General features: G+C 70.7%; 49 protein-coding genes and 5 tRNA genes (1 of these 54 running past the window's edge). 16 read left to right on the top strand and 38 right to left on the bottom strand.

The window, feature by feature from the left end; genetic code table 11:
* From KVT44_RS24020 to KVT44_RS24005, 4 genes are all read right to left on the bottom strand, one after another.
* On the bottom strand, window positions 1–1596 hold the 5' portion of the coding sequence (locus KVT44_RS24020) for a [protein-PII] uridylyltransferase (protein ID WP_099920459.1). 855 nt of this gene lie to the left of the window's left edge; only the first 1596 of its 2451 coding nucleotides appear in the window; its start codon is at window positions 1594–1596; the stop codon falls past the left edge of the window.
* A gap of 27 nt (window positions 1597–1623) precedes the next feature.
* Window positions 1624–1962 carry a P-II family nitrogen regulator gene (locus KVT44_RS24015; protein ID WP_054235369.1) on the bottom strand — a complete coding sequence of 113 codons (339 nt, stop codon included), beginning with the start codon at window positions 1960–1962 and terminating at the stop codon, window positions 1624–1626.
* Complete coding sequence (locus tag KVT44_RS24010) at window positions 1959–3296, bottom strand: ammonium transporter (RefSeq protein WP_067371081.1); 1338 nt, start codon at window positions 3294–3296, stop codon at window positions 1959–1961. The genes KVT44_RS24015 and KVT44_RS24010 overlap by 4 nt, the downstream gene beginning before the upstream one ends.
* Window positions 3297–3633: 337 nt before the next feature.
* Window positions 3634–5109, bottom strand: a complete 1476-nt coding sequence (locus KVT44_RS24005) for a hypothetical protein (RefSeq protein WP_099920460.1) — start codon at window positions 5107–5109, stop codon at window positions 3634–3636.
* A 459-nt stretch (window positions 5110–5568) separates the two neighbouring features.
* On the opposite strand from KVT44_RS24005, the gene KVT44_RS24000 reads away from it, so the two are divergent.
* A complete protein-coding gene (locus KVT44_RS24000) occupies window positions 5569–6231 on the top strand; it encodes a bifunctional DNA primase/polymerase (protein WP_217568442.1) in 663 nt (220 codons plus the stop codon).
* A gap of 105 nt (window positions 6232–6336) precedes the next feature.
* On the opposite strand, the gene ftsY is transcribed toward KVT44_RS24000, so the two are convergent.
* Entirely contained in the window at window positions 6337–7545 is a 1209-nt protein-coding gene (ftsY, locus tag KVT44_RS23995) for a signal recognition particle-docking protein FtsY (RefSeq protein ID WP_099920462.1), read from the bottom strand.
* A gap of 124 nt (window positions 7546–7669) precedes the next feature.
* Here ftsY and KVT44_RS23990 point away from each other — a divergent pair, with 124 nt between their 5' ends.
* Together KVT44_RS23990 and KVT44_RS23985 are read left to right on the top strand one after the other, a co-directional pair.
* A complete protein-coding gene (locus tag KVT44_RS23990; RefSeq protein ID WP_308314080.1) occupies window positions 7670–8917 on the top strand; it encodes a cytosine permease in 1248 nt (415 codons plus the stop codon).
* Between the two features lie 45 nt (window positions 8918–8962).
* A complete protein-coding gene (locus KVT44_RS23985) occupies window positions 8963–9934 on the top strand; it encodes an LLM class flavin-dependent oxidoreductase (protein WP_075031213.1) in 972 nt (323 codons plus the stop codon).
* A gap of 87 nt (window positions 9935–10021) precedes the next feature.
* On the opposite strand, the gene KVT44_RS23980 is transcribed toward KVT44_RS23985, so the two are convergent.
* From KVT44_RS23980 to KVT44_RS23965, 4 genes are all read right to left on the bottom strand, one after another.
* Window positions 10022–11440, bottom strand: a complete 1419-nt coding sequence (locus KVT44_RS23980) for a sugar porter family MFS transporter (RefSeq protein WP_217568440.1) — start codon at window positions 11438–11440, stop codon at window positions 10022–10024.
* A gap of 253 nt (window positions 11441–11693) precedes the next feature.
* Entirely contained in the window at window positions 11694–15452 is a 3759-nt protein-coding gene (locus tag KVT44_RS23975; protein WP_217568438.1) for an AAA family ATPase, read from the bottom strand.
* Window positions 15453–15667: 215 nt separating this feature from the next.
* Window positions 15668–15871: a hypothetical protein gene (locus tag KVT44_RS23970; RefSeq protein WP_028802434.1), complete on the bottom strand. Its 204-nt coding sequence runs from the start codon at window positions 15869–15871 to the stop codon at window positions 15668–15670.
* A gap of 382 nt (window positions 15872–16253) precedes the next feature.
* A complete protein-coding gene (locus KVT44_RS23965; protein ID WP_099920465.1) occupies window positions 16254–16535 on the bottom strand; it encodes an acylphosphatase in 282 nt (93 codons plus the stop codon).
* Window positions 16536–16675: 140 nt separating this feature from the next.
* Between KVT44_RS23965 and KVT44_RS23960 the strand changes: the two genes are divergently transcribed.
* A complete protein-coding gene (locus KVT44_RS23960; protein ID WP_217568436.1) occupies window positions 16676–17668 on the top strand; it encodes a CAP domain-containing protein in 993 nt (330 codons plus the stop codon).
* Between the two features lie 284 nt (window positions 17669–17952).
* Here the strand turns inward: KVT44_RS23960 and KVT44_RS23955 are convergent, their stop codons facing one another.
* The gene (locus tag KVT44_RS23955) at window positions 17953–18561 is read right to left on the bottom strand and encodes a flavodoxin family protein (RefSeq protein WP_099920467.1); all 609 of its coding nucleotides are present in this window, start codon (window positions 18559–18561) and stop codon (window positions 17953–17955) included.
* Window positions 18562–18661: 100 nt separating this feature from the next.
* On the opposite strand from KVT44_RS23955, the gene KVT44_RS23950 reads away from it, so the two are divergent.
* Window positions 18662–19075, top strand: coding sequence for a helix-turn-helix domain-containing protein (locus tag KVT44_RS23950; RefSeq protein ID WP_190172472.1), 414 nt, complete (start codon window positions 18662–18664; stop codon window positions 19073–19075).
* Here the strand turns inward: KVT44_RS23950 and mutM are convergent.
* The 8 genes from mutM to recG all read right to left on the bottom strand — a co-directional run bounded on the left by mutM (window position 19065) and on the right by recG (window position 26536).
* A complete protein-coding gene (gene mutM, locus KVT44_RS23945) occupies window positions 19065–19949 on the bottom strand; it encodes a bifunctional DNA-formamidopyrimidine glycosylase/DNA-(apurinic or apyrimidinic site) lyase (RefSeq protein WP_217568434.1) in 885 nt (294 codons plus the stop codon). The genes KVT44_RS23950 and mutM overlap by 11 nt on opposite strands.
* Window positions 19950–20128: 179 nt before the next feature.
* On the bottom strand, window positions 20129–20986 hold the full coding sequence (gene rnc / locus KVT44_RS23940; protein WP_099920470.1) for a ribonuclease III: 858 nt from the start codon (window positions 20984–20986) through the stop codon (window positions 20129–20131).
* A 19-nt stretch (window positions 20987–21005) separates the two neighbouring features.
* On the bottom strand, window positions 21006–21179 hold the full coding sequence (gene rpmF / locus KVT44_RS23935; RefSeq protein WP_006139588.1) for a 50S ribosomal protein L32: 174 nt from the start codon (window positions 21177–21179) through the stop codon (window positions 21006–21008).
* Window positions 21180–21181: 2 nt separating this feature from the next.
* Window positions 21182–21835 (bottom strand): DUF177 domain-containing protein, encoded by a 654-nt coding sequence (locus KVT44_RS23930; RefSeq protein WP_217568433.1) that lies wholly within the window; start codon window positions 21833–21835, stop codon window positions 21182–21184.
* Window positions 21836–22007: 172 nt separating this feature from the next.
* Window positions 22008–23081 carry an ATP synthase F0 subunit B gene (locus KVT44_RS23925; protein WP_217568431.1) on the bottom strand — a complete coding sequence of 358 codons (1074 nt, stop codon included), beginning with the start codon at window positions 23079–23081 and terminating at the stop codon, window positions 22008–22010.
* Between the two features lie 99 nt (window positions 23082–23180).
* The gene (gene coaD, locus KVT44_RS23920; protein WP_054235386.1) at window positions 23181–23690 is read right to left on the bottom strand and encodes a pantetheine-phosphate adenylyltransferase; all 510 of its coding nucleotides are present in this window, start codon (window positions 23688–23690) and stop codon (window positions 23181–23183) included.
* Window positions 23687–24274, bottom strand: a complete 588-nt coding sequence (gene rsmD, locus KVT44_RS23915; protein ID WP_060895406.1) for a 16S rRNA (guanine(966)-N(2))-methyltransferase RsmD — start codon at window positions 24272–24274, stop codon at window positions 23687–23689. The genes coaD and rsmD overlap by 4 nt, the downstream gene beginning before the upstream one ends.
* A gap of 39 nt (window positions 24275–24313) precedes the next feature.
* On the bottom strand, window positions 24314–26536 hold the full coding sequence (gene recG / locus KVT44_RS23910; protein ID WP_217568429.1) for an ATP-dependent DNA helicase RecG: 2223 nt from the start codon (window positions 26534–26536) through the stop codon (window positions 24314–24316).
* A gap of 166 nt (window positions 26537–26702) precedes the next feature.
* On the opposite strand from recG, the gene KVT44_RS23905 reads away from it, so the two are divergent.
* Both KVT44_RS23905 and KVT44_RS23900 read left to right on the top strand, forming a co-directional pair.
* On the top strand, window positions 26703–28541 hold the full coding sequence (locus KVT44_RS23905; RefSeq protein WP_217568427.1) for an HSP90 family protein: 1839 nt from the start codon (window positions 26703–26705) through the stop codon (window positions 28539–28541).
* Window positions 28538–31606 (top strand): tetratricopeptide repeat protein, encoded by a 3069-nt coding sequence (locus tag KVT44_RS23900; RefSeq protein ID WP_254649767.1) that lies wholly within the window; start codon window positions 28538–28540, stop codon window positions 31604–31606. The genes KVT44_RS23905 and KVT44_RS23900 overlap by 4 nt, the downstream gene beginning before the upstream one ends.
* A 253-nt stretch (window positions 31607–31859) precedes the next feature.
* Here the strand turns inward: KVT44_RS23900 and KVT44_RS23895 are convergent, their stop codons facing one another.
* Window positions 31860–33707, bottom strand: a complete 1848-nt coding sequence (locus KVT44_RS23895) for a DAK2 domain-containing protein (RefSeq protein ID WP_217568425.1) — start codon at window positions 33705–33707, stop codon at window positions 31860–31862.
* Between the two features lie 259 nt (window positions 33708–33966).
* Here KVT44_RS23895 and rpmB point away from each other — a divergent pair, with 259 nt between their 5' ends.
* From rpmB to KVT44_RS23880, 3 genes are all read left to right on the top strand, one after another.
* Window positions 33967–34152 (top strand): 50S ribosomal protein L28, encoded by a 186-nt coding sequence (gene rpmB, locus KVT44_RS23890; protein WP_003993230.1) that lies wholly within the window; start codon window positions 33967–33969, stop codon window positions 34150–34152.
* Between the two features lie 165 nt (window positions 34153–34317).
* Window positions 34318–37395, top strand: a complete 3078-nt coding sequence (locus KVT44_RS23885) for a BTAD domain-containing putative transcriptional regulator (protein ID WP_217568423.1) — start codon at window positions 34318–34320, stop codon at window positions 37393–37395.
* An 81-nt stretch (window positions 37396–37476) separates the two neighbouring features.
* Complete coding sequence (locus KVT44_RS23880; protein WP_217568421.1) at window positions 37477–38721, top strand: FAD-dependent monooxygenase; 1245 nt, start codon at window positions 37477–37479, stop codon at window positions 38719–38721.
* A gap of 12 nt (window positions 38722–38733) precedes the next feature.
* Here the strand turns inward: KVT44_RS23880 and KVT44_RS23875 are convergent, their stop codons facing one another.
* Window positions 38734–39699, bottom strand: coding sequence for a thiamine-phosphate kinase (locus KVT44_RS23875; protein WP_054235392.1), 966 nt, complete (start codon window positions 39697–39699; stop codon window positions 38734–38736).
* Window positions 39700–39905: 206 nt separating this feature from the next.
* Between KVT44_RS23875 and KVT44_RS23870 the strand changes: the two genes are divergently transcribed.
* Window positions 39906–40139: an Lrp/AsnC family transcriptional regulator gene (locus KVT44_RS23870; RefSeq protein WP_028802415.1), complete on the top strand. Its 234-nt coding sequence runs from the start codon at window positions 39906–39908 to the stop codon at window positions 40137–40139.
* 20 nt (window positions 40140–40159) lie between these two features.
* Window positions 40160–40654, top strand: a complete 495-nt coding sequence (locus tag KVT44_RS23865; RefSeq protein WP_217568420.1) for a DUF3515 domain-containing protein — start codon at window positions 40160–40162, stop codon at window positions 40652–40654.
* Window positions 40655–40711: 57 nt separating this feature from the next.
* Here the strand turns inward: KVT44_RS23865 and KVT44_RS23860 are convergent, their stop codons facing one another.
* The 3 genes from KVT44_RS23860 to KVT44_RS23850 all read right to left on the bottom strand — a co-directional run bounded on the left by KVT44_RS23860 (window position 40712) and on the right by KVT44_RS23850 (window position 43826).
* Window positions 40712–41869, bottom strand: coding sequence for a D-alanine--D-alanine ligase family protein (locus KVT44_RS23860; RefSeq protein ID WP_099920479.1), 1158 nt, complete (start codon window positions 41867–41869; stop codon window positions 40712–40714).
* A 137-nt stretch (window positions 41870–42006) separates the two neighbouring features.
* Window positions 42007–43017 carry an NAD(P)H-dependent glycerol-3-phosphate dehydrogenase gene (locus tag KVT44_RS23855; RefSeq protein WP_190172464.1) on the bottom strand — a complete coding sequence of 337 codons (1011 nt, stop codon included), beginning with the start codon at window positions 43015–43017 and terminating at the stop codon, window positions 42007–42009.
* A complete protein-coding gene (locus KVT44_RS23850) occupies window positions 43014–43826 on the bottom strand; it encodes a 1-acyl-sn-glycerol-3-phosphate acyltransferase (protein ID WP_217568419.1) in 813 nt (270 codons plus the stop codon). The genes KVT44_RS23855 and KVT44_RS23850 overlap by 4 nt, the downstream gene beginning before the upstream one ends.
* 145 nt (window positions 43827–43971) lie before the next feature.
* Between KVT44_RS23850 and cofC the strand changes: the two genes are divergently transcribed.
* Both cofC and KVT44_RS23840 read left to right on the top strand, forming a co-directional pair.
* Window positions 43972–44619 (top strand): 2-phospho-L-lactate guanylyltransferase, encoded by a 648-nt coding sequence (gene cofC, locus KVT44_RS23845; RefSeq protein ID WP_190172462.1) that lies wholly within the window; start codon window positions 43972–43974, stop codon window positions 44617–44619.
* Window positions 44620–44708: 89 nt separating this feature from the next.
* On the top strand, window positions 44709–44912 hold the full coding sequence (locus KVT44_RS23840) for a hypothetical protein (RefSeq protein WP_054235398.1): 204 nt from the start codon (window positions 44709–44711) through the stop codon (window positions 44910–44912).
* Between the two features lie 91 nt (window positions 44913–45003).
* Here the strand turns inward: KVT44_RS23840 and KVT44_RS23835 are convergent, their stop codons facing one another.
* The 4 genes from KVT44_RS23835 to leuC all read right to left on the bottom strand — a co-directional run bounded on the left by KVT44_RS23835 (window position 45004) and on the right by leuC (window position 48343).
* Window positions 45004–45663, bottom strand: a complete 660-nt coding sequence (locus KVT44_RS23835; RefSeq protein ID WP_054235399.1) for an HU family DNA-binding protein — start codon at window positions 45661–45663, stop codon at window positions 45004–45006.
* A 138-nt stretch (window positions 45664–45801) separates the two neighbouring features.
* Window positions 45802–46032 carry a hypothetical protein gene (locus KVT44_RS23830; protein ID WP_054235400.1) on the bottom strand — a complete coding sequence of 77 codons (231 nt, stop codon included), beginning with the start codon at window positions 46030–46032 and terminating at the stop codon, window positions 45802–45804.
* A 277-nt stretch (window positions 46033–46309) separates the two neighbouring features.
* A complete protein-coding gene (gene leuD, locus KVT44_RS23825; RefSeq protein ID WP_095852419.1) occupies window positions 46310–46903 on the bottom strand; it encodes a 3-isopropylmalate dehydratase small subunit in 594 nt (197 codons plus the stop codon).
* A gap of 6 nt (window positions 46904–46909) precedes the next feature.
* The gene (gene leuC / locus KVT44_RS23820) at window positions 46910–48343 is read right to left on the bottom strand and encodes a 3-isopropylmalate dehydratase large subunit (RefSeq protein WP_217568418.1); all 1434 of its coding nucleotides are present in this window, start codon (window positions 48341–48343) and stop codon (window positions 46910–46912) included.
* A gap of 189 nt (window positions 48344–48532) precedes the next feature.
* Here leuC and ndgR point away from each other — a divergent pair, with 189 nt between their 5' ends.
* The gene (ndgR, locus tag KVT44_RS23815; protein ID WP_015036427.1) at window positions 48533–49249 is read left to right on the top strand and encodes an IclR family transcriptional regulator NdgR; all 717 of its coding nucleotides are present in this window, start codon (window positions 48533–48535) and stop codon (window positions 49247–49249) included.
* A 148-nt stretch (window positions 49250–49397) separates the two neighbouring features.
* On the opposite strand, the gene KVT44_RS23810 is transcribed toward ndgR, so the two are convergent.
* Complete coding sequence (locus KVT44_RS23810) at window positions 49398–49931, bottom strand: DUF4188 domain-containing protein (protein ID WP_217568417.1); 534 nt, start codon at window positions 49929–49931, stop codon at window positions 49398–49400.
* Between the two features lie 82 nt (window positions 49932–50013).
* On the opposite strand from KVT44_RS23810, the gene KVT44_RS23805 reads away from it, so the two are divergent.
* On the top strand, window positions 50014–50658 hold the full coding sequence (locus KVT44_RS23805) for a MerR family transcriptional regulator (RefSeq protein ID WP_099920485.1): 645 nt from the start codon (window positions 50014–50016) through the stop codon (window positions 50656–50658).
* A gap of 101 nt (window positions 50659–50759) precedes the next feature.
* On the opposite strand, the gene KVT44_RS23800 is transcribed toward KVT44_RS23805, so the two are convergent.
* The 10 genes from KVT44_RS23800 to KVT44_RS23755 all read right to left on the bottom strand — a co-directional run bounded on the left by KVT44_RS23800 (window position 50760) and on the right by KVT44_RS23755 (window position 57407).
* A tRNA-Glu gene (locus KVT44_RS23800) sits at window positions 50760–50832 on the bottom strand.
* 29 nt (window positions 50833–50861) lie between these two features.
* Window positions 50862–50933: transfer RNA gene (locus tag KVT44_RS23795), tRNA-Gln, on the bottom strand.
* A 20-nt stretch (window positions 50934–50953) separates the two neighbouring features.
* Window positions 50954–51026: transfer RNA gene (locus KVT44_RS23790), tRNA-Glu, on the bottom strand.
* 62 nt (window positions 51027–51088) lie between these two features.
* A tRNA-Glu gene (locus KVT44_RS23785) sits at window positions 51089–51161 on the bottom strand.
* Between the two features lie 42 nt (window positions 51162–51203).
* Window positions 51204–51275, bottom strand: a tRNA-Gln gene (locus KVT44_RS23780).
* Window positions 51276–51364: 89 nt separating this feature from the next.
* Window positions 51365–52096, bottom strand: a complete 732-nt coding sequence (locus tag KVT44_RS23775; protein ID WP_099920486.1) for an HAD family hydrolase — start codon at window positions 52094–52096, stop codon at window positions 51365–51367.
* Window positions 52097–52131: 35 nt separating this feature from the next.
* Complete coding sequence (locus KVT44_RS60580; RefSeq protein WP_217568416.1) at window positions 52132–54357, bottom strand: FlgD immunoglobulin-like domain containing protein; 2226 nt, start codon at window positions 54355–54357, stop codon at window positions 52132–52134.
* A gap of 171 nt (window positions 54358–54528) precedes the next feature.
* A complete protein-coding gene (gene gltX, locus KVT44_RS23765; RefSeq protein WP_217568415.1) occupies window positions 54529–56004 on the bottom strand; it encodes a glutamate--tRNA ligase in 1476 nt (491 codons plus the stop codon).
* Entirely contained in the window at window positions 55997–56785 is a 789-nt protein-coding gene (locus KVT44_RS23760) for a fumarylacetoacetate hydrolase family protein (protein WP_067370995.1), read from the bottom strand. Before KVT44_RS23760 ends, gltX begins: the two co-directional genes overlap by 8 nt.
* A 433-nt stretch (window positions 56786–57218) precedes the next feature.
* Entirely contained in the window at window positions 57219–57407 is a 189-nt protein-coding gene (locus KVT44_RS23755; RefSeq protein WP_067370993.1) for a hypothetical protein, read from the bottom strand.
* Window positions 57408–57671 lie beyond the last annotated feature (264 nt).

Below are 57671 nucleotides of genomic sequence, written 5' to 3'. Positions count from 1 at the left end.
GACGGCCTCGGCGACCGAGCGGACGGTCGCCGGGTCCTCCAGGTCGCGTCGGGTCGCGGTGTCGATGAGCAGCAGGTGGTGGCGTACGAGGGTGGCGAGCACCGCCACGTCGGCGCGGTCGAAGCCGATGCGGGCGGCCACGTCCCGGGCGATGATCTCGCCGGCCACGGAGTGGTCGCCGGGCCAGCCCTTGCCGATGTCGTGCAGCAGGGCGGAGACGAGGAGGAGGTCGGGGCGGCCCACGCGGCGGGCCAGTTCGGAGGCGCGGACGGCCGTCTCGATGAGGTGGCGGTCGACGGTCCAGATGTGCACGGCGTTGCGCTGCGGGCGGCAGCGCACCCGCTCCCAGTCGGGCAGGAGCCGGGTGATCAGGCCCTCGGCCTCCAGTGCCTCCCAGACCTCGATGGTCGGGCGGCCCGAGCCGAGCAGCGTGACGAGCTGTTCCCTGGCCTCGGCGGGCCAGGGCGTGGGCAGTGGGCGCGCGACGGCGGCCATGCGCCGTACGGCGTGCAGGGAGAGCGGGAGCCCCGCCTGTGCGGCGGCGGCCGCGGCACGCAGCGGGAGTACGGGGTCTCGCTCGGGGCGTGCGGCGCGGGCGAGTACCACCTCGCCGTCCATCTCGACCACACCCTCGGCGAGCGGTGAGCGCTCCACGGCGGGCTTGGCACCGCCGCCGAGCATGGCGCGCAGCCGTGGCCGCACAGCGCGCGACTTGAGCACGCGTCCCACCTCGCGCCAGGTGACGTCACTGGCGTACGACACGACGCGCGCGGCCTCGTACACCTGGCGCAGCAGGGTGTCGGCGTCCAGGAGTCCGAGTTCGGCGGCGACCTGGTCCTGCTCCTGGAGCGCGAGGCGGTCGGTGGCACGGCCGGTGGTGAGGTGGAGGGCGTCGCGGACGTCCAGGAGCCTGCGGCGGGCGTCCGCGAGGCCCTCACGGGGCGCGTCCGCGAGCCAGGAGGCGGCGACGGCACGCAGGGCGGTGGCGTCGCGCAGGCCGCCGCGAGCCTCCTTCAGGTCCGGTTCCAGGAGGTACTGCAGCTCGCCCTGGCGTTCGGCGCGCTCGGCGCACAGCTCCTGGAGTTCGGGGAGGCGTTTCGGCGCCTGGTTGCGCCAGTCGGCGAGGACGGCCGTACGCAATCCGGCGGTGAGGCCGAGGTCGCCCGCGATGTGGCGGGCGTCCAGCAGGCCGAGCTGCACCTTGAGGTCCCCGCCCGCGGTCTTGCGTGCCTCTCCGGGCGTACGCACCGAGTGGTCGAGGGCCAGGCCCAGGTCCCAGATGGGGTACCAGATGCGGTCGGCGAGCGCGGCAACGGTGCCGGAGTCGGCGCCGTCGTGCAGGAGCAGCAGGTCGAGATCGCTGCGTGGCGAGAGTTCTCCGCGGCCGTAGCCGCCGACGGCGACGAGCGAGACGCCGCGCAGTCCCTCGGCACCCGCGCCGAACAGGCCGGTCAGCCATTCGTCCGTGAGTTCGGCGAGGGCGGCACGGCGCGGCGGCCCGGACTGCGCCCCCTCCTGGAGGAGGCGCAGCCGGGCCGCCGCATAGCCGCTGGGTCCCGAGTCCTCTGCTTCCGTACGCATCTCCGTACTCGTCACCCAGTGGCTCCTGTTCTGATCTTCTGTTTAGAGCGCGTCCGGGCCGCGCTCGCCGGTCCGGACCCGGACGGCCGTCTCGACCGGGATGGACCACACCTTGCCGTCACCGATCTTGCCGGTGCGGGCCGCCTTCACGACGACATCGATCAGCTGTTCGGCGTCGTCGTCCTCGGCCAGCACCTCGATGCGGATCTTGGGGACCAGGTCGACGGTGTACTCGGCACCACGGTAGACCTCGGTGTGTCCCCGCTGCCGACCGTAGCCGCTGGCCTCCGTGACCGTGAGACCGTGCACCCCGAAGGCCTGCAGGGCCTCCTTGATCTCGTCGAGCCGGTGGGGCTTCACGACGGCGGTGATGAGCTTCATGCGTCCACCTTCTTGCTCTCCGTACCCGCGAGGGCGGAAACCGAGCCGCCGACGATGCCGCCGCCCGCTCCACTGAAGTCGTATGCGGTCTCGGCGTGCTCGGCCTGGTCGATGCCGGCGATCTCCTCGTCCTCGGTGACCCGCATGCCCATCGTCTTGTCGATGATGAAGGCGAGGATCGCGGAGACGACCAGGGAGTAGCCGAGGACGGCGAAGACACCGGCGCACTGCTTCCAGAACTGGGTGAGACCGCCGCCGTAGAAGAGGCCCTCGACGGTGGACTGGCCCTTGCCGCTGGCGAAGAAGCCGATCAGCAGGGAGCCGATGACACCGCCGACGAGGTGCACGCCGACCACGTCGAGGGAGTCGTCGTAGCCGAACTTGTACTTGAGGCCGACGGCCATGGCGCACACGACACCGGCGATGGCGCCGACGGCGATCGCGCCGAGCGGGGAGACCGCGCCACCGGACGGGGTGATGGCGACCAGACCGGCGACCGCGCCGGAGGCGGCGCCCAGCGTGGTGAACGCGCCGTGGCGGATCTTCTCGTAGATGAGCCAGGCCAGCATGGCGGCCGCGGTGGCGATCTGCGTGTTGACGAACATCAGCGCGCCGACGCCGTCGTCGTTGCCGAGCCACGAACCGGCGTTGAATCCGAACCAGCCGAACCACAGCAGACCGGAGCCGAGCATCACCAGCGGGAGGCTGTGCGGACGCATCGGGTCCTTCTTGAAGCCGACGCGCTTGCCGATGACCAGGATCACGCCGAGGGCCGCGGCACCCGCGTTGATGTGGACCGCCGTACCACCGGCGAAGTCGATCACGCCGAGGTCGAACGCCCAGCCGCCGGTGCCCCAGACCCAGTGCGCGACCGGGAAGTAGACGACCGTGGCCCACAGCGCGATGAACAGCGACCACGCCGTGAACTTCACCCGGTCCGCCAGCGCACCGCTTATCAGCGCGGGCGTGATGATGGCGAACATCAGCTGGAAGACCATGAAGACGAAGATCGGGATGGTGTAGCCCGGCCACAGCTCCGTCAGGCCGATGTTGCTGAGGCCGACCCAGTCCGAGGTCCAGCCGATGAACGAACCCTTGTCCGTGCCGAAGGCGAGCGAGAAGCCGTACAGCACCCACAGGATCGTGATGATCCCCATGCTGATGAAGCTCATCATCAGCATGTTCAGGGTGCTCTTGACACGGACCATGCCTCCGTAGAAGAAGGCGAGGCCGGGGGTCATGATCAGCACCAGGGCGGAAGCGATGAGCATGAACCCGGTGTTGGCGGCCGAGAGCTTGGGAGCTTCTGCGGCTAGCGTGATGGCTGGTGCCATCGGCGTCTCCTCGTCGTTGGTACGGCCCCGTGCGGGCGAAGCCTGAGCGGTCATGAGGGGTGGGCCGGTTATGCGCCATGAGATTGACGCAGCGCGGTTTCCGTCGACGCCCCTCGATGTTTCGCCGCCGTGACGAAGGCACCTCGTGTGTTACGCCTCCATGAACTGGCTGATACCGGGCGGAGCGATCGTTATCGTGGCGCAACCTTCCCAGAAGGCAAACGAACCGGCCACGGCTGGTCGTCCGATGACCTGGCATGGGGGAGCCGAGTCGGGCGGTTCGGGACGACCGGCCGTGGCCGGGGTACTGGGATCGGACCGCTTCCGCGGCCTGGGCTCAGACCGCTTCCGCGGTCTCGGGAAGGTCGACGGCGAGCTGCTCGGTGAGGTCCACGACCTCGGCGAGATCACCGAAGTCGCGGACGGCCGTGTCGACTGTCTTTCGGATACGAGTGTTGACGCGCTCGGAGCGCACCTTCTTGGCGATCGCCATCGCGTCCTTGGCCAATACCGCACTCTGCTCGGGCTCACGCCGCAGCAGGTGCACGGTGGCCATGCCGATGAGATTGAGTGCGTACGAACGCTGGTGCTCGCCGTCCTTGGCGAAGAGGTCGACGGCCTGCTGCATCAGGGGCTCGGCGAGCGAGGCGTACGTGGGGCTGCGGCCCGCGACGTAGGCCAGGTCGCGGTAGGAGTGCGAGTTCTCGCCGTGCAGCTCGGCCAGCGAGAAGAAGCGGATCCAGTCGGGGTCCGGGTCGTCCCACTCGTGAACGTCCTCGAAGCTGTCCTCGGCCATCCGGACGGCCCGCTTGCACTTTCCGGGCTGGCCCATGTTCGCGTAGGCGCGGGCCTCCATCGCATACAGCATGGCCTGGGTGCGCGGGCTCGCGCAGTCACGGCTTCCGTACTGCGCGAGATGGATGAGTTCGAGCGCGTCGTCGGGCCGGCCGAGGTGGATCATCTGGCGGCTCATGCTGGAGAGGATGTACGAGCCCAGCGGCTTGTCGCCCGCCTCCTTGGCGGCGTGCAGGGCGAGCACGAAGTACTTCTGCGCGGTGGGCTGCAGCCCCACGTCGTAGCTCATCCAGCCCGCCAGCTCGGCCAGCTCGGCGGCGACCTTGAACAGGCGTTTGCTGGTCGCCCCGGGCTGCGGCTCCTGGAGCAGGTCGGTCACCTCGTGCAGCTGGCCGACGACCGCCTTGCGGCGCAGACCGCCGCCGCACTGGGCGTCCCACTGGCGGAACATCACCGTGGTGGACTCCAGGAGGTCCAGCTCGGGCTGGGAGAGCCGGCCGGGGCGGCGCGCGGCGGCCGGGGACTCGGGCTCCTCCTGGGGCGCGGCGGGCGAGGGCACCAGCCAGCGCTGCATGGGCTCGATGAGGGCGGGGCCCGCGGCGAGAGCCAGCGAGCTGCCGAGGAAGCCACGCCGCGCCAGCATCAGGTCACTGCGCGAGTACTCGCTGATCAGCGCCACGGTCTGCGGGCCGGTCCAGGGCAGGTCGACACCCGACACGGACGGTGACTGGTGGGCGGCGCGCAGACCGAGGTCCTCGACGGCGACCACACAGCCGAACCGCTCGGAGAACAGCTCGGACAGGATCCGGGGAATCGGCTCGCGCGGATTCTCGCCGTCCAGCCAGCGGCGCACCCGTGAGGTGTCCGTGGAGATGTGGTTGGCCCCCAACTGGCGGGCCCTTCGGTTCACTTGCCGCGCCAGCTCGCCCTTCGACCAGCCACTGCGCACGAACCACGAGCCCAACAGCTCATTCGGGCGCTTGTCAGCGTTCGTACCGCTTCCGCCGTTGCCGCCCACTGGAACGCCCCCATCCCTGAGACCACTTGTACGCTGCGTGCGCCAAGCCCTATCAGAATGCCGGTAAATACGGCCGCACGTCCGGCAGTTCTCACCCTTCGAACGGGAAGCCGACTTGCCTCCGGCATACCCACGAGTGCATACGTCCCCAGGACCCGTGCACTCAAAGTAATCCTACGATCACGCGTCCAGCCATGGCGATCCCGGAAACGCCACCATTCGCCACCCCTTCGAATGAACTCCTGATCGCCTGTACGCGATTCACTTGACATAGGACAGCCAGAAGTGGCGTAACGATGCATTCGGGGGCGCACGCCGCCGGGGTGCACCACCCGGGACGCTTCCGGGCGCCGCCGGGATCGCGTCGCCAGCCACGTGACATCCGGGGACGGGAACACACTGAGTGACGTTCCACGTTCATGGCGTAACCGTCGACGCGTTGGACCCGTTGGAGGGGGCATGGGCTTCACGATCGGCAGCAGTCGGGGAATGCGCGAAAGCCGGCCCGGCACCCGTCGCCGCGGCCGCTCGTCGGAGTGCACCGCGGTGGCCGAGTTCACCGGACTGTGGGACTGGGACGTGATCCCCGGCGCCCGGGCCGCCGCGGGCGCGTGCTCCTGCGGCAAGGCCGGCTGCCCCGCGCCGGGGGCGCATCCGCTGGACTTCGCGCCGGTGCTCGAAGCGGGCGCCACGCTCGACGAGGTCTCCGAGACCTGGGGCGAGTTCCCGGGGGCCGCGGTGATGCTGCCGGTCGGCCGCGCGTTCGACGTCATCGAGGTCGCCGAGGCCGCCGGGCGCCGCGCGCTCGTCCGCCTGGAGCGGATGGGACTGCCCACCGGGCCGGTCACCGCGACCCCGGACGGCCGCGCCCACTTCCTCGTCGCCCCCGGCGCCGCGGCCGAGCTCCCCGAGCTGCTCTACCGGATGGGCTGGGACGACGCCTCCCTCGACCTGCACGGCCTCGGCCCCGGTACGTACGTCACCGCCCCGCCCTCCGACCGCGCCGGCCTCGGTCCCGTCCGCTGGCTGCGCTCCCCCGCCCTGGACTCGGCGACGAAGCCGCCACAGGCACGGTTGCTGCTGGGGACCCTGGCATACGTGGCACACCGGTCGCGCGCGTAACCACACCGACACCGACACCGACGTACACAGCGAAGCGTCCGCCCCCGAACTGCACCTCGGGGGCGGACGCTTCCAGAACCACCTACCAACTTCGTGAGGTGGGGGTCACTCTCCGATAAGGGCGTCAACGAACGCCTCCGGCTCGAACGGCGCCAGATCGTCCGCGCCCTCGCCCAGACCCACCAGTTTGACCGGCACACCCAGCTCGCGCTGGACCGCGATCACGATGCCACCCTTCGCGGTGCCGTCCAGCTTGGTCAGCACGATGCCGGTGACGTCGACGACCTCGGCGAAGACACGGGCCTGCACCAGGCCGTTCTGGCCGGTCGTGGCGTCGAGGACCAGCAGCACCTCGTCGAGCGGGGCGTGCTTCTCGACGACACGCTTGACCTTGCCGAGCTCGTCCATGAGCCCTGTCTTGGTGTGAAGCCGTCCGGCCGTGTCGATGAGGACGGCATCGGCACCCTCCTCGATGCCCTCCTTGACCGCGTCGAAGGCGATCGAGGCGGGGTCGCCACCCTCGGGGCCCCGCACGGTACGGGCACCCACGCGCTCGCCCCAGGTCTGCAGCTGGTCGGCGGCAGCGGCACGGAAGGTGTCGGCGGCGCCGAGCACCACGTGCTTGCCGTCGGCGACGAGGACGCGGGCGAGCTTGCCGGTGGTGGTGGTCTTCCCGGTGCCGTTGACACCGACGACCATCACGATGCCCGGGGTGTCGAGGTTCGAGTCGGTCTTGACCGTACGGTCGAACTCGGGGACGAGAAGCTGCAGCAGCTCCTCGCGCAGCAGGGTGCGCAGCTCGTCGGGCGTCCGCGTACCGAGCACCTTCACGCGCTCGCGCAGCCGCTCGACCAGCTCCTGGGTGGGCTGCACGCCGACGTCGGCGGTCAGCAGCGTGTCCTCGATCTCCTCCCAGGTGTCCTCGTCGAGGTGCTCGCGCGAGAGGAGCGTGAGCAGCCCCTTGCCGAGCGCGTTCTGCGAGCGCGAGAGGCGGGCGCGCAGCCGCACCAGGCGCCCCGCGGTCGGCTCCGGGATCTCGATCGCGGGAGCTTCGACAACGGGTTCGGGTTCCTCGACGAGGACCGGCGCGGCCGAGCCGTCCGGGAGATCCACCTCCTCTATCGTCCGGCGCTCTTCGTCGTGCGGGATCTCGGCCTCGTCGCCGATGTGCGGCTCGGCCGGAGGGGCGGTGATGTCGGGCGTGGTGGGGGGCGCCGGGGGCAGCGGCTTCTTGCGGCGACTGCCGATGACGAGCCCGCCGAGTGCGCCGATCACGACCAAGGCGATGACTACAGCAAGGATGACGGTTTCCATAACAAGCCCAGTATGGCGTGCGTGACCACCCGCTCGACCGTTCGTTGTCCGCGCAGGGCTGCATGTCCCACGGGTCGGGCCGGCCCGCCACCCGACCTCGCGTCGGCCGGGAAGCCCCTCAGGGGTGGAGTCACAACACGTCCGGTATGCGAAAGGACGCGTCGGGTGCGCGCAGCGCGGCAAGCGGGGCGGCGCTCCCGGCATGACCCTGTCCCGCGCGGTCTTCGGCAGGCGCGGAAACCTCCTGCCGGGTTCGCTGATCTGGATCGCCCGCTGGGGCTGGGAGACGATCAACGCGGTGACGGGCTCCTACGCCCTGCTGACCGTCCTGAACGTGCTCTTCGGCATCAGGAGCAACACGTTCCTGATCGTCGCGACGCTGCCGGCCTTCGTGGTCGCGACGTTCTCGATCTCGGGCCTCGGCATCAGCGCCGTCCGGACGTGCAGCACATGGGCGACGTGGCTCTTCGGCGGCTTCTCCGTGCTCGTCCTCGGGCACCTGGTCGCGGACACGGGCTGGGGCAGGGTCTTCGGACAGCCCGCCGGCCCGACACCCCTGATGATCACGGGGGTCGGACTGATCGCGGCGGGCGGCATCAGCTGGGCGCCGTCGGCGCCGGACCTCACGCGCTATCTGCCGCGTGGCCTCGTCGGCGGCGATCGTGCGCAATTCGGTGGCCGGCGCCGGCATCGTCGTACTCCCCCTGATCCTGATGGGCGCGGTATTGGCGGTCTCGACGCCGGACCTGGCCTCGGCCGCCGCGACCCGGTCTCCTTCGTCGGCACGATCCTGCCGCTGTGGATCGCGGTGCGCTACCTGCTCATCGCTCTGGTCGGCATGCCGCTGATCAACGCGATGTCGATGTACTCGGCGGGCTTCACCGCGCAGACCCTCGGCATCACGGTGTCGCGGCACCGGGCGGTCGCGGTCAACGCCGTGATCTCACTGGTCCTCGGCGGCGTCCTGATGCTGGTGGCGACCTCCTTCATGGGCTCGTTCATCGCGTTCCTCTCGCTGCTCGCGGTCGCGTTCTCGGCCCGGGTCGGCGTCTTCGGCGCGGACATGCTGCGCCGCGAGGCGTACGACGCCGAGGCCCTGCTCGACACCACGCGCACCAGCGCCCACTGGTACCGGGGCGGCTTCAGCCCGGCCGCGGTCGCCGCGTGGGCGCTCGGGCTCGGCTCGGGCCTGCTGTTCAGCACGTCCGACTGGTTCACGGGTCCGCTGGCGTCGAACAACCCCGTCCGCGAGTACGGCCTCGGCCGGGTGGCGACCGTCGCGGTCTCCTTCCTGCCGTACGCGGTCCTGCCCAAGCCCGCGGTGGCGCCTGTGGCGCAGCCCGCGAAAGGGTCCGCGACTATGGCTGTCTGACGCACCGTCAGCTACCGTCCCCCTCCACACCGAAGGGGGGCTTCCATGCCCGTAACCGTCGTGCGCTTCAACCTCGTCGACCCCGCCGCCACCCCCGCGTCGCTGAGCGCCCGCTACAAGGCGGCCATCGAGATGGCCGCCTACGCCGACGACCGCGGCATCACCACCGTGCAGACCGAGGAACACCACGGAGTCGCCAACAACTGGCTGCCCTCGCCGTTCGCCTTCGCGGGCGCGGTCTTCGGAGCGACCCGGCACCTCGCGGTCACCGTCTCCGCGGTCATCGGCCCGCTGCACGATCCACTGCGTCTCGCCGAGGACATCGCCGTACTCGACCTGCTCAGCGGTGGCCGCCTCGTCACCGTCGCGGGCATCGGCTACCGGCCCGAGGAGTACGCCCTCTTCGACGTCGACTGGAAGCGGCGCGGGGCACTCCAGGACGAGCTCCTGGAGACGGTGCTGAAGGCGTGGACCGGCGAGGAGTTCACCTACCGGGACCGTACGGTACGGGTCACACCGCGCCCGTTCTCCGACCCGCACCCGCTGCTGCTGGTCGGCGGCTCGTCCAGGGCCGCGGCCCGGCGCGCCGCCCGGCTCGGGCTCCCCTTCTTCCCCAGCGCGCACCTCCCCGAGCTGGAGGCGTACTACAAGGAGCGGCTCGTCGAGTACGGCACCGAGGGCTGGACCATGATGCCCGCCGCCGAGACCCCGCTGCTGCACATCGCCGAGGACCCGGACCGGGCGTGGGCCGAGTACGGAGGGCACTTCCTGCACGAGGCACGGACGTACGCCTCCTGGCAGTCCGGTGACATCCGCTCGGCGGTGAAGTCGGCTGCCACGACGGTCGAGGAACTGCGCGCGGAGGGCGTGTACCGGATCCTGACCCCCGACCAGTGCGTGGCGCAGGGTCTCGACAACCACGTGCTGCACCCGCTGTCCGGCGGGATGCCGATCGACGAGGGCTGGCGCAGCCTGCACCTGTTCTGCGAAGACGTACTGCCCCGGCTCGGGGATTGAGCCGGGGCAGTACGTCTTACGGGTACGAGGAGAGGGGCAGCGGGGACTTGGCCCTTCTCCTCGAGTCTCGGGGCCTCTTCAGGAGGCTCAGCCCATTTCCTCCAGCGTCTTGCCCTTGGTCTCCTTGACGTACTTGAGCACGAAGGGGATGGAGAGCGCGGCGAAGATCGTGTAGATCACGTAGGTCGCGGAGAGGTTCCAGTCGGCCAGCGACGGGAAGCTCGCCGTGATGGCCCAGTTGGCGATCCACTGCGCGGAGGCGGCGACGCCGAGGGCGGCGGCGCGGATCCGGTTCGGGAACATCTCGCCGAGGAAGACCCAGACCACGACACCCCAGGACAGGGCGAAGAAGAGGACGAAGACATGCGCGGCGATGAGGGCGACCCAGCCCTGCGTCGCCGGCAGCTTGCCGTCGACGAGGTTGTACGAGAAGGCCCAGGCCTCGAGTCCGAGACCGATGACCATACCGACGGAACCGATGAGGGCCAGCGGCTTGCGGCCGATCCGGTCCACGAAGATCATCGCGATCACGGTGCCGATGATGTTGATGATCGACGTCGTGAACGAGTAGAAGAACGACTCCGAGGGGTCGACGCCGACCGACTGCCACAGCGTCGAGGAGTAGTAGAACGCGACGTTGATGCCGACGAACTGCTGGAAGACCGAGAGGCCGATGCCGACCCAGACGATCGGCTTGAAGAAGAAGCTGCCGCCGAGCAGGTCCTTGAAGGTCGACTTGTGCTCGCTCTTCATGGCGTGCTCGATCTCGGCGACGCGGGCCGTCAGATCGATCTTGTCGCCCTCGACCTCCTTGAGCACCTCACGGGCGCGGTCTTCCTTGCCCACGGAGATCAGGAAGCGCGGCGACTCGGGGATCGCGAAGGAGAGCAGACCGTAGAGGGCGGCCGGGATGACCATGACACCGAGCATGACCTGCCAGGCCTCGAGGCCCATCAGCTTGCCGCGCTGGTCGCCGCCGGCGGCGTTCAGGATGCCCCAGTTCACCAGCTGCGAGATGGCGATGCCGATGACGATCGCGGCCTGCTGGAAGGAGCCAAGGCGTCCGCGGTACGCGGCCGGGGAGACCTCGGCGATGTAGGCGGGGCCGATGACGGAGGCCATACCGATGGCGAATCCGCCGATGATGCGCCAGAAGGCGAGGTCCCACAGCGCGAACGGCAGCGCGGAACCGACGGCGCTGACCGTGAAGAGGACGGCGGAGATCTGCATGCACCGGATGCGGCCGATGCGGTCGGCTATGCGGCCCGCGGTCGCCGCGCCGATGGCGCAGCCGATCAGCGCGATGGCGATGACCTGGGCCAGGGTCGCGGAGCCGATGTCGTAACGGCTTCGGATGGCCTCGACGGCACCGTTGATCACGGCGCTGTCGTAACCGAAGAGGAAGCCGCCCATCGCGGCCGCCGCAGCGATGAAGATGACATGCCCGAGATGTTCGGGGTGAGCCGTCCTGGCTCCTGGTTTTGGTGCCTGCGCGGTGCTGGTCACGTGTAACTCCTCGGGCCACCCGGCCTCGCTGCCGGGGGTGTGGGGGCAAGCCCTTCGGTGGTGGTACCAGTGGCGCACAACTTCGCAGCCCCCACCACCTGAAGGTAAAAGCAACGTTGCAGAGACTATGCCTTCAAGTTTCGAAGTCAACAGTTCCGCTGCTGTGAATTTTTCGCACCCAAGCGGTCATCACGTGTTCACTACTTGAACCCAACTAGAAGCCCAGGTCACGACCGGTGTGCACTACACGCATCTAGCGCAGCCGCTGACTGATGACCTTCGACACACCGTCGCCCTGCATGGAGACGCCGTACAGCGCGTCGGCGACCTCCATCGTCCGCTTCTGGTGCGTGATCACGATCAGCTGCGACGCCTCCTGCAGCTCCTGCATGATCCGGATCAGCCGCTGCAGGTTGGTGTCGTCGAGCGCCGCCTCCACCTCGTCCATCACATAGAACGGACTGGGCCGCGCCTTGAAGATCGACACAAGGAGCGCGACGGCGGTGAGAGACCTCTCCCCACCGGACAGCAGGGACAGCCGCTTCACCTTCTTGCCGGGGGGCCGTGCCTCGACGTCCACACCCGTGGTGAGCATGTTGTCGGGGTCGGTCAGGATCAGTCGCCCGTCCCCTCCCGGGAACAGCCTGCTGAAGACACCCTCGAACTCACGTGCCGTGTCCCGGTACGCCTCGGTGAAGACCTGTTCGACGCGCTCGTCGACCTCCTTCACCACCTGCAGCAGATCGGCCCGCGTCTTCTTGAGGTCCTCCAGCTGCTCGCTGAGGAACTTGTGACGCTCCTCCAACGCGGCGAACTCCTCCAACGCCAGCGGATTGACCTTCCCCAGCTGCGCGTAGGCCCGCTCGGCCGACTTGAGCCGTCGCTCCTGCTCGGCACGGTGGAAGGGCCGGGGCTGGTTGCGCGGGTGCTCCGGGTCCTCGGGCAGTTCCTCGCCCTCGGCGGGGAGCGAGGACGGCACGAGCTGGCCCGGACCGTAGTCCGCGACAAGCCCCGCCGGTTCGACACCGAGCTCCTCCAGCGCCTTCGTCTCCAGCTGCTCTATCCGCAGCCGCTTCTCGGCACCGAGTACCTCGCCGCGGTGAACCGAATCCGTGAGTTTGTCGAGCTCCGCCTTGAGATCGCGGCCTTCGTTGCGCGCGGCGACAAGATCCTGCTCACGACGGGCCTTGGCCGTGTCGGCGGCGGTGCGTTCCTCCTCGGCCCGGCGCAGTGACACCTCGACGTGCGCCAGGAGTTGCCGCGCTCCGGAGGCGACGGCCTCGGCGACCGCCGCCTCGTGCCGCAGCCGGGCCCGCCGCTGCTCCGCACGCGCGCGTGCCTCACGTTCCGCGCGCGCGGCCCGGTCGAGCCCGTCGGCCCGTCCCGCGAGCCCCTTCACCCGCTCCTCGTGCGTGCGCACCTGGAGCCGGGCCTCCATCTCGGTCTGCCGCGCGTTGGCGCCGTCCGCGGCGAGCCGATCCCGTACAGCCGTGTCGGGCTCCTCCTCGACAGGCATCTCCTCGGCCACGGCGAGCCGCTCCGCCAGCTCCTCGGCCTCTTCCACGGCCCGGTCGAGCGCCTCCTGCGCCCGCGCCGCGGCGGCGGTACTCCGCTCGGCCTCCCCGGCCGCGCCGCGCGCCTGCCCGGCCAGCCGCCCCAACTGCTGCGCCACGGACGACTTCTCGCGCTCGGCGGCCCGCCGCCGCTCCCCCAGCTCCTCGACGAGCGCGGCCCGCTCCCCCCGCTCCTCGGCGGCCCGGTGCTGCGCCGCGCCGAGTTCCTCGCACCGCACGGCGAGCTCCTCGAGCTCGGCAGCCGCCTCGTCGACGGACGCCTGCACTTCGAGGAGGCTGGGCGCCCCGGCGGACCCACCGTGCGCGAAGTGCGCTCCGAGCAGGTCACCCTCCGCGGTGACCGCGGTCAACTCCGGCCGCGCGTAGACCAGATCCTCGGCGTCCTCGAGGGTGCCGACCACGACGATCCCGCGCAGCAGCCGTCGTACGGCGGGCATGAGCTCGGCGGGACCACGGACGAGGTCGGCGGCGTACGGCGGCCCGGTGAGGGCCGTCCGCGGCGCTGCGTCACCGGAGGCGGCGTTCGGAGGCAGAGCCCCGGAGGCGGCCCTTGGGGTTACGTCGTCCGGAGAGGCCGCGGAGGGGCTGGCGCCCCCGGATGTGTCACGCCCGTCGGGGTGACCGCCGATGGGCACCGCACCGGAAGCGATGTCACCCGCCGCCCGGTGCTGCCCGGTGCCGTCGATGCCCTTGGCCTCGCGTGCCCCCGCGTCCTCCGGAGCCCCGGCCAGCAGCAGAGCCGCGCGGCCGGCGTCCTGCTTGCGCAGCAGGCGGATGGCTTCGGCGGCCGAGGCGGGGGTGGTGACCGCGATGGCGTCCGCCGCGGCGCCGAAGGCGGCGGCGAGCGCGACCTCGTGGCCGGGGGTGACGGACAGCAGCTCGGCCGCGGGGCCGAGGAGCCCCGTGAGGCGGTCCCTGGCCCCCAGGAGCGCCCCCGTGCCGTCCTTGCGGCGCAGACCGAGGGCGAGGGCCTCGTGGCGGGCCTGGGTGGCGGCGCGCCTGCGTTCGGCCGCCGTGGCCGCCTCGCGGGCGGCGCTCAGCGCGGCCTCCGCCTCGGACAGCGCCCGCTTGGCCGCCTCGTGCCGCTCCGTCAGTTCCGCGTCGCCCGCGTCCAGGCCGTCGACCTCGGCCTTCAGCTGCTCGTACTCCTCCTGCGCGGCGAACGCCCGCTCCTGGGCCTCGTCCCGGGCGACGGCGAGCCGGTCGATCTCGGCCTGGGCGGAGGCGGCCCGCGAACGGGCGGCGTTGACCTGGCCGTTGAGGCGGGCCAGGCCCTCACGGCGGTCGGCGATGGCGCGGGCCACGTCCTTGAGGCGGCGCTCCTCGACGGCGAGCTCGCGCTCCAGTTCGGCCCGGTGCGCGACCGTGTCCTCCAAGGCGTGCTCGGCCGCCTCCAGGGCCGCTTCGAGCTCGGCCTCCTGTTCACGGATCCGCGCCGCCTCGCGCTCCATGTCCTCGGGGTCACGCCCGCGCCGCTCCTCGGCGGGCGCCGAAGTGGCGCTCTTCACCCGCGCGTCGGCCAGCGAGATCGTGCCGCGCACCCGCTCGGCGAGCTGCGAGAGCTCGTACCAGGTCTGTTGGGCGCGCTGGAGCCGGGGCGTGAGTTGCCGGACCTCGTCCTCCAGGAGCGCCTCCCGCTGGAGCGCCTTCTTCAGTTCGGCCTCGGCGGTTTCCTTGCGTTGCTTGAGCGCGGCCTCGTCGGCGATCTCGGACTGGAGCGCCTGCCGCAGTCGTACGAGATCGTCGGCGAGGAGGCGCAGGCGGGCGTCGCGCAGGTCGGCCTGGATGACGGCGGCGCGACGGGCGACGGCGGCCTGCCGGCCCAGCGGCTTGAGCTGGCGGCGCAGTTCGTCGGTGAGGTCCTGGACGCGGGCCAGGTTCGCCTGCATCGCGTCCAGTTTCCGCAGCGCCTTCTCCTTGCGCTTGCGGTGCTTGAGGACGCCCGCCGCCTCCTCGATGAACGCGCGGCGGCCCATCGGGTCGGCGTGCAGGACGGAGTCGAGCTGGCCCTGCCCGACGATGACGTGCATCTCGCGGCCGATGCCGGAGTCGGACAGCAGTTCCTGGATGTCGAGGAGACGGCAGGTGTCACCGTTGATCTGGTACTCGCTGCCGCCGTTGCGGAACATGATCCGCGTGATGGTGACCTCGGCGTACTCGATGGGCAGCGCCCCGTCGGAGTTGTCGATGGTCAGGGACACCTCGGCCCGGCCGAGCGGCGGCCGCCCGGTGGTGCCGGCGAAGATGACGTCCTCCATCTTGCCGCCGCGCAGCGACTTGGCCCCCTGCTCACCCATGACCCAGCTCAGGGCGTCCACGACATTGGACTTGCCCGAACCATTGGGGCCCACGACACAGGTGATGCCCGGCTCGAACCGCAGCGTGGTCGCCGAGGCGAACGACTTGAACCCGCGCAGGGTCAGGGCCTTGAGGTGCACGCCGCCGGACTCTACCTTTCGGGCCGGTCTCACTCCATGAACCCGCGGTTTCACCCATGAACGTGCAGGGCACACCAGACGTTAAAGAGAGCGGGAGGGCACGCGGGGGAAAGAAGAAGGGACGCCGAAGAGGCGTCCCTTGCAATTCTGACAGCTGACAACTTAGCGGTTGACACGGGCAGCCCAACCACTGCTGTCGTAGTGCGGTGCAGTGATCAGGTGAGCGCAGGCTCCGCCTGGGGTACGTCGATGCTCTCGAGAAGCGAGTCGTGAGAAGCGGCAGCCGCGAGCGCGTCGTTCTCGGCCTGAATCCGTACGAGCTCGGATTCGAGGTCCTGTACACGCTGCTGGAGCCGTCGCATCTCGGCGATGAGTCGCGGGTCGGAACCGCCGACGTAACCGAGAAGCGCCTTTGCCATGATGGATGGTCCTCCACACTGAGTGACCGACCGAAGCGGTGTGGGTCGTGAGGGAATCGCACCCGCGATGCTTGACACTTACTAAATTTTTGCTGCGGTTCCACATGCCAAACAGCTAAGGTGCGCGGGGCTTTCAGCGTCTCACCAAAAAGTTTGACGGTCAACACGATCACGCCCCGTATTGGCGGGCAACCCGCTGTCGCGCGGCCCTTCGGACGGCTGCGCTGCGACTCCTGCGAGACCCGGGGGGCGTGGAGATCATCCTTCTCTGCGGAGCCTGCCACGCCGAGCCGTTCTTGGCAACCACCAGGTCATTTCTGCTTCTGGCAGGTGCCGGTGGCATGCCATACCGCTTCCGCCAGGGCCGTTGCACACGTCGCCGTCACCGGATCGCGAAGTCGTCGTAGATCCCCCGGGGCGTGTCCCAGATCTCAGTGACTCCGTCCACACGCCCGGGTGTGTCGTCCCCCTGGAGCCAGTCGAGCAGGCCCTGGCATCCGGCCCGGGTTCCTTCCGCGACCACCTGGACCCGTCCGTCGTCCAAATTGAGAGCAAAGCCACTCAGGCCGCCGATCTCCAGCGCCTTGGCCCGCGTGAACCAGCGGAAACCCACACCTTGGACACGTCCGCGTACCCAAACGACCAGCCGCACAACCTCGTTCATGGGTGCACGCTAACCGGACAAAGTCTCTCGCAGCACTTCCTCCCCTCCCGCCATGCGGTACCGTCCCGACCCAATGAGTCTCATATGAAACTCACTCTTTTGAGTGAGGGACGCTGACCAGGAACGAGGAAGGCCAGGAGATGGGACGCCACGGACGCTCCGCCGTCGGCCGCGCCGCCACGGGCCGCGCCACGGGGGTTACGGAGAATCACGGACCCGTTACGGAAAGTTACGGTCCGGAGAACCTGTACGGCTACGCCGCCGTCGCCGACCTCCCGCCGACCGCCGCTGCCCGCTCGCACCGCAAGCGGAAGACCGCGACGCCGGTACGCACGGGTCTGCTCGGCGTCTCCGCAGCCGTGGCACTGGGCACCGTGGCCGTCGCTTCCGGCGTGCTGCCCGGCACCGAGAACTATTCGCTCGGTGGTGGCAGCAACAACTCCGACAGCGTGCAGGCCGTGGGGTCCCCGTCCAGCCAGGAGACCCAGCAGGGCGGTACGTCGGGCAGCGCGAGCGCGGACGGCCGCGAGGGCACCTCGACGAGCCGTGACGCCGACCGCTCCGCGTCGCCCTCGGCTTCGGCACCGGCGTCGACCGCTCCCGTGACCTCGCCGGCCGCGCCGACGACGGCGCCCTCCCAGGAGCCCACCACCAAGCCGGGCAAGTCCGCCAACGCGAACAAGCCCGCGACTCCGCCCGGTCAGGCCTCGAAGACCAAGGCGCCCAAGACCACCGCCCCGGTCGACGTCTCCGCCGAAACGGCGGCCGAGACCGAGGTGCTCAAGCTGGTCAACGACGAGCGGGCCAAGGTCGGCTGCAGTCCGGTGGCGGCGAACAGCGCCCTGTCCGACCTCGCCCAGGCCTTCAGCGAGGACATGGCCGCGCGCGACTTCTTCGACCACACCGACCCGAGCGGGCTCAGCCCCTGGGACCGGGCGGCCAAGGCCGGGATAACCAGCCTCGGCGGCGAGAACATAGCGCGCGGACAGGCCGACGCCGCCGCCGTCATGGAGGCCTGGATGAACAGCCCCGGCCACCGCGCCAACATTCTCAACTGCGACTTCAAGACCCTGGGCGTGGGTGTGCACCTCGGCACCGGCGGCCCCTGGTGGACGCAGGACTTCGGCTACTAGCCGACGGCCCGCCTCTCACGACACGACGAAGCCGCGCCCCCTCGCTGAACGAGGGGGCGCGGCTTTGTCGTGCGGGCGTTGGGGGCGTGCGGGCGTGTGGGCGTACTGGCGGCTTCCTCGTGTGTGCGCAGGAACGTGGTGCGGGCGCGTAAAGACTTGCGTAAACGCTTACGCAAGCCTTTACGCGAACGTAGACGCGGGTTCACGCAAGCCCGTGCGCGACCGTTTGCACAGCCCCGCGCAAGCGTTTACGCGAGCGTTTGCGTAAACGATTGCGCAAGCGTTTACGCCGCCGCCCCGGCCACCGCCGCGCGTCCCAGCGCGACCACCCGCGCCGCCTCGGCGACCCGGCGACCGAGGTGCTCCGCCGTGGCGATGTCGGCCTTGTGAACCGTCTCCGGACCCTCGTCGACATTGGTCTGGGCGGCGGCGCCGGCGAAGACGCCGAGGCGGTTGAGGTCGTGCTCGGAGGCCGAGGAGCTGTTCCAGCCCGGGTGCAGACCGAGGTTGACCCAGTTCATGCCGTGCTGGGCGGCCAGGATCTGGAAGAACTGCAGGGTGTGCAGCTTGTCGCCGCTCTTGGAGCCGGAGTTGGTGAATCCGGCGGCGAGCTTGTCGCGCCAGTCCTGTCCGAACCAGCGCTTCGAGGACGCCTCGGCGAAGACGTGGAAGGCGCCGGAAGCGGTGCCCATGTAGGTGGGCGAGCCGAACACGATCGCGTCCGAGGCGTCGAGCAGTTCCCACTGAGCGTCGGTGATCTCGTCGACGTTGATCAGGTGCGCCTGGGCACCGGCCTCGACGGCACCGGAGCGAACGGCCTCGGCGAGGACGGCGGTGTGGCCGTAGCCGGAGTGGTAGGCGATGGAAACGACAGGGGTACTCGGGGTGCTCACGATGGGACTCCTCCAGGTGGTGACAACGAACCAAAGGAAAGCACTAACTTCTAGTTAGTGCAACCCTCTGGTTAGCGCTGCGTCGGAGTATGGTGAGCCCATGGAACCCAGCGTGCAGACCGCCGAGCGCGGTGAGTGTCAGGACCTGCCGTACAACGTGTTCGCACGCAGCTGCCCGTCCCGGGGCACGCTGGAGCACGTCACCGGACGCTGGGGATCGCTCACGCTCGGAGCGCTGCACGAGGGCACGTTCCGCTTCAACGAGCTGCGGCGCAGGGTCGACGGCGTCAGCGAGAAGATGCTCTCCCAGACACTGCACGCGCTGGAGCGCGACGGCCTGGTGCACCGCGAGGCACAGCCCACGAACCCCCCGCGCGTCGACTACACCCTCACCCCGCTCGGTCGCGAGGTCTCCACGCGCCTGCTGAGCCTCATCCACTTCGTCGAGGGCCGCATGGACGATGTCCTGGAGGCCCGCGAGCGCTACGACGAGACCCGCGCCGCTACGGAGTGACGCGCGGCGGGCGCTGGCAGCGCGGGCAGAAGTAGCTGGACCGGTTCATCCAGGCACGCCGTCGCATCGGCGTCCCGCACCGGCGGCAGGGCTCGCCCTCGCGGCCGTACGCGTCGAGCGAGCGGTCGAAGTAGCCGGACTCGCCGTTGACGTTGACATACAGGCTGTCGAAGCTGGTGCCGCCGACGGCGAGGGCTTCGTTCATGACGTCGCGGATGTGTCCGAGAAGTTCGGCGGTGCGCGGCCGGGTGAAGCCGGCCACGGGGCGTTCGTAGTGCAGTTTGGCGCGCCAGAGCGCCTCGTCCGCGTAGATGTTGCCGACCCCGCTGATCAGCGACTGGTCGAGCAGGGCGCGCTTGATCGTCGTACGCCGGGCGCGCAGGGCCATGTGGAAGGCCGCGTCGTCGAAGAGGGGGTCCAGCGGGTCGCGGGCGATGTGCGCGATGACGTCCGGCAGACCGTCCGGGGTGTTCTCGTGGAGGGAGAGCCCGCCGAAGGTGCGCTGGTCGACGAAGCGCAGCTCGGTGCCCTCCGCCCCGGCGGGGGCGGGCGTGCGGGTGTCGTCGAAGCGGATGCGGATGCGCAGGTGCTTCTCGTCCGGGGCGTCCTGCGGCTGCACCAGGAGCTGGCCGCTCATGCCGAGGTGCGCGAGGACGGAGAACGGGGAGTCGTCGAGGGGCAGCCAGAGGTACTTGCCGCGGCGCATGGCCGGTCCTACGCGGTGGCCCGCGAGCGTTTTCGCGAACCCCTCGGGTCCTGCGAGGTGCCGCCGTACGGCACGCGGGTGGCGTACCTCGACCGAGGTCACGGTCCGCCCGCTGACCCACCGCGCCAGGCCGCGCCGCACGACTTCGACCTCGGGCAACTCGGGCACGGGACTCCTCCGGAGGGGCGGGCACGGGAACGACGCCCGAAGATTACCTCGCGCTCACGTCACCCGGACGGGGGCCCAGGACGCACGGGCACAACACACATCAGGCCTCTGTCGCGGCGCGGACGCTGCGACAGAGGCCTGATGCTTACGAAGGTGCTGTCGAAGGTGCTACGAAGGAATCAGGCCGTGGCCGAGTCGCTCGTCGGAGCCGAGGGGGCTTCGGTGGTCCCCTCGGCGGCCTGGGCAGCCTGCTCGGCGGCCTGAGCCGCTTCCTCGGCGGCCTGGGCCGACTTCGCGCGTTCGTCCGCGGCGGCGCGGATGGCACGCCACGCGGACTCCGCGGCCTGTTGCTCCGCTTCCTTCTTGCTGCGGCCGGTGCCGGTGCCGTACGAGACGCCTCCGACGCGGGCGGCAGCAGTAAAGGTCTTCTCGTGGTCCGGGCCGGTCTCCGAGACCAGGTACTCGGGAACGCCGAGCCCCTCGGTCGCGGTGAGTTCCTGGAGACTGGTCTTCCAGTCCAGGCCCGCTCCCAGATTCGAGGACTTCTCGATCAGTGGGTCGAAGAGCCGGTGGACGAGCTCGCCCGCCGCGTCCAGACCCTGGTCGAGATAGACCGCGCCGATCACCGCTTCAAGGGTGTCGGCGAGGATGGATGCCTTGTCCCGGCCTCCCGTGCCTTCTTCGCCCCGGCCGAGCCGGATGAAGAGGCCGAGTTCGAGGCCGCGGCCCACTTCCGCCAGCGCACGCGAGTTGACCACCGCGGCCCGCAACTTGGCCAGCTGGCCTTCGGGCAGGTCGGGGTGGGTGCGGTACAGCGTGTCCGTGACCACGAGGCCGAGCACGGAGTCCCCGAGGAACTCCAGGCGCTCGTTGGTCGGCAGACCGCCGTTCTCGTACGCGTAGGAACGGTGGGTCAGCGCACGCACCAGAAGGGCGGACTCGAGCTTGTACCCGAGCCGCCCTTCCAGAAGCGTGTGGGACGAGGCTGTGTTGTCCGCCTTTTTCTTGGCGTTTGGGTCCGCCTTGGCGTCAGACATCAGACCTCTCACCAGCCGCTCAGACCTCGAGGACCTGGCGCTTGTTGTAGGTGCCACAAGCAGGGCACGCGATGTGCTGCAGCTTGGGCTCGTGGCAGCGCTCGCACGCAACCAGGGTGGGGACCGCAGCCTTCCACTGCGACCGGCGGTGGCGCGTGTTGCTGCGCGACATCTTCCGCTTCGGAACAGCCACGGCTACTTCTCCTGCTTCTCGTCGGCGTGCGCTGAAGGAAGCGCGCCGCCGCTCATCTCGTCCTTCTCGCCATCTTCGAGTGAACCGGCGAGTCCCTGCAGTGCCGCCCAACGGATGTCGACGGCGTCGTGGTGGTGGTCCGGGTCGTCCGCGAGCCGGGCTCCGCATTCGGAGCACAGGCCGGGGCAGTCGTCCTGGCACACCGGCTGCATCGGCAGTGCGAGCACCACCGCATCACGCAGCACGGGTTCGAGGTCGAACAGGCCGTCCTCGATGAAGAGCCTGTCCTCGTCTTCCTCGGCGTCGTCGGCCGGCTCCGCTTTCACACGGCCCCGGTCGTCGGCGTCAGGGTACGAGAACATCTCCTGGAATTCCGCTTCGAGCTGCTGCTCGAGCGGCTCCAGACACCTTACGCACTCCCCCTTGGCCCGTGCACGGACGGTGCCTGTGACAAGCACCCCTTCCATGACCGACTCAAGGCGGAGTTCGAGCTCCACCGGGGCGCCTTCCGGCACTCCGATGACTCCTTGGATCCCGAGATCCTTGGGGGCGTCGATCGTGCGGGTCAAGCGCTGCAGAGCACCAGGACGCCGCCCCAGCTCGTGTGTGTCGAACACAAGAGGGTTGCGGTGGTCGAGGTGGGTGTTCAGAGCCATTCCTGCTTTCGATCTTCGAAGCTCAAGGGGGTGCCACCCCTGGAGTTCCGTGGGCAGCGTTGACCGCGGACGTACACGCGACCGAAGAGCCAGGATACTGGACCTTTCGCTCTCGGCCCAATCCGGTGCCCAGCCGGTGCCCGAACAGTGTCCGTCCGGCGTTCGTACGGGGTCAGCGACCCTGTTCGTACGCCCGCAGCTGCTCGGCGCTGATCATGGTGGTGTCGAAGAGGCTGGTCTCGTCCAGGGCGTTCGCCATCGGGTCCAGGGCCCCCGGCTGCTGCTGCGGATAGGCCTGCTGCCCGCTCTGATCGTACGCCGTCTGCTGGTCGTAGCCCTGCTGCTGCGGGTAGGCGGCGTACGGGTCGGCCTGCTGGTAGCCGTACGCGTCCTGCTGGGCGTACTGCTGCTGATAGCCGTAGGGGTCGGGCTGCTGCTGGTACGCGTAGGCGTCCTGCTGCTGTCCGTAGTTCGGCTGGGCCGGCACCTCGGGGGTCTGCGCGGGCCGCTCGGGGGCCTCCGAGAGCTCGGCGAGGCCGGCCAGGTAGTCGGAGTCGCTGGTGTGGTGGCCAGGCGTCCCGTCCTCCGCGAAGGTGCCCAGCTCGCCCAGGTCGTCGCTGGCGATACGGCCGTGCAGCTTCTGGCGCCCCTTGCCCACGGCCTCCAGGGTCTTGGCGAGGACCGCCTCGAAGGCGCCGAGCTTGACGTCCACGTACGCGTCGGCGTCCCGGCGCAGGGTCTCCGGGTCGTGGCTGCGCTCGGGGGCGTCCTCGTCCTCGTAGCCCTGCTCGTCGGTGCCGGGGCCGGTGCCGAGGAGCTTCTCTCGGCCACGGCCGACGGAACCGAGGGTCTTGGTGAGGACGACCTCGAAGTTGGCGAGCTTGGAGTCGACGTAGTCGTCGGCCTCCGCGCGGATCTCCTCGGCCTCCTGGCGGGCCTCGGCGAGGATGCGGTCCGCCTCGTTCTGGGAGCGGCGGGCGACCTCGGTGTCGGAGATCAGGGAGCCGCGCTGAGCGTGCGCCGACTCGATGATCCGCTCGGCCTCCTGGCGGGCCTGCTCGACCATCTGCTCGCGGCCGCCGATCAGCTCCTCGGCCTGCGCGAGGGAGCCGGGCAGCGCCTGGCGCACCTCTTCGAGCATCGAGAGCAGCTCGGCGCGGTTGACCACGCACGAGGCCGACATGGGCATCGAACGGGCGCTGCCGACCGCCGCGACGATCTCATCGAGCTTCTTCTGCACGTCCACCGTGTGCTCGCCACTCTCTACAGCTGTGATGGAGACGGACGGGTCGACTGTACGACCACTCCCACCCCGCCCGACACCTGGTGACGCACTGTCAGGCACTCAGCTCTTTCCGAGCCGTCCCTTGAGTGCCTCCAGGACGACCTCCGGCACCAGGTGGGAGATGTCGCCGCCCCACTGGGCGACCTCCTTCACGAGCGAGGAGGACAGGAAGCTGTAGGTGGGGCTGGTCGGGATGAACAGCGTCTCGACGCCCGAGAGGCCGTTGTTCATCTGGGCCATCTGCAGTTCGTAGTCGAAGTCGCTGACCGCCCGCAGACCCTTCACGATGGCGGGGATGTCGCGCTGCTTGCAGAAGTCGACGAGGAGGCCGTGGTAGGCCTCGACCTGGATGTTGCCGTACTCGGCGGTGACCTCGCGGATCAGCTCGATCCGCTCGTCGACGGTGAACAGGCCCTGCTTCGACTGATTGATCATCACCACGACGTGCACGACGTCGTAGAGCCTGGAAGCGCGGGCGATGATGTCGAGGTGTCCATTGGTGATGGGGTCGAATGACCCCGGACAGACGGCGCGGCGCAACTGTGGTCCCTCGCTCTCCGGTCCGGTCATCGTGCGTCTTCGCACGTAGAGGCGGCGCGACCGTACCAAAACGTCCCCTCGCCGTAACGACGGGCCCGGATCGCGTCGAAACCGTCCGGCCAGCTGAATTCGCCGCCCCTGGTGCTGCGCTCCACGGTGACGAGCGCTTCGGCCGCGAGCCAGCCCTGCGTCCGGAGTGTGAGCAGAATCTCGCGAAGATCGTCGTCGGACACGGCGTACGGCGGGTCGAGGAAGACCAGGTCGTACGGATCCGTCGGCGCCGATCCCTGGACGATCTGCTCCGCTTTGCCCGATCTGACCTCGGCGCCGGGCAGGCCCAGCGTTTTCACGTTCTCGCGGATGATCCGGGCCGCGCGGGCGTCGGCCTCGACGAGGAGGGCGTGCCCGGCGCCGCGGCTGAGCGCCTCCAGGCCGACGGCGCCCGAGCCCGCGTACAGGTCGAGGACGCGCTCGCCCTCCAGCGGGCCGCCGAGCAGGGACTGCCAGGTGGAGAAGAGGCCCTCGCGCGCCCGGTCGGAGGTGGGGCGGGTGCCGGTGCCCGGCGGGACGGCCAGACGGCGTCCGCCGGCCCGGCCGGCGATCACGCGGGTCATGAGGGTCCTTTGCGCTGGAAGTGTGTCGGGGCCAGTCTCTCAGCCCTTGTCCAGGTACTGCTCGCGCTCCTCGTCGAGGAGGGCCTCCAGGGCCGTGCGCAGTCCGGGGAGGGCGGTGAGCTCGGGGTCGGCGGCGACGACCGCGGCGGCCTCCTCGCGGGCCTCGGCGATGATCTCCTCGTCCTCGATGACGGCGAGCATGCGCAGTGAGGAGCGGACGCCGGACTGGGCCTGGCCGAGCACGTCGCCCTCACGGCGCTGTTCGAGGTCGATGCGGGAGAGCTCGAAGCCGTCGAGCGTGGACGCCACCGCGGTCAGCCGCTGGCGGGCCGGGCTCGCCTCCGGCATCTCGCTGACCAGGAGGCAGAGTCCGGCGGCGGAACCACGACCGACGCGGCCGCGCAGCTGGTGGAGCTGAGACACGCCGAACCGGTCGGCATCCATGATCACCATGGCCGTGGCGTTCGGCACGTTCACCCCGACCTCGATCACCGTCGTGGCGACCAGGACGTCCGTCTCGCCCGCGGCGAAGCGGCGCATCACGGCGTCCTTGTCGTCGGGCTGCATACGGCCGTGCAGGACCTCGACCTTGAGTCCTTGGAGGGGCCCCCTGGCGAGCTGGTCGGCGATGTCGAGGACGGCGAGGGGCGGACGCTTCTCGGCCTCGTCCTCGGGGGACTTCTTCTTGGCCTTCTTCGGGTCGGCAGGCTCGTCGATGTCGTCGCCGATGCGCGGGCAGACCACGTACGCCTGATGGCCCTTCTCCACTTCTTCGCGCACGCGCTCCCACGCGCGCGTGAGGAAGTGCGGCTTGTCGGCGGCGGGGACGACATGGCTGGCGATCGGCGAACGCCCGGCGGGAAGCTGGTCGAGGACCGAGGTCTCCAGGTCGCCGAAGACGGTCATCGCGACCGTGCGCGGAATGGGCGTGGCGGTCATCACCAGGAGGTGCGGCGGCTGCTTGCCCTTGCCGCGCAGGGCGTCGCGCTGCTCGACGCCGAAGCGGTGCTGCTCGTCCACCACGACCAGGCCCAGGTCGTGGAACTGCACCTTGTCCTCGATCAGCGCGTGGGTGCCGATCACGATCCCGGCCTCACCGGTGACGAGGTCGAGCAGCGCCTGTCGCCGCCCCGCCGCCCCCATGGAACCGGTGAGCAGCACGACCTTGGTGGAGTGCTCGGACCCGCCGAGCATGCCGCCCTCGGCCAGCTCGCCCATCATCTCGGTGATCGACCGGTGGTGCTGCTGGGCGAGCACCTCGGTCGGCGCGAGCAGCGCGGCCTGCCCGCCCGCGTCGACGACGGCGAGCATGGCGCGCAGGGCGACCATCGTCTTCCCGGAACCGACCTCTCCCTGGAGCAGCCGGTGCATCGGGTGCTCGGTGGCGAGGTCGTCGAAGATCTCCTTGGAGACCTTCTGCTGGCCCTCGGTGAGGGTGAAGGGCAGCTTCGCGTCGAAGGAGGTCAGCAGGCCGTCCGGCTTGGGGAGACGGGCCACGGCGGGGAGTTGGGCGTCGGCGTGGCGGCGGCGGGCCAGGGCGACCTGGAGGACGAAGGCCTCGTCCCACTTGAGACGGGCGCGGGCGTCGTGGATGTCCGCCTTGGTGTGCGGGCGGTGGATCTTCAGAAGGGCCTCGGGGAGGGAGACCAGGCCGCGGCCGTCCCGGAGGGAGTCCGGCAGCGGGTCGACGGCCTCCTGGGCGCTGAGCAGCACCGTCTGCACCGACTTGGCGATCTTCCAGGACTCCAGCTTGGCGGTGGCCGGGTAGATCGGGATGAGCGCGCCCGCCCAGGAGTCGACGGTCTCGGCGGCGTCGTCGCTGTCGGCGCGCAGCGGCTCGTACGCCGGATGGGCCAGCTGGAGGCGGTGGTTGAAGACGGAGACCTTGCCCGAGAACATCGCGCGGGTGCCGGGCAGCAGGTCCTTGTGGGGTTTGTGCACCCCGTTGCCGAAGAAGACCAGCTGGAGGCGGCCGCTGCCGTCGGTGATGGTCACTTCGAGGCGCTGGCCCTTGCCGCGGGGCGCCTTGGCGGAGGCGAAGGTGAGCAGGCGCGCGTCGGCGACCTGGGCGACCACCGTGACGTGCTCGTCCATGGGCAGGTCGGCGAGGTGGGTGAGCTGCCCGCGCTCCTCGTATCTGCGCGGGTAGTGGTGCAGCAGGTCGCCGACGGTGTGCAGGCCGAGGTGCTCGGCCATCACCTTCGCGGTGGGGGGACCGAGCACCTTCTTCAGTGGTTCATCGAGCGCGGGCACGAGATCCATTGCACACCACACCACTGACATTGCCGTATACGTCCCGGAAATCCGCTGGTCAGACGGCTCGTTCCGGGCCTAGGATGACGCGCTCCGGCCCTCTTCGCGGTCACCGTCCCCCGGGACCGCCCGACCCCGCGCCGTCGCACGTCCCCCCACCCTCGGCGCAGCGACGATGGACTCCCAGACCTCACAGCCATCACAGGCATCCCAGTCACCTCACACCTTCCAGGTCGACCTGCGTGGTCTGGTGGACCTGCTCTCCCATCACCTCTACTCCAGTCCCAAGGTCTACCTGCGCGAACTGCTGCAGAACGCCGTGGACGCGATCACCGCCCGGCGGGCTGAGCAGCCGGACGCCCCGGCCGCCGTGCGCCTGTACGCCGAGGCCGGCACCCTGCGTGTGGAGGACTCCGGCATCGGGCTCACGGAGTCCGACGTGCACAGCCTCCTCGCCACGATCGGCCGCAGTTCCAAACGGGAGGACGGCCTGCAGGCGGCGCGCTCCGACTTCCTGGGGCAGTTCGGCATCGGGTTGCTGGCGTGTTTCGTGGTCGCCGAACGCATCCGCGTCGTCAGCCGCAGCGCGCGTACCCCCGACGCGGCGCCCGTGGAGTGGACGGCGACCGACGACGGCTCGTACACCGTGCGCACGCTGCCGCACGAGGCCCGTCCCGAACCGGGTACCACCGTGCACCTGGTGGCGCGCGCCGGAGCCGGCGAATGGCTCACCGAGGAGCGGGTCCGCTCCCTGGCCCGGGACTTCGGCTCGCTGCTGCCGTACGACGTACGCGTCGGCGACGAGGCGATCGCGGAGCTTCCTGCGCCCTGGGACCGCACCCATCCGAGCCCCGCCACCCGCAGGGTGGCCCTGGCCCGTCACTGCCACGACCTGTTCGGCTTCACACCGCTGGACACGATCGACCTGAACGTGCCGCTCGCCGGAGTCCGCGGCGTGGCGTACGTCCTGCCGTCCGCGGTCAGCCCTGCCCAGCGCGCGAGCCACCGGGTGCACCTGAAGGGCATGCTGCTCACCGAGCGGGCCGAACAGCTGTTGCCCGACTGGGCGTTCTTCGTGCGCTGCGTCCTGGACACGGACAGCCTGCGCCCCACCGCCTCGCGCGAGTCGCTGTACGAGGACGAGACCCTGGCGGCCGTACGCGAGGCCCTGGGCGAGCGCATCCGGTCGTGGCTGACGGGGCTCGCGGCGGGCGACCCGGAGCGTCTGGCGGCCTTCCTGTCGGTGCACCACCTGGGCGTGAAGTCCCTGGCGCGGCACGACAACGAGATGCTGCGCACGATGCTGCCGTGGCTGCCCTTCGAGACGACCGACGGACGGTTGTCCCTGGAGGAGTTCGCGCTGCGTCACCCGGTGGTGCACTTCACGCGGACCGTGGAGGAGTACCGGCAGGTCGCGCCCATCGCCTCCGCGCAGGGCATCGGGGTGATCAACGGCGGCTACACGTACGACAGCGAGCTGGTGGAGGCGCTGCCGTCGGTGCGTCCGGGGACGGTCGTCTCGGAGCTGGACGCCGACACCGTGACGGCGCACCTGGACGCCGTCGACCCGGCCGAGGAACTGGCCCTCTCGGGCTTCCTGATGGCCGCCCGGGCCAAGCTCGACCCCCTGGGCTGCGACGTGGTGCTGCGCGCCTTCCACCCGCTCTCCGTACCCGCCCTGCACCTGGACGACCGGGCGGCCCGCCACGAGCAGGCCCGCGCGGAGGCCGAGGAGCAGGCCGACGACCTGTGGGCGGGCATTCTCGGCTCGCTGCGCGGCAGCGCGCCCCGTGCCCGCCTGGTCCTCAACCACCTCAACCCACTGATCCGAAGGATCAGTTCACTGCGCGACCCGGAGCTGATAGGCACCGCCACGGAGTCCCTCTACGGACAGGCCCTCCTCATGGCGCAGCGCCCCCTGCGGCCCGCCGACTCCGCGCTCCTCAACCGCGCGTTCATCGGCCTCCTGGAGTGGGCCACCCACACCGAGCCCGGGAAGGACGACCTCCGATGAGCCAGGCCATGGGCATGGACTTCGACACCCTGCGCCAGGCGATGGCGGACAACCAGGAGCAGCCGGAGGGTCCGGCACGCAACGCGCGCGCGGAGCAACTGCTCGTCGAGGCCGAGAAGCTGAACATCCCGCTCGCCGTGATCGAGGCGCTCGGACACCAGCTGAAGGTCTACAACTACAGCTCCGAGAAGGACAAGATGTTCGTCCCCTTCGCGCGTCTGCTGCGCATGTGGGACGAGCGCCCCGAGGACTTCGACGAGTACGAGACCCACTCCCTGCACTGGGTCTTCAAGTGGATGTCGGCCGGCATGCTCGACCAGCCGCACATCCCGCTCGCCTCCATAGAGAAGTGGCTCGGCGAGATGGAGCACCGATACCGGCTGGCCGGACACTCCGAACGGGCCGTGCGCGGAGCCGAGTTCAGCGTCGCCGCGCACCTGGGCGACCTGGGGCGCGCCGAGCGGGCGTACACCGCCTGGCTGGCCGCCGACCGGGACACCATGGCCGACTGCCACGCGTGCGAACTCCACAGCCAGGGGTGGTGGCGGGCGGAGCGCGACGCCGACGAGGAGGCGCTGGAACTGTGGCGCCCGGTCCTGGAGGGCGAGTACGCCTGCGCCCACGAGCCGCACACCGTCCTGGCGTCCTCCCTGGTCCCCCTGCTGCGTCTGGGCCGCCCGGACGAGGCACGTGCCCATCACCTGCGGGGCTTCCGGCTGGTGCGCCCCATGGAGAGCATGCGCGGCGCGTACGCGGACCACGTGGAGTTCTGCGCGCTCTCCGGCAACGAGGCGCGCGCCCTGGAGCTGCTCGCGGAGCGGCCCGCCTACTTCACCGACTCCGGGGACCCGCGCAGCAAGCTCGACTTCATGGCCGTGACGGCCCTCCTCATGGACCGCCTGACCGGGCTCGGTCTCGGCGATCAGCCGGTGCCGGGACCGGCCGGCCGGGAGTGGACCGCGAGCGGGCTCGCTGTCCACGCGCGCGGGGAGGCCCTTTCCCTGGCGGCGCTCTTCGACGCGCGCAACGGCACGTCGTACGTGAGTGAGCGGGCTCGTGGGCGGATGGATCAGCGGCCGTTGGTCGAGCGCTTGCCGCTGGGGGTGCGGTCCCGGTCCGCGCGACACCTGTCGCCTTCGGGTTCCGCGGCGGGTTCGGGTTCCGCGGCGGCTTCGGCTCGATCGTCGGCCGCCTTCGTGGAGTCGGATGCCGGCTCGGACCCGTCCTCGCCCTCGGCGCTGCTCGCCGAGGCCCGGCGGCTGTCCGCGACCCGGAGCCCGGACGCCGTCGAGGCCTGGGCGGCGGTCTCACGGGCCGCCGAGGGCCAGGAACTGGACGTCCGCGACCGCGCGGAGATCGCCGACCACGCGGCTATGGAACGCGGTCCCGAGGGTATCGAGCTCTTCCATGAGGCGGCCGAGCTCTACGCCGAGGCGGGCGACCCCGGCGAGGCGCTCGCGGCCCGCGCCCGTGCCGCGTACGTCCTCGCCCTCACCGGCGGGCCCGAGGAGGCGCTCGCGACCGTCTCGGAGCTGTACGAGGGGGTGCTCGCCCTCCTCGCGGACGGCGGGACGGGGGTGTCCCAGGCGGCGTCCGTGCTGGTGGGACGGGCGCGGATATTGATGCTGTTGGTGCAGGAGGACGCGGACGAGGGCGAGTCGGGGGCGACGGCTTCCGAGGGGACGGCTTCCGGGACGGCCGGTTCCGGGACCGCCGATTCCGGGACCGCCGTGGACGAGGTCGTGGGCGCCGCCGAGGCGGCCGTGCGGGAGCTGCTGGCGCTGGCCGAGCCGCACCTCTCGGACGTGCGGATGGCCTCGCGGGCCGCGGAGGCGCGGGCGATGCTCGGGGAGCTCGCGGCGCACGCCGGGGACGCCGAGGCCGCCGCGGAGCTGCTCGGACAGGCCGCGGCGGCGTTCGTGGCGGCGGGGTTGCCGTGGTTCGCCGTCGAGTACGAGTCCCGACTCGCCGGGATCGCCCGGCACCTGGGCGACGCGGAGGAGGCCGAGCGGGCCGCGCGCGCGGCGCTGGAGCACGGAGGGCCTCGTCTGGAGCCGATGGGCCACGCGCAGCTGCACCTGCAGCTCGCCGAGGTCCTGGGCGCCACCGGGCAGTTCGGGCCCGCCTCGGAACACGCCCTGGAGGCCGCGCACTGGGCCGACGAGGCGGGCGAGGGGCCCACACTCGGTGCCTGGGCCCGGCACCAGCTCGGCGGGTTCCTGCTCCGTCAGGGGCGGTGGGCCGAGGCCGCGGAGATCCTGGAGTCGGCGCTGCCCGACCTGACCACCGACATGCACGGCGACGGTGCGATCGTGCAGACGCGGTGGTGGCTCGGCGACTGTCTCACCGAGCTCGGCGAGCACCGTGCGGCGGCCGAGCACTGGTTGCGGGCCGCGGACGTCGCCCGGCACTGGCCCGAGCAGCGTGACCACGCGATGCTCGCCCATCTCGCCGCCGAGGCGCTCGGCCACGCCGAACTGCCCGCGCAGGCCGAGCAGGCGTACGCACGCGCCGGTGACCTGTGGCGTGACCTCGGCAACGTCCACGGTCTGATCCGGTCGCTGCGGGCCCGGGCGTGGGTCGCGTTGCGTACGGAGTCGGGGCTGGACGGGGCGCGGGCGTCGATGGCGGCGGCGGTGCGGGAGTGCGAGGAGGGGCTTCTGGCGGTGTCGTCATCCGTTGGGGCCGAGGCTGTGGAGGGCTCGGATGCCGGGGAGGGCTCCGATGCCGCGGAGGCCCGTCATCGCCTTGTCGCCGAACTCGGTCACACCCATCGGCAGTTCGGTGACCTGGTCGCCCGTTCCGTTCCGGACGACGCGGAGGAGGCTCTGGCCCACTACACGCGGGCCATCTCCGTCTTCGCGTCCCTCGGAGACGACGCCCTCGACGCGCGCACCGGGGCCGAGCTCGCGGCGGGGTGGCTGGAGGCCGATCTGCTCCGGCCCGCGGCGGCGGCCGCACGCGCGCGTGCGGTGCTTTCCGCGTACGCGGGTGTGGACGGGGAGGCCGCGCAGGCGCGTCGGGCCGAGGCGGAGAACATGCTGGGCGTGACGGAGAAGGCGTGATGGAGAAACGGCGGGACCAGTGACGGGGCAGGCCGGGGCGTGGGGTTCTCGCCCCCGCCGCCCCTACCCGTTCCCGTCCCCCGGGGCTCCGCCCCGGACCCCCGCATCGGCCTGAACGGCCTCGTCCTCAAACGCCGGACAGGCTGAAAGATGCGCGCAGCGCCCCTTCAGGGGCGCGGGGAACCGCGCGACCAGCTCCCACCCACCGTCGGCCGAAGAACACACCCGGCGCCCTGAGTCGGAGTCCCGGGGGCTACTCCACCCCGATCAGCAGCAACGCGCCCTGTCGACCGCCCCGGTACGCCACCGTGTCCACAGCCAAGTACGACTCCCGGACCCGTGCTTCGAGGTGCGCGGCGATGGAGCCGGGAGCCTCGTCGCCCAGGACGAGGGTGACCATCTCCCCGCCGGCGGCGAGCATGCGGTCGAGGACGGTTTCGGCGGTGGCGGTGATGTCGGAGCCGATCACCGCGACATCGCCGTCGATGAGCCCGAGGACGTCGCCCGCCTGGCAGATGCCGGCCATGGTCCAGGACTGACGCTCGGCGACGGCCACCTCGGCGTAACGCGTGGCGCCCGCCGCCGAGGTCATGGCGACGACGTCCTCGTCGAAGCGACGTTCGGGCTCGTGGACAGCGAGCGCGGCGATGCCCTGGACCGCGGAGCGGGTCGGGATCAGCGCGACCCGGACGCCCTCCGTACGGGCCTGCTCGGCGGCGGCCGCCGCGGTGTGACGCAGGTCGGCGTCATTGGGCAGCAGCACCACCTCGCGCGCGTGGGCCCGGCGTACGGCCTCGACGAGTTCCCCGCTCGCGGGCGGTTCCCCGGGCCGCGCGAGCACGGTGGTCGCCCCGGCCTCGGCGTACAGCCCGGCCAGCCCTTCGCCGGGCACGACCGCCACCACGGCCCGCTGCGCCCGCTCCCGGGGCGGCCGCCCGGCCGCGCCCGCCGTGTGGGCGTCGCCGAGCCCGAAGTGCGTAATGCGGATCCGGTACGGCCGCCCGGCCTCGACCCCCGCCTCCACGGCGGCACCGGCGTCGTCCGCGTGCACATGGACGTTCCACAGCCCGTCCCCGCCGACCACGACGAGCGAGTTGCCGAGGCGGTCGAGCCGGGCCCGCAACCGCGCCACGTCCGCGTCCTCCGCCTCCAGCAGGTAGGTCACCTCGAAGGCCGGGCTTTCTTCCCCCGGCCGGCTGTCCACGCACACGCCGTTCACATCCACACGGCCCACACCATCCACACGGTCCACGCCACTCACGCCGTCCATGCCATTCACGCGCGTGTGGACCTCGCCCGCCACCCGTCCGGCGCCCGGGGACTCCCCCGTGAACGTCTCCGCCAGTGCCGCCAGCACCGCCAGCAGCCCCCGCCCACCCGCGTCGACCACACCGGCACGCTCCAGCACGGCCAGCTGGCCGGGGGTCGCCATGAGGGCCGCCCGTGCTCCCTCGTACGCCGCGCACGCGACCGTGCCGCAGTCGCCCTCCGTGCCGGTGGCCGCCTCGGCGGCGGCCGTGGCGACCGTGAGGACCGTGCCCTCCACGGGGTGCGCGACGGCCTCGCGTGCGGAGTCGGCGGCCTGTCGCAGGGCCAGCCGGAGGGCCTGTCCGTCGGTGTGAGCGCTCTCACCATCGGTCGCACCGTCGCTCTCACCATCGGCCGCACCGTCGGTCTCACCACCGGCCGCACCATCGATCTCGCCGTCGGCGGCGAGTACCTGCGCCATGCCGCGCAGCAACTGCGCGAGGATCGTCCCGGAGTTCCCGCGGGCCCCGATCAGCGCCCCGTGCGCCATCGCCCGCACGGCGTCGGCGAGCGTGGGCAGACCGCCCCCCGTGACCGCCGTGGAAACGGCCCCGGAGGCAGCGGACCCTGTGGGACCGACCCCCGTCACCGTCTCGTAGCCCGCGAAAACCGCCTCCACCGCCGCTGCCGCCGACTCCACCGTCAGATACAGATTCGTCCCGGTGTCCCCGTCCGCGACCGGGTAGACATTGATGGCGTCGATCTCCTCGCGCGCCCGCCCCAGCGCCTCCAGCGCGAGGCCGCACCAGGTGCGCACCGCGAGAGCATCCAATGTCTGCGGCACCTGCGGCACCTGCGCCTCCTTGAGCTTCTGGACGTGGCACGCAGCGTAGACCCCGAATGGGTTACTGGCGGTAGGGGACCCCAAGGAGGGCCGGGGTGAGCCCCGGGGCAGCCATGGTAGTTTCGTTCTCCGGACGCAGTCGTTGTATGCTGCTCCAGTTGCCCGATTCGATCGGGTCTTCCCCCTGGCACCGCCACTCAGATCCTAGATCTCGATTCCGGCATGCCGGGATCAACCGTAAGAGCATCTGAAGTCTTTGGAGTGACCCGTGGCTGCCAACTGCGACGTCTGCGGCAAGGGGCCGGGCTTCGGCAACAACATCTCGCACTCGCACCGCCGTACGTCCCGTCGCTGGAACCCCAACATCCAGCGCGTCCGTACCGTGGTGGGCGGGACGCCGAAGCGCGTGAACGCTTGCACCTCGTGCATCAAGGCCGGCAAGGTCTCGCGCTGACGCAACGCTAGCGCGCGGCCACTGCTGGTTCGCTTAAAAGCCGGTCCACCTCACGGTGGGCCGGTTTTTTGTTGTCTTCGTGCTTCCTTCCACTGTGCGGTATCGGGTGTGGGGTGTCCCACGCGCGCGTAGCCCCCGGCTTCCGGACCTGCCAGAATCTGCCGAATGCGCTTCGGCATCCTGGGCCCCCTCGAGATCCGCACCACGGACGGCAGCCCCCTGGACCCCGGCGGCCCCCGCCCCCGCGCGCTGCTCACCCTGCTCCTCCTGGATGCGGGCCGGACCGTCTCCACGGAGCGGCTGACCGACGGTCTGTACGGCGCCGATCCGCCAGCCGGGGCCGCCAACGCCCTCCAGTCCCAGGTCTCCCGGCTGCGCGGGCGGCTCGGCCCCGACACCGGGATCGAGGCCGACCCCACCGGTTACCGCATCGCCGTCTCCCCCGAGGCCGTCGACGCCCACCGCTTCGAACGGCTCTCCCGCGACGGAACCGCGGCCCTCACCCAGGGCGACCACTCCCGAGCCGCGGCCTTGCTCCGGGAGGCGCTCACCCTGTGGCGCGGCCCGGCCCTGGCCGACCTCCCCGGCGCGCACCCCCAGGTGACCCGCCTCGAAGAGCTGAGGCTCGGTGCCTTACAGGACCGGGTCGACGCGGACCTCGCGCTCGGCGGCGGCCCCGCACTCGTCCCGGAGCTGCGGGAACTGCTCGCCGCGCATCCCCTGAGCGAGCGGCTGTACGGACAGCTGATGCGGGCCCTGCACGCGAGCGGCCGGGCCGCCGAGGCACTGACGGTGTACGAGGAAGCGCGACGCACCCTCGCCGAGGAACTGGGCGCCGACCCCTCGCCCGACCTGTCCGCGCTCCACCTGGAACTGCTCCGGGGCGCGGGCCCCGCCCACCGGCGGCTGCCCGCCCAGCTGACCCGCTTCATCGGGCGCGACGACGAACTCGCCCGCATCGGCGCTCTGCTCACCCAGGAGCGCCTGGTCACACTCACCGGGCCGGGCGGAGCGGGCAAGACCCGCCTGGCGATCGAGCTCGCCCATGCGAACGCGGACGCGCGCGTCAACGCAAACGCTCGCGCAAACGATTGCGTAAACGCTTACGCACCCGTTTGCCTTGTCGAGCTCGCCCCTCTCACCGACCCCTCGCAGCTTCCCTACGCCCTGCTCACCGCCCTCGGTCTGCGCGAAGGTTTCCGCACCCCCTCGGGGGACACCACCGACCGGCTCCTCGCCGCCCTGGAGGACCGAGAGCTGCTGCTCGTCCTGGACAACTGCGAGCATCTGGTCGAGGACGTGGCACGGATCACGGGGCTGCTCCTCGGCGCCTGCCCGGGTGTGCGGATCCTCGCCACGAGCCGTGAGTCGCTGGGGATCACCGGTGAGGTGCTGTGCCCGGTGCCACCGCTGTCGGCGGAGCCGGCCGCGCGACTGTTCCTGGACCGGGCGGCCGCCGTGCGCCCCGGTTTCGCGGGGCACGCGCGTGTGCCGGACATCTGCGCCGCCCTGGACGGCCTGCCACTGGCGATCGAGCTGGCGGCGGCGCGGTTGCGGACGCTCACCCCGGACGAACTGGCCGACCGCCTCACCGAGCACGTCGGGGACGACCGCTTCCGGCTGCTGTCCCGGGGTGACCGCACCAAGGCACCCCGGCACCGCACCCTTCGTGCCGTCGTGGAGTGGAGCTGGGAGCTGCTGGACGAGGAGGAACGGGAGCTGGCGCGACGGCTGACCGTGTTCTCCGGGGGCGCGACGGTCGAGGCGGTCGAGGCGGTGTGCGGGACGCCCTTTCCGGAGGACCTGCTGGCCTCGCTGGCGGAGAAGTCGTTCCTGGAGGTCACCGAGGGGCGCTACCGGATGCTGCAGACCATCCGCGCGTTCGGCGCCGAGCACCTCGTCCGCGCGGGCGAGCGGCAGCGGCTGCGGGACGCCCACGCCGCGTACTTCCTGCGGCTGGCCGAACGGGCGGAGCCGCTCCTGCGCGGCGACGGCCAGTTGCCCTGGCTGGACCGGCTGACCGCCGAGCACGGCAACCTGGGCGCGGCCTTGCGTCATCTCGTGCGCGCCGACCGGGAGAAGGCCCTGCGGCTGATGGCCGAGCTCTCCTGGTTCTGGCGGTTGCGCGGTCTCTACGGAGAGCAGACGGCCACAGCCCGGGAGCTGCTCGCGGCCGTGGGCGCCGAGCCGCCTGCGGGTCTCGCGGAGGAGTACGTCCTGTGCGTGATCAACGCGCTCTCGGGTGAGAGCGGCGATCCGGCCGACCAGCGGCGCCTGGCCCGTGTCGAGGACGTACTGGCCGGGCTGAGCCGACCCCTGCGGCTGCCCTTCACCGTGGTGCTGTGGTCGGTGGTGGGTGGACCGCGGCCCGCCGCGAACGACCGGGTGCGCGTGCAGGTCGGGGGCGACGCGTGGGGGCGGGCTCTTCTTGATGTCGGCCTCGGCTTCCAGGAGCAGTTCGCCGGGCGTCCGACGGCGTCCGAGGAGTCGTTCGCACGGTCTCTGGCGGGTTTTCGCGCGACCGGGGACCGCTGGGGCATGGCGAACTGCCTCGAACCGCTGGGCATGTTCGCCGACTGGCGCGGGGAACACCGGCGTGCTCTCGAGCTGCTCGACGAAGGGCTCTCGTACGTCAGGGAGTTGGCCGCCCCCGAGGAGACCTCGGACCTCCTGCGCACCCGTGCGACCGTGCTGCTGCACCAGGGGGAGCTGGTCGAGGCGAGGGAGCACTTCAGCCAGGCCCTGACGCTGGCCCGCACCGTGGGCCTCACCGACAAGGTGGCGGGTGCCCTGCGGGGCCTGGGCGACGCCGCTCGGCTCGCGGGAGACACCGGCCACGCGCGCGTGCGCTACGAAAGCGCCCTGGAGGCTTGCGCCGCCAACTGGTTCAGCATCGGGGAGACCGTGCGCATCCTCATCGGTCTCGGCCGTTCCGCGGCCACGGAGGGGCGCCTCGACGAGGCGCGTGACTGGGCCCGTCAGGCGGCCGACCTCGCCGTCGAGAGTCCCGGAGTACTGGAACTCGCCGAGTCCGCGGAGGCGTTGGCGGTCCTCGCCGACTCCCCCGAGCGCGCGGCCGTCCTGCTGGGCGCCGCCGTCGGCCTGCGCGGGGCGGCACTGCGGGGCGACCCCGAAGCCGTACGCAATGAGCGGGACATCCGCGAAAGGCTGTCCTCCGAAGCGTACGAAAAGGCCTTTGAGCAGGGGCGAGTGCTCGGGGCCGCGGCGCTCACCGCCGACTAGGCGGCGGCGCCGACCGGCGGCCAGGCGCACGGTCAGCGAACGGTAGGAACACGGTCAGCGCCTCCCGCGAAGCTCCTGCCCATGACAACGAACCCGACGCAGAACACGACACAGAACCCGGCGGAGAACCCGGCGGGGAAACTCGCCCACCTCCACGTCCTCGTCTCCGGCGCCAGCGTCGCGGGTCCCGCCCTCGCCCTCAACCTGATCCGGTACGGCGCGCGCGTCACCGTCGTCGAGAAGGCACCCGACCTGCGGCCCGGCGGATTCGCGGTCGACTTCCGGGGGCACGTCCACCGAACCGTCCTGACCGCCATGGGCATCTGGGACGAGATCCACGCCCATCAGACACACATGGGTCGTCAGACCGTCGTCGACGCCGACGGCTCCCCGCGCGTGGACCTGCCGGCCGAGATGATGAGCGGCGACGTGGAGATCTTCCGCGGTGAGCTGGCGCGGATCATGTACGAACGCACCAAGGACAGGGCGGAGTACGTCTTCGGGGACTCGATCGCCACCCTCACCGAGACCCCGGAAGGCGTCGACGTGACCTTCGAGCGCGGCGCCCCGCGCCGCTTCGACCTCGTCGTGGGCGCCGACGGACTGCACTCCCTCACCCGTCGACTCGTCTTCGGTGAGGAGTCCCGCCACCTGCGCTTCCTCGACCACTACGTGGCGGCCTTCGGCGTCCCCAACGACCTGGGGCTCGACCGCACCGGGCGGCTGTACAGCGAACCGGGGCGGGCGGTGGTCGTCGGCAACTACGACGGCGACCCGGACCGGGCGGGCGCGCTGCTCGTCTTCCGGTCCGAGAAGCTGGAGTTCGACCGCCGTGACGTGGCCGCGCAGAAGCGGATCCTGGCGGAGCGGTTCGCGGGGATGGGCTGGGAGACCCCGGGAGTCCTCAAGGCCCTGGAGCGGGCCGACGACCTGTACTTCGACGCGATCGCCCAGATCCATGTCGAACGGCTCACCCAGGGGCGCGTGGTGCTGCTCGGGGACGCCGGATACGGGGCCACGATGGGCGGCATGGGCACCGGAGTGGCGATCGTCGGGGCGTACGTCCTGGCCGGCGAGCTGGCCCTCGCGGGCGGCGACCACCGCACCGCCTTCGCCGAGTACGAGACCCGCGTCCGGGACTTCGCCAAGGGCTGCCAGAAGATCTCGGGCAACGCGGGGCCGTTCTTCGCGCCGCCGACCGAGCGGCGGATCCGCAGCCGGGACCGCGCGTACCGGCTGCTCAGCTCGCGCCTCCTGGCGGGCTTCTTCAAGAAGCTCACCGAGAAGGCGGCCACCGGCATCAAACTCCGCGCATACCCCGCCTGACGGGGTGGGCGGCTACGACTCGATGTCCCCGAAGTGGTCCCAACCGCCCTTGCTGGTCCAGGGCGCGCCGTCCACCGTGACCTGGGGCAGCGCCGAGGGGTTGAGGACCTCGCCGATCACCTTCCAGCGCGCGGGCAGCTTCACGTCCGGCGGGAAGGCCGCCACGATCGCGTGGTCCTCCCCGCCGGTCAGCACCCACTGGATGGGGTCGACGCCGACGGCCTGGCCGATGTCGTTCATCTGGGAGGGGATGTCGATCGCGCCCGAACGGATGTCGATCCGCACCTTGCTCGCCTCGGCGATGTGGCCCAGGTCGGCGATCAGCCCGTCGCTCACGTCGCACATCGCCGTCGCGCCGAGCCCGGCGGCGGCGGGACCCGCGTGGTACGGCGGCTCGGGGCGGCGGTGGGCCTCGACGAAGGCGCGCGGTGAGCGGAAGCCGCGGGAGAGCACCGCGTGCCCGGCCGCGGACCAGCCCAGCCAGCCCGTCACGGCGATCACGTCACCGGGCTGGGCGCCGCCCCGGGTGACCGGTTCGTGGTTGCGCAGATCGCCGAGCGCGGTGATCGAGATCATGATGGTGTCGCCGCGCACGACATCGCCTCCGACCACGGACGCGCCCGCGACCTGGCACTCGTCGCGCAGCCCGTCCATCATCTCGGAGGGCCAGGTGGCCGGGAGTTCGGCCGGGACGACCAGACCCAGCAGCAGCGCGGTCGGTACGGCGCCCATCGCGGCGATGTCCGCGAGGTTCTGCGCGGCCGCCTTGCGCCCGACGTCGTACGCCGTGGACCAGTCGCGGCGGAAGTGCCGCCCCTCCAGGAGGATGTCGGTGCTCGCCACCACCCTGCGGTCGGGCGCGGCCACCACCGCGGCGTCGTCGCCGGGGCCGACCCGGACCGCCGGGGTGGTGGTGAGACGCGAGGTGAGCTCCTTGATGAGCCCGAACTCCCCCAACTCGCCCACGGTGCCCTTCATGATCGTACTGCTCCCTCTGCCGCTACCCGTGCCCGGTCGCGAGCCGTCTCTGTACTCGGTACGGTCGAGTTGACCGTCAACTTGTGCAGTCCGTGCACCCCGGCGCGCAAGCCCCAGCCACCGCGGGTCTCCCCGTGGCGAGCGGCGACGCGATACCGTGGCGTTCCTTTTCCCCACATGATCCTCGTGGCCGCCCTGGAGGTTCCGTGGTACAGGCGTACATCCTGATCCAGACGGAGGTCGGCAAAGCGTCGACCGTCGCCGAGACGATCAGCAAGATCCCGGGGGTGATCCAGGCCGAGGACGTGACAGGACCGTACGACGTGATCGTGCGCGCCCAGGCCGACACGGTCGACGAACTCGGCCGCATGGTGGTCGCGAAAGTCCAGCAAGTGGACGGCATCACCCGTACGCTGACCTGCCCGGTGGTGCACCTCTAGCCCCCGTCTACCCTTGGCCGGTGAACTTCTCCCGTCACCGGCACACCGCTCTTTTCGGGCTGCCCGTTCTCGCCCTGTTGATCGCCACCACAGGCTGCTCCTCAGCAGACGACGGCGGATCGGCCGCGGTTCCCAGCCCGGGGGCGAAGGTCACCGGGCTGTGTCAGAACCTGGACAAGGTGCTGCCGAAGAAGATCGACGGCCTCGACCGGAACGATCCCGAGCCCCGGTCCGCGCTGACCGCGGGCTGGGGAAGCCCGGCGATCATACTGCGCTGCGGTGTCGAACGACCCGCGAAGATGAGCGATCAGAACGCGCTCAGCGGCGAGGTGAACGGCGTCGGCTGGCTCATGGAGAAGCAGGACGACGGGTCGTACCGCTTCACCACGAGCCTGCGGCGCGCGTATGTCGAGGTCAGCGTGCCCAAGAAGTGGGTCCAGCGGGACGGGTCGAACGCGCTCGTCGACCTGGCCGCGCCCATCAAGAAGGCGATCCCCGAAGGGATCGCCGACTGACGTACACACGTGCGCGCGGGGGCGTGTGCCCTGGAGCGGAGCCCCGGTGCCCCAGGTCTACCGAAGCCCCGTCGGGCGGCGCAGCGCCGCCCCGATCAGGCGGTCCACCAGCTCCGGGTAGTCCACGCCGCTCGCCTCCCACATCTGCGGGTACATGGAGATGGGCGTGAAGCCCGGCATGGTGTTGATCTCGTTGATCACGAACTCGCCGTCCTCGGTGAGGAAGAAGTCCGCGCGCACCAGGCCCTCGCAGGAGGCGGCCTCGAAGGCGTCGACCGCGAGCCGCTGGACCTCGGCGGTCTGCTCGGGGGTCAGCGGGGCGGGCACGAGACCGGGCGTCGAGTCGATGTACTTCGCCTCGAAGTCGTAGTACGCGTGCGACTGCACGGGCGGGATCTCGGCGGGCACGCTGGCGCGCGGACCGTCCTCGAACTCCAGCACCCCGCACTCGATCTCGCGGCCGCGCAGCAGCGCCTCCACGATGATCTTCGGGTCGTGGCGCTGGGCCTCCTCGATCGCCTCGTCGAGGCCTTCGAGGGAGTCGACCTTGGTGATGCCGATCGAGGAGCCCGCGCGCGCGGGCTTGATGAACAGCGGCCAGCCGTGCTCACCCGCGAAGTCGATGATCTTCTTGCGGGCGGCGGACTCGTCGCGCTCCCACTCACGGGGACGGATCACCACGTACGGGCCGACGGACAGCCCGAAGGAGGTGAACACCCGCTTCATGTACTCCTTGTCCTGGCCGACGGCCGAGGCGAGCACACCCGCACCGACGTACGGGACTCCGGAGAGCTCCAGGAGGCCCTGGAGGGTGCCGTCCTCGCCGTAGGGGCCGTGCAGCACGGGGAAGACGACGTCGACCTCGCCCAGGGCCTTGGGGACCGATCCGGGCTCGCTGTAGACGACTTCGCGGTTGGCCGGGTCGACGGGGAGGATCACGCCGCCCTCGCTCGACTCGGCGAGCTGCTCCACGTCCGGCTGGCGCCGGTCGACGATGGCCATCCGGTCCGGTTCGTCGGCGGTGAGCGCCCAACGGCCGTCCCTGGTGATGCCGATCGGCAGGACGTCGTACTTCGTCCGGTCGATGGCGCGCAGGACGGCGCCGGCCGTGACCACGGAGATCCCGTGTTCGGAGCTGCGGCCGCCGAAGACGACGGCCACGCGCGGCTTGCGAGGCGGCTGCTCAGGGCTCTGGGGGAGGTTCTCGGTGCTCATATCGCGTTGAGAGTACCCGTTGGTACGGCGCTGAGTCAGCGCCCCACCGCGGCCGTTGTCCAACGTCGCACGGGTGGTCGCTCAGCGTCGTACGAGCCGTTGCGGAGCGTTGATTCCCGGCGCCGCGGCGTGGCTCCTCAGCGGCGCTCGGCCTTGGCGCTGCGCCCCATCAGCTCCTTGACCGCGACGACCGGCGACTTGCCCTCGTGGACGATGCCGACGACCGTCTCGGTGATGGGCATGTCGACGCCGTGCCTGCGGGCCAGATCCAGCACGGACTCGCAGGACTTGACGCCCTCGGCGGTCTGCTTGGTGACCGCGATGGTCTCCTGGAGGGTCATGCCCCTGCCGAGGTTGGTGCCGAAGGTGTGGTTGCGCGACAGCGGCGAGGAGCAGGTGGCCACCAGGTCGCCGAGGCCCGCGAGTCCGGAGAAGGTCAGCGGGTCGGCGCCCATGACGACGCCGAGTCGGGTGGTCTCGGCGAGTCCGCGCGTGATCAGCGAGCCCTTGGCGTTGTCGCCCAGGCCCATGCCGTCCGCGATGCCGACGGCGAGACCGATCACGTTCTTCACCGCGCCGCCCAGCTCGCAGCCCACCACGTCGGTGTTGGTGTACGGGCGGAAGTACGGGTTGTGGCTGGCGGCCTGGAGACGCTGGGCGACCGCTTCGGAGGTGCAGGCGACCACGGCGGCGGCCGGCATCCGGGCGGCGATCTCACGGGCCAGGTTCGGTCCCGTGACCACGGCGATACGGTCGGCGCCGACCTTGGCGACGTCCTCGATGACCTCGCTCATCCGCATCGCGGAACCGAGTTCGACGCCCTTCATGAGGGAGACCAGGACCGTGTCGCGCTCCAGCAGCGGCGTCCACTCGGCGAGGTTCCCGCGCAGGGTCTGCGAGGGCACGGCGAGCACGGTGAAGTCGGCGTCACGCGCGGCCTCGGCGGCGTCGGTCGTCGCCCGCAGGTTCTCGGGGAGTTCGACGCCCGGCAGGTAGTCCGGGTTCGTACGCGTGGAGTTGACCGCCTCGGCGAGCTCGGCGCGCCGCGCCCACAGGGTGACCTCGCACCCCGCGTCGGCGAGCACCATGCCGAACGCCGTACCCCACGATCCGGTCCCGAAGACGGCCGCCTTGACCGGCTTGCTCACGTGCTCTGCCCCTCTTCCTGCTGTGCCTGTGCCTGTGCCTGCCGCTGGGCCTGTGCCCGCTCCTGAGCCCTCTCCTGGGCCCTGGTACGCCTGCGCTGTTCGATCCGTACCTGGCGCGGGTCGTAGGGCTTCTCAGGGGCCTTCTCGCCGCGGAGCTCCTCCAGCTGCGCGGTGATGGCGGCCATGATGACCTCGGTGGCCTCCTTCAGGAGGTCCGGGCTCATCTCCTTGTCGTAGAAACGCGACAGGTCAACCGGAGGGCCCGCCAGAACGTGGTGGGTCTTGCGCGGAAGGAGGTTGGGCTTCTTGGCGTACGGCGGCAGCAGTTCGTTGGCACCCCACTGGGCGACCGGAATCACCGGGCACTTGGTCTGCAGGGCGACCCGGGCGGCACCGGTCTTGCCGGTCATCGGCCAGCCGTCGGGGTCGCGGGTGAGGGTGCCCTCGGGGTAGAACGCGACGCACTCGCCGCGCTCCACGGCGTCGATCGCGGCCCGGAACGCGCTCAGCGCGTCGGTGCTCTCGCGGTACACGGGGATCTGTCCGGTGCCGCGCATCGCGGCCCCCACGAATCCCTTCCTGAAAAGCCCGGCCTTGGCCAGGAAACGCGGAACACGCCCGGTGTTGTACTGATAGTGGGCATACGCGAACGGGTCCACATGCGAATTGTGGTTCACCGCGGTGATAAATCCGCCCTCAGCCGGAATGTTCTCCATTCCGCGCCAGTCCCGCTTGATCAGAACCACCAGTGGTGGTTTGCAGAGGACCGCTGCGAAGCGGTACCAGAAGCCGATTCTGCGGCGGGGCACGCGGACACCTTCCTCTTTGGGCCTGGGGGGCCGCACAAGTGTCGCCCCAGGCCGCCTGTCTGTCGAGAACACCGTACGCCCCGACGTCCGGACCGCCAGGGGTGCCGGGTCACAATGGGCGCGACAAGGGAGGAACGGAGCGCTCGTGCAGTGGACCTTGGTCATCCCCCTCAAAGCCCTGGCGCGGGCCAAGAGCAGGCTCTCGGACACCGCCGCCGACGCGGTGCGCCCCGGACTCGCCCTCGCCTTCGCGCAGGACACCGTGGCGGCCGCGCTGGCCTGCGCGGCGGTCGGCGATGTGGCGGTCGTCACGGACGACGCGCTGGCCGGGCGGGAGCTGGCCGCGCTGGGGGCGTGGATCGTGCCGGACGAGCCGGGCGGCGGTCTGAACGCCGCGCTGGCGCACGGGACGGCGGCCGTACGCTCCCGAAGTCCCGAATGCGCCGTGGCCGCTCTGAACGCCGATCTGCCCGCGTTGCGTCCCCTGGAATTGGCCCGGGTACTCGATGCCGCCGCCGAATTCCCGCGCGCTTTTCTCTCCGATGCGGCCGCAATCGGCACCACTCTGCTGGCCGCATCTCCCGGCAGGGAATTGCGTCCCTCCTTCGGCACCGATTCCCGAGCCCGTCATCGCGCCTCGGGAGCCGCGGAACTCCTCCTCACCGCGGTGGATTCCGTACGCCAGGACGTGGACACCGGCGACGATCTGCGCGCGGCGCTCGCCCTGGGAGTGGGCCCGCGCACGGCCACACTGGCGGCGAAACTCCTGATCCCGGGCCAACCGGGCACCTGAACGCCCCTGGCCGCGTGAGCCGGCGTTCGCCGAGGCCCCGTCCACCGGGCCCACCGGCGGCGCACACCGGCGCTGGATAGGCTTTCGGCATGCAGGCGACCGCGTACACGTACGACCCCGACACCCGTAGCGGACAGGTGCTGCTCGACGACGGCACGCCGGTGCCCTTCGACGGCGCGGCGTTCGACGCCGGCGGGCTCAGGCTGCTGCGCCCGGGACAGCGCGTGCGCATCGAGACCGAGGGCGACGGCGAGGCCCGCCGGATCACCCTGGTGACGCTCCAGACCTTCTGACCGGGCCCTCGTACCAGGTCCCGGACACGCCGCGGGCCGGGCTCCCCGTGGGAGTCCGGCCCGGCGCGTGGGTTGCCCTGCGCCCCTGCTTCTAGCGGGCGGTGGCCTTCTTGGCGGTGGTCTTGCGAGCCGTCGACTTCTTGGCGGGGGCCTTCTTGGCGGTCGCCTTCTTCGCCGGGGCCTTCTTGGCCGTCGCCTTCTTGGCGGTGGTCTTCTTCGCCGCGGTCTTCTTGGCGGTCGCCGTGGTCTTCTTGGCGGTCGTCTTCTTGGCGGTCGCCGTGGTCTTCTTCGCGGCGGTGGTGGTCTTCTTCGCGGCCGTCTTCTTCACGGCGGCGGTGGTCTTCTTCGCGGCCGTCGCCCTCTTGGCGGTGGTGGCCTTCTTGGCCGCGGCCTTCTTCACGGTCGCCGCGGCGCCGCCGGTCAGGCTGCCCTTGGGCGCCTTCTTGACCGCGACCTCGCCACCACGCGGGAGCTTCTTCGAGCCGCTCACCAGGTCCTTGAAGCCCTGACCGGCGCGGAAGCGCGGCACCGAGGTCTTCTTGACCCGAACACGCTCACCGGTCTGCGGGTTGCGGGCGTAACGAGCCGGACGGTCGACCTTCTCGAAGGAACCGAAGCCGGTGACCGAGACCCGGTCCCCGCCGACAACTGCACGGACGATCGCGTCCAGTACGGCGTCGACCGCGTCGGCGGCCTGCTGACGCCCGCCGACCTTGTCGGCAATCGCTTCTACGAGCTGCGCCTTGTTCACGTCTTCCCCTTCGGAGACATTGCCCGAACGAATGCGTTCAAGCTTTTTCGCACGTTAGGCAGATATATACCGCAAATCAAACACGAAACGGGCTAATCACCCTTGTGCCGCAACGAACTCGGGCTGTCGCGGAGTTCCTCAGCGATCCCCTTCGAGGAATCGACCCTCGTCGAGGTCGGTGGTGAACCGCTCCAGCCGCCTTGTCGCGTCGGCGAGATCGTGCTTGGCCACGGCCGTAATGACCAGCAGCTTCCGGGTCAGCGCCATCCGTACGCCCTCCGGGACTTGCAGTGCGCGCACTCTTGTGTGCGCTTCCTTCAGTTGGGCCGCGACTGCCGCATAGAGCTCGAGTTGGCCGTCGTGTTCCATGCACAGATTGTGCCATCTGGGGCGAGTTGTCGCCTGCCCAGGGGGTAACTGCCGCCCCTGGAGGGGGTCCTGAGCGCCCCGGAGCACCGCGCCCCCAAGTGGCGCGTACCCAGGCAATCTCCTTTGTAACTAGGGGAGTTGAAGCCCTCTGAGGGGGCGCTCCGGGGGCGTCCGGGGGCAGACACAGCTGTACCCCCAACCGTCCACGATTGGGGGTACAGAGGGGTGTTGCGGTGGCTGAAATCAGCCCTGCCTCAGCCGCGAAGCGGCCCGGGCGTCAGACCTGGAGCGTCTTCGGCTTGTACGACGGCCGCTTGGCCTCGTACTCCGCGATGTCGCCCTCGTTCTGGAGGGTGATGGAGATGTCGTCCAGCCCGTTCAGCAGCCGCCAGCGGGCGTTCTCGTCGAGCTCGAAGGCGGCGGTGATGCCCTCGGCGCGCACTTCGCGGGCCTCCAGGTCGACCGTGATCTCGGCCTCGGGGTCCTTCTCCGTCAGCTCCTGCAGCGCGTCCACGATCTTCTGCTCCAGAACCACCGTGAGCAGGCCGTTCTTGAGCGAGTTGCCCCGGAAGATGTCCGCGAACCGGGACGAGATGACGGCCTTGAAACCGTAGTTCTGCAGCGCCCAGACGGCGTGCTCGCGGGAGGAGCCGGTGCCGAAGTCGGGGCCCGCGACCAGGACCGTGGCGCCCTTGCGCTCGGGCTGGTTGAGGATGAAGGACGAGTCCTTGCGCCAGGCCTCGAACAGCCCGTCCTCGAAACCGTCCCTGGTCACCTTCTTGAGCCAGTGGGCGGGGATGATCTGGTCGGTGTCGACGTTGCTGCGGCGCAGCGGAACGGCCCGGCCGGTGTGCGTGATGAATGCTTCCATGACTTCTCAGACTCCAGCGGGCGTGCGGGCGGCAGACGAGTCGGCGAGATCGGCCGGGGAGGCCAGGTGGCCGAGTACGGCGGTGGCGGCGGCGACCTGCGGCGACACCAGGTGCGTACGGCCACCCTTGCCCTGCCTGCCCTCGAAGTTGCGGTTCGAGGTGGACGCGGAGCGCTCACCGGGAGCCAGCTGGTCGGGGTTCATGCCCAGGCACATCGAGCAGCCCGCGTGCCGCCACTCGGCGCCGGCCTCCTTGAAGACCACGTCCAGGCCCTCGGAGACGGCCTGCAGACCGACCCGCGCGGAACCGGGGACCACCAGCATCCGTACGCCGTCGGCGACTTTGCGGCCCTCGACGATCTCGGCGGCGGCGCGCAGGTCCTCGATGCGGCCGTTGGTGCAGGAACCTACGAAGACGGTGTCGACCTTGATGTCGCGCAGCGGCTGTCCGGCGGTCAACCCCATGTACTCCAGGGCCTTTTCGGCGGCCATGCGCTCCGAAGCGTCTTCGTACGAAGCCGGGTCGGGGACGGCCGCCGAAAGCGGCGCTCCCTGGCCGGGGTTGGTGCCCCAGGTGACGAACGGCGCCAGCGACGGGCCGTCGATGACCACCTCGGCGTCGAAGACCGCGTCCTCGTCCGACTTCAGGGTCTTCCAGTACGCGACCGCCGCGTCCCACTCCTCGCCCTCGGGGGCGTGCGCACGGCCCTTGAGGTACTCGAAGGTGGTCTCGTCGGGGGCGATCATGCCCGCGCGGGCGCCGGCCTCGATCGACATGTTGCAGATGGTCATCCGGGCTTCCATCGAGAGCTTCTCGATGGCGGAGCCGCGGTATTCCAGGATGTAGCCCTGGCCGCCACCCGTACCGATCTTGGCGATGATCGCCAGGATCAGGTCCTTGGCGGTGACGCCGTCGGGCAGCTCGCCTTCGACCGTGATGGCCATGGTCTTGGGCCGGGCCAGCGGCAGCGTCTGGGTGGCCAGCACGTGCTCGACCTGCGAGGTGCCGATGCCGAACGCCAGCGCGCCGAAGGCGCCGTGCGTGGAGGTGTGGGAGTCGCCACAGACCACGGTGGTGCCGGGCTGGGTCAGACCCAGCTGCGGTCCCACCACGTGGACGACGCCCTGCTCGACGTCACCCAGCGAGTGCAGCCGTACACCGAACTCGGCGCAGTTCTTGCGCAGGGTCTCCAGCTGGGCCCGGGAGACCGGGTCCGCGATGGGCTTGTCGATGTCGAGGGTCGGGGTGTTGTGATCCTCGGTGGCGATGGTGAGGTCGAGACGGCGCACGGGACGCCCCGCCTGGCGGAGGCCGTCGAAGGCCTGCGGGCTGGTCACCTCGTGCAGCAGGTGCAGATCGATGAAGAGGAGGTCGGGCTCGCCCTCGGCGCGCCGGACGACATGGTCGTCCCAGACCTTCTCCGCGAGTGTCCTACCCATCGCTTTCCCTCCGGCCGGCCTGTGTGGCGCCGGCCCAACTAGAGATTTCCGGGGCGGCGGCGTCCGTACCCCTCGTCCGGACGCCCTCCACCGGGCCCGTTGGTCCGCGGGCCGCTGTGTCTACAAGGGTGGCGCGTTCCACCGAAAATTGAACTTGCGTTTCACAGAGTGAGACGCGAGTATCGTTGCATGGACAACAGTAGCGGCGTCGGCGTTCTGGACAAGGCAGCCCTTGTCCTGAGCGCTCTGGAGTCCGGTCCGGCCACCCTCGCGGGACTGGTCGCGGCGACCGGACTGGCACGACCCACGGCACATCGCCTCGCCGTGGCACTTGAACACCACCGCATGGTGGCGCGTGACATGCAGGGCCGTTTCATTCTCGGCCCCCGCCTCGCCGAGCTGGCCGCGGCCGCGGGCGAGGACCGACTCCTCGCGACGGCCGGCCCGGTGCTCACGCACTTGCGCGACGTCACGGGCGAGAGCGCCCAGCTCTACCGCCGCCAGGGCGACATGCGCATCTGCGTCGCCGCGGCCGAGCGCCTGTCCGGCCTTCGGGACACGGTCCCGGTCGGCTCGACGCTCACGATGAAGGCCGGTTCCTCGGCGCAGATCCTGATGGCCTGGGAGGAGCCGGAGCGTCTGCACCGTGGCCTCCAGGGCGCCCGCTTCACCGCCACGGCGCTCTCGGGCGTACGGCGCCGGGGCTGGGCCCAGTCGATCGGCGAGCGCGAGCCGGGCGTCGCGTCGGTCTCCGCGCCGGTGCGCGGACCCTCGAACCGGGTGGTCGCCGCCGTCTCGGTCTCCGGTCCGATCGAGCGCCTGACCCGGCACCCTGGCCGTATGCACGCCCAGGCGGTCATCGACGCCGCCGCCCGCCTCTCCGAGGCCCTCCGCCGCACGGGCTGAGCCACACCTCCAGCACGACACCGGTCCAGTACGACACCGGGGGACGAGCCGGCCTCAACGCCGCGGCAGGCTCACCCCCCGAACACCTCCCCGCCCCCAGGGGCGCGGGGAACCGCGCAACCCGCCGCAGCGGGCCCGCACCATCCGATCAACCCGCCACTCCCCCGGTCTCCGCTCCCGCCTTGGGCGACCGATGAGCGAACCGGTCCGCCGCCCGCCGCCCCCGCTTCTCCACGGGCAACGCCCCGTACGCGGCCGCGAGCCCGAAGGGCGGCATGTCCGCGTAGATCGACTCGTACGACCCCTCCGGCACCACATACGCCTCGTGCCAGATCCCCACGTGCTGCCGCACCTTCCCCGCCCGTTCCTTGCGGTTGATGATCGCCCACACCTCGTGGTGGAACATGTCGGGCGCCGACGCGTACGCGTACAGCTTCTCCTTGGACTCCCAGTACTGGACGACGTAGTACGTCCGTGGTGACGCCGTCAGCAGAACGCGGCCGAGCAGACCCCGACTGCCGTCCTTCTCCAGGTCCCGCACCATGCGCAGCATGGCGAAGAACACCGGTACCCACTGGTGCACCGCCCAGAAGTGGTTCACGCGCATGCCGATCAGCAGGACGACCACGTCCCCCTGGGCTGCTGCGGTGGTACGGCCTGCGGTCACCCGGGTACCGGACATCTCGTCCCCCTCCGTTGGCGAGCGGCGCTATCCGATGGCGCCATGCTTGGATAGTGGCGCCACCCAAGGAAGGGCGCAAGAGATGCGGCTGTCGGAGTTGAGCGAGCGGAGCGGGGTGTCCACCGCGACGATCAAGTACTACCTGCGGGAAGGGCTGTTGACTCCCGGGCGCCAGGTCAACACGACGACGGCGGACTACGACGAGAGCCATCTGCGCCGGCTGCGGCTGGTGCGGGCGCTGATCCAGGTGGGCCGGGTGCCGGTGGCCACGGCCCGGGAGGTTCTCGGACACGTCGACGACGAGTCCCTGGGCCGGACGATCCGGCTGGGCGCGGCCCTGTGGGCGCTGCCGCAGGAGCCCGAACCGGACGATCAGGACCCGGCGGTCCGGGCCGCGCGCCGCGAGGTGGACCAGTTGCTGGCGGACCTGGGCTGGGAGACCGCACGGGAGCTCGCGCCCCTCTCCCCCGTGCACCGTTCGCTGGTGGCGGCGGTGGCCACGCTGATCCGGCTCGGCTATTCCTGGGACGCCGAACTCCTCGCGCCGTACGCGGAGTTGATGCGCCAGGTGGCGATGCGAGACCTGGACTACCTGGAGACGCACACGTCCGACGCTGAGCGGGTGGAGACCGCGGTCGCCTCGGCCGTGCTCTTCGAGCCGGTGCTGCGGGCGCTGCACCGGCTGGCGCAGGAGCAGGAGTCGGCGCGGCGGTACGGCATCGAGTGAGCGGTCGTACGGGCCGGGCGTGTCGGGCCGTACGACGGGGCGCGGGGCCGGCCGGGAAACGCCTACGGGCCCCCACCGAAGTGGAGGCCCGTAGGACTCTGTACCCCCGACCGGATTCGAACCGGCGCTACCGCCTTGAGAGGGCGGCGTGCTAGGCCGCTACACAACGGGGGCCTTAGATCTTGCGTTTCCGCAGATCGGAGCTGGTCTACCAGGACTCGAACCTAGAATGACGGTACCAGAAACCGTAGTGTTGCCAATTACACCATAGACCAAGGTTATTCAAGGTAAAGCGTACCCCCGACCGGATTCGAACCGGCGCTACCGCCTTGAGAGGGCGGCGTGCTAGGCCGCTACACAACGGGGGCCCTAGCGATCCTGCATGAGAGACAGCGGGTGCGACCCGGACTGTCTTCCTGGGAAGGATCTGTACCCCCGACCGGATTCGAACCGGCGCTACTGCCGTGAGAGGGCAGCGTGCTAGGCCGCTACACAACGGGGGCGTTACGGAGTTGATCTCCGCGTTTGCAGATGAGCTCTGCGAGCTGGCCTACCAGGACTCGAACCTAGACTAACGGAACCAGAAACCGTCGTGCTGCCAATTACACCATAGGCCACTGAAACTCAATCCCGTGCGGGATCTTGTTTTAGCTAGCGCCTCCGAGTCCCGGCCTTTCGGCCCGCTCTCGGCGGCGCAGGAAGAACATTACCTGAAGGTGGACGACGCTCCAAAACGGGTATCGGCGCCGAGGACCGCGGGGAGTTCGGCCAGCGAGGCGATCCGGTGCGGACCCGTCGGCGGACCGCCTGCGGCGGTGTGCGTGCCGTCCCGGTCGATCCAGACGGAGAACAGGCCGGCCTCGGCGGCGCCCCGTCCGTCGATCTCCGGGTGGTCACCGACGTAGGCGACCCGATGCGGCGGCAGTTCCAGGGCTTCGCAGGCCGCGTGGAAGGCGGCCGCGGCGGGCTTGGAGACGCCGAGCTCGGCGGCGCACAGGATCGCCTCGAAGCGGTCGTGCACACCGAGGACCCGCAGCTTGCGGTCCTGCACGAGGAGGCTGGAGTTGGACAGGACCGCGTGCCGGTGGCTGGCGACGAGGCTGTCCAGGACGGGCAGGACGTCCGGGAAAAGGCTCCAGGCGGACTCGTAGTGGGTGATGTATCGGTCGAACCAGGCGTCGGCCTCGGTGTCGCTCAGCGGCTCCCCGAGGAACACCCTGACGCGTTCCCTGCGCTGGCCCTGCCAGTCCGTCTCACCCGCCGAGAACCGCGCCCACTGCGCGTCGGTGACCTCGCGCCAGCGCGCGAGGGCCTGCTCGACGGACGCGCCGCCGAGCAGGCCCTCGGCCGCCAGATGGTTCCGCATGCCGGCCCGGTCCGCGGCCGTGTAGTCGAAGATCGTGTCGTCGATGTCCCAGACCACCGCGTCGATGCTCATGCACCGACCGTATCCCCGGGCGCGTCGGCTGTCCCTCAGCCGGCCGTGGTCGTACCGGTCAGGGCGAGGCCCGGCCCCTGGCCGTCGCGCGGCTCGGCGGTCAGCTTCCAGGTGTAGGTGCCGGACGGAACGCTAGTGCCGGCGTCCGTACGGGCGTCCCAGGCGGGGCGGACCGCGGCGGCGGTGGAGGCGCCGGTGAGGGTGCGCACGACGGTGCCGGAGGCGTTGCTCAGGGTCAGCCGCCATGTCGAGGGCTTGTTCAGCTGCCACACGGGCCGCCAGGGGTTCGCGGTGGTGGGGCCGCCCGGCTGCGGGTCGGTCTGTGCCTCCATCTGGGCGAGCGCCGAGGTCGGCACGCCCGCCGTGACGATCGCCACCTGACGCCTGTCCGTGAGGTAGGCGACGTTGCCGCCGAACCGGTCGACCGCCCAGCGGCCGGTGCTGCCGCCGGTGTTCTGGTCCGCGGCGGGCAGCACGGCCACCGTCCGGGTGGTCGCCGTGCCGGTGTGGAAGTCGGTGAGCAGCAGCTCGTGCGTGGTGCGGTTCTCGCGGACGAGATAGCCGTCGGCGAGGCGGGCCTGCCCGGACGGAACGGTGATGGCGCGGTTCGCGGCACGGTCGTAGACGCCCGCGGGGCCGGCCGAGCCGCAGCTCCAGTACAGCCAGACGTTGACGGCCTGGATCTCGCTGGGCCTGCAGGGGGCGCCGGTGTCGACGGTGGCGACGTTCTTCTTGGCCTTGAGGTCGTACGCCACGACGGTGCCCTGGGTGCTGCCGGGGGTCCACAGGCGCTGGCCCCAGACCGCGGCGGCGGTGCGGGTGCGGTCGAGCGCGGTCCCGCCGGCGGTGGCGCCGCGCGGGAAGTCGGCGACCCGCTGGCTGCCGGGGATGCCGCCGTTGTAGAGGACGTAGCGCCCGGTGCCGGTGCCGATGCGGCCGCCCGCGTCTCCGGTGGGCTCGTCGGCGATGGTCGTCGCGTCGAGCCCGACGGCCAGGACGTGCTCCTCGCCCTGGGCGTCGGTCCACAGGTAGGCCACCCGGCCGTCGCCCAGTGCTTCGAGCTGCGGGCACGCGGCGTCGCCGCCCGGGCAGGTCGAGCCCTGGAGCGTCGGGCCGCGACGGGACTGCAGGCCGGTGGGCCTGCCTGCGGTGTCCAGCGGGATGCCGTAGAAGCCGTAGATGCCGCCGGTGTGCGTCGTGTTGCCGTACATCAGCAGCTCGCCCCCGGCGAGCGTCATGCCGTCCGGCGAGGCCTGCCAGGCGGGCAGGTCGAGCGCCTTCTCGGTGGTGGCGGAGCCGTCCTCGGCGGGGGTGACCCGGTACACGTGCCAGTCGACACTCGACGGTCCGGCGGTGGCGAGGGCGCCGCCGTCCGGGGTGGCCAGGAAGGAGCCCTTGGAGTTGGCGAGCAGTGTGTGGGCCGTGTTGTCGGTGAGCGAGACGGCCGTGAGTTCGGGGGTGGCGCCGCCGGGCAGGAACATCGCGTTGCCGGTGAGGAGTTGGTCGCCGACCACGGCCTGCGCCTCGCCCAGGAAAGACGCCGTGATGGTGCCGGGGGCGGAGTCCACGCGGATCGCCTTGGTGCCGTTGACCAGCCAGCGGTCGTTGAAGACGATCCGGGGCGAGTCGCCGACGCCGGTGAGGTACGTACGGAAGGTCCCGTCCGCGAGGTCCACGAGCCCCACGTCGGTGGCACCGTCGCGGGTGTAGACGACGGCGAGGCGGCGCACCGAGCCGCCGGTGACGAAGGTGCCGGTGAGCTGGGCACCGTCGGGGAGCCCGGTCACCGGAAGATCGGTGGTGGTGCCGTCGGCGGCGGCACGCAGCACGTGCGGGGCGCCCGCGGCGTCCTGGGTGAGCACGCTCCAGCCGGAGGCGGCCCGGTACGTCTGGCCGGACGGGACGGTGACCGTGGCGGTCACGCCGGTGGAGCGGTGCTGCTGGGTCACGGTGGCGCCGGAGACGCTGGTGATGACGTCGGTGCCGGTGGTCAGGTCGTCCGGGCCCGGGTGTGCGGGCGGTGTGGCACCCGGGTAGTCGGCCCACTGGGGCGTTCCCGAACTCTCGGGCAGCCGGTAGCGGAACCCGGAGGATCCCGCCCAGGTGTAGTCGACCTCGGTTGGCAGCGTGCTGCTCAGCTGGACGGTGGCCACGGGTGTGTCGACGCTCGGCGCGGCGTGCGCGGGCGCGGTGAGCACGGAGCACGACAGGGCCGCGGCCCCGCTGAGGGCCACTGCGGCAAGTCTTCGTGAACGGGTCACGTTCCCCTCCCCTGAAACATGGCGCACAGACGCATCATGAGCACGGGGGACATACAACTGCCCCGCCAGAGCGGGAGTTGACAGGAACGGTGAACTCCGGGTGACGGGTCGGCGCACACCAAGAGGGCGGCGTCCGAACCGGACACCGCCCCCTGTGCGTACACCGTGTGCCTACGCGGCGAGCCGCTCCAGTGCGGCGTCGACCCGGGCCAGCGTCTTCTCCTTGCCCAGGATCTGCAGGGACTCGAAGAGCGGCAGGCCCACCGTGCGGCCGGTGACGGCGACGCGGACCGGCGCCTGGGCCTTGCCGAGCTTGAGGCCGTGCTCCTCACCGGCGGCCAGGACGGCCTCCTTGAGGGACTCCGGGGAGGACCAGTCGGCGGCGTCCAGCTTCGCGCGGGCCGTGCGGAGCAGGGCGTCGCTGCCCTCCTTCATGGCCTTAGTCCAGGAGGCCTCGTCGACGGCCGGCTCCGGCAGGAACAGGAAGTCGACGTTGTCCGTGATCTCGGAGAGGACCTTCATCCGCGACTGGGCGTACGGGGCGATCGCCTGCCACTTCGCCTCGTCGAAGTCCTCCGGCGCCCAGGGGGCGAACGGGGCCCGCAGCCAGGGGGCGCAGCGCTCGGTGAAGTCCTTCACGTCGAGCAGGCGGATGTGGTCGGCGTTGATCGCCTCGCACTTCTTCAGGTCGAAGCGGGCCGGGTTCGGGTTCACGTCCGTGACGTCGAAGGCGGCGACCATCTCGTCGATGGAGAAGATGTCGCGGTCCGCCGAGAGCGACCAGCCGAGCAGGGACAGGTAGTTCAGCAGGCCCTCGGGGAGGAAACCGCGCTCCCTGTAGAGGTTGAGCGAGGACTCCGGGTCGCGCTTGGAGAGCTTCTTGTTGCCCTCGCCCATGACGTACGGCAGGTGGCCGAAGGCGGGGGTCTCCTTGGCCATGCCCAGCTCGATCAGCGCCTTGTAGAGGGCGACCTGCCGCGGGGTGGAGGAGAGCAGGTCCTCACCGCGCAGGACGTGGGTGATCTCCATCAGGGCGTCGTCGACCGGGTTGACCAGCGTGTAGAGCGGTGCGCCGTTCGCCCGGACGATGCCGTAGTCCGGAACGTTCTCCGGGAGGTAGGTGATCTCGCCGCGGACCAGGTCCGTGAAGGTGATCGCCTCGTCGGGCATCCGGAAGCGGACGATGGGCGTGCGGCCCTCGGCCACGTAGGCGGCCTTCTGCTCGTCGGTGAGGTCGCGGCAGTGGCCGTCGTAGCCGGAGGGCTTGCCGGCGGCGCGGGCGGCCTCGCGGCGGGCGTCCAGCTCCTCGGTGGAGCAGTAGCAGTGGTACGCGTGGCCGGCGTCCAGCAGCTTCTGGGCGACATCCTTGTAGATGTCCATGCGCTGCGACTGGCGGTACGGCGCGTGCGGGCCGCCGATCTCGGGGCCCTCGTCCCAGTCGAAGCCCAGCCAGCGCATCGAGTCGAGCAGCTGGTTGTACGACTCCTCGGAGTCGCGGGCCGCGTCGGTGTCCTCGATGCGGAAGACCAGGGTGCCTTCGTTGTGCCGGGCGAACGCCCAGTTGAACAGGGCGGTGCGGACCAGGCCCACGTGGGGGTTGCCGGTCGGGGACGGACAGAAACGTACGCGGACGTTCGCGTTAGCCACGCTTGATCACCTTGTTGGTGAGAGTGCCGATGCCTTCGATGGTGACGGCGACCTCGTCGCCGACGTTCAGGGGGCCGACCCCAGCCGGGGTGCCGGTGAGGATCACGTCGCCGGGGAGCAGCGTCATGGCCTCGGTGATGTTGACGATCAGGTCCTCGACGGAGTGGATCATCTCGCTGGTGCGGCCGAGCTGGCGCTGCGCGCCGTTGACCGTGCACTGGATCGTGATGCCCTCGGCGATCGCGGCGAGGTCGAGGTCCGTCTCCACCCAGGGGCCGAGCGGGCAGGAGTTGTCGAAGCCCTTGGCCCGGGCCCACTGCTTCTCGCGCTTCTGGACGTCACGCGCGGTGACGTCGTTGGCGCAGGTGTAACCGAGGATGACGTCCTTGACGCGCTCGCGCGGGACCTCGCGGCACATGCGGCCGATGACCACGGCGAGCTCGGCCTCGTGGTGCAGCTCGCTGGAGAAGGAGGGGTACTGGATCTCGTCGCCGGGGCCGATCACCGAGGTCGACGGCTTGAAGAAGGCGAACGGGGCGTCGGGTACCTCGTTGCCGAGTTCCTTCGCGTGCTCCGCGTAGTTGCGGCCGAAGGCCACGACCTTGTTGGGGAGCACCGGCGGCAGCAGCCGCACTTTGCTCAGCGGGACCTTCGTACCGGAGAGTTCGAAGTCCGCGAACGGAATGCCCTTGATGATGTCGAGGACGAGCTCGTCCGGCTTGTCGCCCTCGACCGCGCCGAAAGCGACGTTGCCGTCGATGGAGAACCTGGCGATGCGCACGGGATCCTTGCGCCCCTCACTGAGCTGGCTGGAGTCTGACGCTCCAGGCTAACGCGGGGAGGGGGGCGAGCCTCGCGTATATCCGCCGGTGGGCCGCAAGCCGTGTGTGCCGGGCGGCTGTCCACCGTGTGGCCGGGCGGCTGTCCACCCTGTGTGCCGGGCGGCTGCCCGCCGTGTGTGCCAGTTGGCCGACCGCCGTTTGTGGCCGCCGCCGGCCACCAGCGCCGGGGGCCATCATCCACGTGCCCCTCCGGCCATCGGCCGTATGTGGCGGTCGGTCGCCGGCCGTGCGCGTGGGGCGACCGGCGACCATGCGTGCCGTCCGTCGGCCATCGGCGCCTGGCGGCCCCTCAGCCACCTGCGTCGCGCGACCCTCGGCCAGGTGCGGCGACCGGCCCCCGGCGCGATGAGTCGGCGGCGGTCCGCGTGCGTACTACTCGGCGACGGCGGCCGTGACCGGGGCTTCCATCAGGATGGTGCGGCGAGGGTTGGCGGTCTGGGTGGGGAGGTCGACCGAGTGCTCCGGCTGCTCCGGCGTCTGCAGCGCGTCGGCGTCCTCGAGGTGCGCCAGCGTGGTGCGTCGCGGGTTGGCTATGTTGCGGAACATCATCGTCGTCTTCACTGTTGTCCTAGACCTCGTCGTGGTGGGCGCCGCGGGAGGTCAAGGACCGCCTGGTCGGCGCGGGTTGTCGGATTTGCCATCCCTGTAAAGCGTCAGGCTAAACATGCAATTCCCGGTCGGAGCCGTGAAGACCTCATGATCGCCATGTGAGTTTGCTCACTTACTAGCAGGCAAACCGGTCAATTCAGGCCGCCTACTCGCCTCGACCAAACGGACATTGCTCCACTGAACCCAACATTCCGCTCCTGATCATCGCGACTGGGA

The organism is Streptomyces sp. GbtcB7 (assembly GCF_019091445.1).
Classification (GTDB): Bacteria; Actinomycetota; Actinomycetes; order Streptomycetales; family Streptomycetaceae; genus Streptomyces; species Streptomyces mirabilis.
This window is presented reverse-complemented; position numbering and strand designations above follow the sequence as displayed.

Bases quoted from the DNA above. Each gene is read 5' to 3' on its own strand.
- KVT44_RS24015 (WP_054235369.1), bottom strand. From the start codon at position 1,962: ATGAAGCTCATCACCGCCGTCGTGAAGCCCCACCGGCTCGACGAGATC.
- KVT44_RS24010 (WP_067371081.1), bottom strand. From the start codon at position 3,296: ATGGCACCAGCCATCACGCTAGCCGCAGAAGCTCCCAAGCTCTCGGCC.
- KVT44_RS24000 (WP_217568442.1), top strand. From the start codon at position 5,569: ATGGGCTTCACGATCGGCAGCAGTCGGGGAATGCGCGAAAGCCGGCCC.
- ftsY (WP_099920462.1), bottom strand. From the start codon at position 7,545: ATGGAAACCGTCATCCTTGCTGTAGTCATCGCCTTGGTCGTGATCGGC.
- KVT44_RS23985 (WP_075031213.1), top strand. From the start codon at position 8,963: ATGCCCGTAACCGTCGTGCGCTTCAACCTCGTCGACCCCGCCGCCACC.
- KVT44_RS23970 (WP_028802434.1), bottom strand. From the start codon at position 15,871: ATGGCAAAGGCGCTTCTCGGTTACGTCGGCGGTTCCGACCCGCGACTC.
- KVT44_RS23965 (WP_099920465.1), bottom strand. From the start codon at position 16,535: ATGAACGAGGTTGTGCGGCTGGTCGTTTGGGTACGCGGACGTGTCCAA.
- KVT44_RS23960 (WP_217568436.1), top strand. From the start codon at position 16,676: ATGGGACGCCACGGACGCTCCGCCGTCGGCCGCGCCGCCACGGGCCGC.
- KVT44_RS23950 (WP_190172472.1), top strand. From the start codon at position 18,662: ATGGAACCCAGCGTGCAGACCGCCGAGCGCGGTGAGTGTCAGGACCTG.
- rnc (WP_099920470.1), bottom strand. From the start codon at position 20,986: ATGTCTGACGCCAAGGCGGACCCAAACGCCAAGAAAAAGGCGGACAAC.
- KVT44_RS23930 (WP_217568433.1), bottom strand. From the start codon at position 21,835: ATGGCTCTGAACACCCACCTCGACCACCGCAACCCTCTTGTGTTCGAC.
- coaD (WP_054235386.1), bottom strand. From the start codon at position 23,690: ATGACCGGACCGGAGAGCGAGGGACCACAGTTGCGCCGCGCCGTCTGT.
- rsmD (WP_060895406.1), bottom strand. From the start codon at position 24,274: ATGACCCGCGTGATCGCCGGCCGGGCCGGCGGACGCCGTCTGGCCGTC.
- recG (WP_217568429.1), bottom strand. From the start codon at position 26,536: ATGGATCTCGTGCCCGCGCTCGATGAACCACTGAAGAAGGTGCTCGGT.
- KVT44_RS23905 (WP_217568427.1), top strand. From the start codon at position 26,703: ATGGACTCCCAGACCTCACAGCCATCACAGGCATCCCAGTCACCTCAC.
- KVT44_RS23900 (WP_254649767.1), top strand. From the start codon at position 28,538: ATGAGCCAGGCCATGGGCATGGACTTCGACACCCTGCGCCAGGCGATG.
- KVT44_RS23885 (WP_217568423.1), top strand. From the start codon at position 34,318: ATGCGCTTCGGCATCCTGGGCCCCCTCGAGATCCGCACCACGGACGGC.
- KVT44_RS23880 (WP_217568421.1), top strand. From the start codon at position 37,477: ATGACAACGAACCCGACGCAGAACACGACACAGAACCCGGCGGAGAAC.
- KVT44_RS23875 (WP_054235392.1), bottom strand. From the start codon at position 39,699: ATGAAGGGCACCGTGGGCGAGTTGGGGGAGTTCGGGCTCATCAAGGAG.
- KVT44_RS23860 (WP_099920479.1), bottom strand. From the start codon at position 41,869: ATGAGCACCGAGAACCTCCCCCAGAGCCCTGAGCAGCCGCCTCGCAAG.
- KVT44_RS23840 (WP_054235398.1), top strand. From the start codon at position 44,709: ATGCAGGCGACCGCGTACACGTACGACCCCGACACCCGTAGCGGACAG.
- KVT44_RS23830 (WP_054235400.1), bottom strand. From the start codon at position 46,032: ATGGAACACGACGGCCAACTCGAGCTCTATGCGGCAGTCGCGGCCCAA.
- leuD (WP_095852419.1), bottom strand. From the start codon at position 46,903: ATGGAAGCATTCATCACGCACACCGGCCGGGCCGTTCCGCTGCGCCGC.
- leuC (WP_217568418.1), bottom strand. From the start codon at position 48,343: ATGGGTAGGACACTCGCGGAGAAGGTCTGGGACGACCATGTCGTCCGG.
- ndgR (WP_015036427.1), top strand. From the start codon at position 48,533: ATGGACAACAGTAGCGGCGTCGGCGTTCTGGACAAGGCAGCCCTTGTC.
- KVT44_RS23810 (WP_217568417.1), bottom strand. From the start codon at position 49,931: ATGTCCGGTACCCGGGTGACCGCAGGCCGTACCACCGCAGCAGCCCAG.
- KVT44_RS23805 (WP_099920485.1), top strand. From the start codon at position 50,014: ATGCGGCTGTCGGAGTTGAGCGAGCGGAGCGGGGTGTCCACCGCGACG.
- KVT44_RS23775 (WP_099920486.1), bottom strand. From the start codon at position 52,096: ATGAGCATCGACGCGGTGGTCTGGGACATCGACGACACGATCTTCGAC.